The organism is Paenibacillus hemerocallicola (assembly GCF_006265175.1).
In the GTDB taxonomy this organism is placed as follows: Bacteria; Bacillota; Bacilli; order Paenibacillales; family NBRC-103111; genus Paenibacillus_AB; species Paenibacillus_AB hemerocallicola.
Map to the genome: position 1 here is coordinate 1 of NZ_VDCQ01000018.1, position 57,671 is coordinate 57,671.

41 protein-coding genes, 1 riboswitch and 1 other annotated feature are annotated in these 57,671 nt (G+C 56.8%); of the genes, 13 read left to right on the plus strand and 28 right to left on the minus strand.

Features of this window, described 5'->3' with window-relative positions; genetic code table 11:
* Positions 1-481 precede the first annotated feature (481 nt).
* The 6 genes from FE784_RS14625 to FE784_RS14655 all read right to left on the minus strand — a co-directional run bounded on the left by FE784_RS14625 (position 482) and on the right by FE784_RS14655 (position 10,358).
* Positions 482-718, minus strand: coding sequence for a hypothetical protein (locus FE784_RS14625; RefSeq protein ID WP_139602951.1), 237 nt, complete (start codon positions 716-718; stop codon positions 482-484).
* Between the two features lie 45 nt (positions 719-763).
* Positions 764-2,632, minus strand: a complete 1,869-nt coding sequence (locus tag FE784_RS14630; RefSeq protein WP_139602952.1) for an arginine--tRNA ligase — start codon at positions 2,630-2,632, stop codon at positions 764-766.
* A 53-nt stretch (positions 2,633-2,685) separates the two neighbouring features.
* Positions 2,686-2,917 (minus strand) — a binding site (T-box leader).
* A gap of 462 nt (positions 2,918-3,379) precedes the next feature.
* Entirely contained in the window at positions 3,380-5,620 is a 2,241-nt protein-coding gene (locus FE784_RS14635; RefSeq protein ID WP_139602953.1) for an FAD-dependent oxidoreductase, read from the minus strand.
* Positions 5,621-6,621: 1,001 nt separating this feature from the next.
* Positions 6,622-7,563, minus strand: coding sequence for a glycosyl hydrolase family 28-related protein (locus FE784_RS14645; protein WP_139602954.1), 942 nt, complete (start codon positions 7,561-7,563; stop codon positions 6,622-6,624).
* Positions 7,564-7,654: 91 nt separating this feature from the next.
* Positions 7,655-8,980 carry an ABC transporter substrate-binding protein gene (locus FE784_RS14650; RefSeq protein WP_139602955.1) on the minus strand — a complete coding sequence of 442 codons (1,326 nt, stop codon included), beginning with the start codon at positions 8,978-8,980 and terminating at the stop codon, positions 7,655-7,657.
* Positions 8,981-9,089: 109 nt separating this feature from the next.
* Positions 9,090-10,358 carry a sialidase family protein gene (locus FE784_RS14655; protein ID WP_139602956.1) on the minus strand — a complete coding sequence of 423 codons (1,269 nt, stop codon included), beginning with the start codon at positions 10,356-10,358 and terminating at the stop codon, positions 9,090-9,092.
* Positions 10,359-10,498: 140 nt separating this feature from the next.
* Between FE784_RS14655 and FE784_RS14660 the strand changes: the two genes are divergently transcribed.
* Entirely contained in the window at positions 10,499-11,317 is an 819-nt protein-coding gene (locus tag FE784_RS14660) for a helix-turn-helix domain-containing protein (protein ID WP_176706222.1), read from the plus strand.
* A 1,016-nt stretch (positions 11,318-12,333) separates the two neighbouring features.
* Here FE784_RS14660 and FE784_RS14665 read toward each other — a convergent pair.
* Positions 12,334-13,191, minus strand: coding sequence for a GNAT family N-acetyltransferase (locus FE784_RS14665; protein WP_139602958.1), 858 nt, complete (start codon positions 13,189-13,191; stop codon positions 12,334-12,336).
* 174 nt (positions 13,192-13,365) lie between these two features.
* Positions 13,366-13,409, plus strand: a riboswitch (PreQ1 riboswitch).
* 136 nt (positions 13,410-13,545) lie between these two features.
* Between FE784_RS14665 and queC the strand changes: the two genes are divergently transcribed.
* The 4 genes from queC (at position 13,546) to queF (ending at position 16,414) form a co-directional block, all read left to right on the plus strand.
* Positions 13,546-14,214, plus strand: a complete 669-nt coding sequence (queC, locus tag FE784_RS14670; RefSeq protein WP_139602959.1) for a 7-cyano-7-deazaguanine synthase QueC — start codon at positions 13,546-13,548, stop codon at positions 14,212-14,214.
* Entirely contained in the window at positions 14,211-14,654 is a 444-nt protein-coding gene (locus FE784_RS14675) for a 6-pyruvoyl trahydropterin synthase family protein (RefSeq protein ID WP_139602960.1), read from the plus strand. The genes queC and FE784_RS14675 overlap by 4 nt, the downstream gene beginning before the upstream one ends.
* Positions 14,647-15,396, plus strand: a complete 750-nt coding sequence (queE, locus tag FE784_RS14680) for a 7-carboxy-7-deazaguanine synthase QueE (protein ID WP_246132027.1) — start codon at positions 14,647-14,649, stop codon at positions 15,394-15,396. The genes FE784_RS14675 and queE overlap by 8 nt, the downstream gene beginning before the upstream one ends.
* Positions 15,397-15,916: 520 nt before the next feature.
* A complete protein-coding gene (gene queF / locus FE784_RS14685) occupies positions 15,917-16,414 on the plus strand; it encodes a preQ(1) synthase (protein ID WP_139602961.1) in 498 nt (165 codons plus the stop codon).
* A gap of 78 nt (positions 16,415-16,492) precedes the next feature.
* Here queF and FE784_RS14690 read toward each other — a convergent pair whose 3' ends face one another.
* Together FE784_RS14690 and FE784_RS14695 are read right to left on the minus strand one after the other, a co-directional pair.
* Positions 16,493-19,072: a LamG-like jellyroll fold domain-containing protein gene (locus tag FE784_RS14690; RefSeq protein WP_139602962.1), complete on the minus strand. Its 2,580-nt coding sequence runs from the start codon at positions 19,070-19,072 to the stop codon at positions 16,493-16,495.
* A 69-nt stretch (positions 19,073-19,141) separates the two neighbouring features.
* Entirely contained in the window at positions 19,142-20,437 is a 1,296-nt protein-coding gene (locus FE784_RS14695; RefSeq protein ID WP_139602963.1) for an ABC transporter substrate-binding protein, read from the minus strand.
* A gap of 372 nt (positions 20,438-20,809) precedes the next feature.
* Between FE784_RS14695 and FE784_RS14700 the strand changes: the two genes are divergently transcribed.
* The 4 genes from FE784_RS14700 to FE784_RS14715 all read left to right on the plus strand — a co-directional run bounded on the left by FE784_RS14700 (position 20,810) and on the right by FE784_RS14715 (position 24,170).
* Entirely contained in the window at positions 20,810-21,589 is a 780-nt protein-coding gene (locus FE784_RS14700; RefSeq protein WP_176706223.1) for a helix-turn-helix transcriptional regulator, read from the plus strand.
* Positions 21,590-21,615: 26 nt separating this feature from the next.
* Positions 21,616-22,755: an SGNH/GDSL hydrolase family protein gene (locus FE784_RS14705; RefSeq protein ID WP_139602965.1), complete on the plus strand. Its 1,140-nt coding sequence runs from the start codon at positions 21,616-21,618 to the stop codon at positions 22,753-22,755.
* Positions 22,756-22,814: 59 nt separating this feature from the next.
* Positions 22,815-23,273 (plus strand): NUDIX hydrolase, encoded by a 459-nt coding sequence (locus FE784_RS14710; protein WP_139602966.1) that lies wholly within the window; start codon positions 22,815-22,817, stop codon positions 23,271-23,273.
* 147 nt (positions 23,274-23,420) lie between these two features.
* Positions 23,421-24,170: an MBL fold metallo-hydrolase gene (locus tag FE784_RS14715; RefSeq protein WP_139602967.1), complete on the plus strand. Its 750-nt coding sequence runs from the start codon at positions 23,421-23,423 to the stop codon at positions 24,168-24,170.
* A 43-nt stretch (positions 24,171-24,213) separates the two neighbouring features.
* Here the strand turns inward: FE784_RS14715 and FE784_RS14720 are convergent, their stop codons facing one another.
* The 9 genes from FE784_RS14720 to FE784_RS14760 form a co-directional block, all read right to left on the minus strand.
* The gene (locus tag FE784_RS14720; protein ID WP_218103776.1) at positions 24,214-24,846 is read right to left on the minus strand and encodes a GNAT family N-acetyltransferase; all 633 of its coding nucleotides are present in this window, start codon (positions 24,844-24,846) and stop codon (positions 24,214-24,216) included.
* 41 nt (positions 24,847-24,887) lie between these two features.
* Complete coding sequence (locus FE784_RS14725) at positions 24,888-25,397, minus strand: GNAT family N-acetyltransferase (RefSeq protein WP_139602968.1); 510 nt, start codon at positions 25,395-25,397, stop codon at positions 24,888-24,890.
* Positions 25,398-25,407: 10 nt separating this feature from the next.
* Positions 25,408-25,836: a GNAT family N-acetyltransferase gene (locus FE784_RS14730; RefSeq protein ID WP_139602969.1), complete on the minus strand. Its 429-nt coding sequence runs from the start codon at positions 25,834-25,836 to the stop codon at positions 25,408-25,410.
* A 99-nt stretch (positions 25,837-25,935) separates the two neighbouring features.
* Positions 25,936-26,796 carry a class I SAM-dependent methyltransferase gene (locus FE784_RS14735; RefSeq protein ID WP_139602970.1) on the minus strand — a complete coding sequence of 287 codons (861 nt, stop codon included), beginning with the start codon at positions 26,794-26,796 and terminating at the stop codon, positions 25,936-25,938.
* Between the two features lie 913 nt (positions 26,797-27,709).
* Positions 27,710-29,653, minus strand: a complete 1,944-nt coding sequence (locus FE784_RS14740; protein WP_139602971.1) for a pectate lyase family protein — start codon at positions 29,651-29,653, stop codon at positions 27,710-27,712.
* Positions 29,654-29,792: 139 nt separating this feature from the next.
* A complete protein-coding gene (locus FE784_RS14745; protein ID WP_139602972.1) occupies positions 29,793-31,121 on the minus strand; it encodes an extracellular solute-binding protein in 1,329 nt (442 codons plus the stop codon).
* Positions 31,122-31,439: 318 nt separating this feature from the next.
* Positions 31,440-33,158 carry an extracellular solute-binding protein gene (locus tag FE784_RS14750; RefSeq protein WP_139602973.1) on the minus strand — a complete coding sequence of 573 codons (1,719 nt, stop codon included), beginning with the start codon at positions 33,156-33,158 and terminating at the stop codon, positions 31,440-31,442.
* 144 nt (positions 33,159-33,302) lie between these two features.
* On the minus strand, positions 33,303-35,579 hold the full coding sequence (locus FE784_RS14755) for a helix-turn-helix domain-containing protein (RefSeq protein ID WP_139602974.1): 2,277 nt from the start codon (positions 35,577-35,579) through the stop codon (positions 33,303-33,305).
* A gap of 260 nt (positions 35,580-35,839) precedes the next feature.
* Complete coding sequence (locus FE784_RS14760) at positions 35,840-36,730, minus strand: GNAT family N-acetyltransferase (RefSeq protein WP_139602975.1); 891 nt, start codon at positions 36,728-36,730, stop codon at positions 35,840-35,842.
* Between the two features lie 349 nt (positions 36,731-37,079).
* Between FE784_RS14760 and FE784_RS14765 the strand changes: the two genes are divergently transcribed.
* On the plus strand, positions 37,080-37,484 hold the full coding sequence (locus tag FE784_RS14765) for a GNAT family N-acetyltransferase (protein WP_246132028.1): 405 nt from the start codon (positions 37,080-37,082) through the stop codon (positions 37,482-37,484).
* Positions 37,485-37,602: 118 nt separating this feature from the next.
* On the opposite strand, the gene FE784_RS14770 is transcribed toward FE784_RS14765, so the two are convergent.
* Positions 37,603-38,136, minus strand: a complete 534-nt coding sequence (locus FE784_RS14770) for a ferric iron reductase (protein WP_176706224.1) — start codon at positions 38,134-38,136, stop codon at positions 37,603-37,605.
* A 357-nt stretch (positions 38,137-38,493) separates the two neighbouring features.
* Here FE784_RS14770 and FE784_RS14775 point away from each other — a divergent pair, with 357 nt between their 5' ends.
* Positions 38,494-39,285, plus strand: a complete 792-nt coding sequence (locus tag FE784_RS14775) for a class I SAM-dependent methyltransferase (protein ID WP_139602978.1) — start codon at positions 38,494-38,496, stop codon at positions 39,283-39,285.
* A gap of 69 nt (positions 39,286-39,354) precedes the next feature.
* On the opposite strand, the gene FE784_RS14780 is transcribed toward FE784_RS14775, so the two are convergent.
* The 6 genes from FE784_RS14780 to FE784_RS14805 all read right to left on the minus strand — a co-directional run bounded on the left by FE784_RS14780 (position 39,355) and on the right by FE784_RS14805 (position 49,168).
* Positions 39,355-40,101 (minus strand): GTP pyrophosphokinase, encoded by a 747-nt coding sequence (locus tag FE784_RS14780; protein ID WP_139602979.1) that lies wholly within the window; start codon positions 40,099-40,101, stop codon positions 39,355-39,357.
* A 361-nt stretch (positions 40,102-40,462) separates the two neighbouring features.
* Positions 40,463-42,433 (minus strand): glycoside hydrolase family 15 protein, encoded by a 1,971-nt coding sequence (locus tag FE784_RS14785; protein ID WP_139602980.1) that lies wholly within the window; start codon positions 42,431-42,433, stop codon positions 40,463-40,465.
* Positions 42,434-42,575: 142 nt separating this feature from the next.
* Positions 42,576-42,815, minus strand: a complete 240-nt coding sequence (locus tag FE784_RS14790; protein WP_139602981.1) for a hypothetical protein — start codon at positions 42,813-42,815, stop codon at positions 42,576-42,578.
* Positions 42,816-42,846: 31 nt separating this feature from the next.
* Entirely contained in the window at positions 42,847-45,252 is a 2,406-nt protein-coding gene (locus FE784_RS14795) for a sugar phosphate nucleotidyltransferase (protein ID WP_139602982.1), read from the minus strand.
* A gap of 422 nt (positions 45,253-45,674) precedes the next feature.
* A complete protein-coding gene (locus FE784_RS14800) occupies positions 45,675-48,626 on the minus strand; it encodes a 1,4-alpha-glucan branching protein domain-containing protein (RefSeq protein ID WP_139602983.1) in 2,952 nt (983 codons plus the stop codon).
* A gap of 41 nt (positions 48,627-48,667) precedes the next feature.
* Complete coding sequence (locus FE784_RS14805; RefSeq protein ID WP_246132029.1) at positions 48,668-49,168, minus strand: DUF4912 domain-containing protein; 501 nt, start codon at positions 49,166-49,168, stop codon at positions 48,668-48,670.
* A gap of 246 nt (positions 49,169-49,414) precedes the next feature.
* Between FE784_RS14805 and FE784_RS14810 the strand changes: the two genes are divergently transcribed.
* A complete protein-coding gene (locus tag FE784_RS14810) occupies positions 49,415-51,688 on the plus strand; it encodes a helix-turn-helix domain-containing protein (protein ID WP_139602985.1) in 2,274 nt (757 codons plus the stop codon).
* A 140-nt stretch (positions 51,689-51,828) separates the two neighbouring features.
* Here the strand turns inward: FE784_RS14810 and FE784_RS14815 are convergent, their stop codons facing one another.
* From FE784_RS14815 to FE784_RS14825, 3 genes are all read right to left on the minus strand, one after another.
* Positions 51,829-53,430, minus strand: coding sequence for an extracellular solute-binding protein (locus FE784_RS14815; protein ID WP_139602986.1), 1,602 nt, complete (start codon positions 53,428-53,430; stop codon positions 51,829-51,831).
* Between the two features lie 59 nt (positions 53,431-53,489).
* Positions 53,490-54,803 carry an ABC transporter substrate-binding protein gene (locus FE784_RS14820; protein ID WP_176706225.1) on the minus strand — a complete coding sequence of 438 codons (1,314 nt, stop codon included), beginning with the start codon at positions 54,801-54,803 and terminating at the stop codon, positions 53,490-53,492.
* Positions 54,804-54,913: 110 nt separating this feature from the next.
* Positions 54,914-56,785, minus strand: a complete 1,872-nt coding sequence (locus FE784_RS14825) for a right-handed parallel beta-helix repeat-containing protein (RefSeq protein WP_139602988.1) — start codon at positions 56,783-56,785, stop codon at positions 54,914-54,916.
* A 235-nt stretch (positions 56,786-57,020) separates the two neighbouring features.
* Between FE784_RS14825 and FE784_RS14830 the strand changes: the two genes are divergently transcribed.
* The gene (locus FE784_RS14830; RefSeq protein ID WP_139602989.1) at positions 57,021-57,608 is read left to right on the plus strand and encodes a Crp/Fnr family transcriptional regulator; all 588 of its coding nucleotides are present in this window, start codon (positions 57,021-57,023) and stop codon (positions 57,606-57,608) included.
* Positions 57,609-57,671 lie beyond the last annotated feature (63 nt).

Sequence of the window (57,671 nt, forward strand, 5' to 3'; positions counted from 1 at the left end):
TCCAGACTCAAGACTACCTACTCAAGGCTCAAGACTACCTACTCCAGACTCAAGACTGCCTACTCACTCAAGACTGCCTACTCCATCAAACTTCCTCCAGCCGAGCTCCTCCAGCGAACCTCCCTATATTACGGCGCGCAGCTAATACGGCCAATGGCGTTCGAATCGTAACCGACGAGAACATCGGTGGCATCAACAGCCGAAGTCACGGCATTCGGATCGAAAACGGCGCCCACGTATCCGCCGAGAGGAATGACGGCCCTATGCTCGAAATGCGCAAACGAATAAATGGAAAACATACATTTAAACACAGCCCCGATTGCGGAAAACCAATGTTAGCTGGAAAACGTACAGCTATTTCGTCGCCAGTAAGCCTAAGGGCTATTAAGCAATAAAAATAACTGTACGTTTTCCAGTTGTAGAGGCATAATGGCTCCGCAATCATCAAAATAACTGGATGTTTTCCATTTGCGATCAAAAGCTAGCGCTCCGGACTCGAGCGCTCCGGACTCAAGCGCTTCCCGCTACGTCTCAGCCCCCGAATCGAGCGCAGCCTCCCTATAAAGTACAGCCGATCCACATCCGTATTGTCGGCCGCGCCGTCCAGTATTCGGCGAAAGCCATTCATCCCGTCGGATACGGAAGCCCACTCCCCGGAACGGTTCGTAAACGGCTCGGCCACGTAAACCGGCTGAGCCAAATCATCTTGCTGTCGCACAATAAAGAGGAAATCCGCGGCGGATTCCCTCTTTATTGATCCATATTACATTCTCCCCGGAGCCGGAAGCCCAAGCACATCCAAAGCTTCGCGCAGCGTAGCTTTGAACCGCATTGTCAGCCAAAGACGGTCGTGCCGGGTACTGCCCTCCGCTTTCAAAATCGGACATACCGCATAAAAATGATTAAACAAATTCGTCAGCTCGTAGGCGTAAGCGCACAGCCGGTGCGGGGAGAGCTCCGCCACCGCCGCCTCCAGCGTCTCCGGCCCATAGGCCAGCTGTCTCAATAGAGCGGACTCCTGAGCGGTCGACGTCTCGAAACGGGGCGGGCCGGAAAGAGGCTGCTCCACCCGGTCGAGCACGCTGCAGGCGCGGGCGTACGAATAGAGCAAATATACGCCCGTATTGCCGGACACCTCCGTCGCCTGCTCCAAATCGAACACGATCTCGGTCTGCAGATGAAATCGGAGCAAATAGTAGCGGATCGAAGCAGCCGCGATCGCCAGACTGGAAAGTCCGGCCTTGCGGGAACGCTTGCCCTCGATCACTTGTTCCATCCGGTCGAGCAGCTCGGCGATCTTGATGCCGATTCCTTGTCTTCCCGACATCGGATACGAGGCTTTGCCGTCCGATATGTCGACGCCGAGTCGTTCGGCCGTCTTCGGGCTGAGCGATACGACGCCGTAGCCGACATGTCTCAGACGCTCCGCCTGCCGGGCGAAGCCCAAAGCGAGCAGCGCCTGCTTGACCATCGCCTGCGGATATTCCTGTCTGTGGTCGATCACGTTGATGACGGTATCGGCTTGCCCGATCCGCTTCTTCCGGACGCCGCCCTCGTGCGTCGACCAGAGCCGATCGGCAAACTTTCGGTAACGGAAGTCTTTGCCCAGCACCCCGAATTTCCATAGATGGTAGGCGATATCCTTGGCCGTGTAGGTCAGGACGCCGTTCGAACGGACTAGCACCTTATCCGCTTGATGCTCCGGGTTGTCTCCAACGCCGTCGTCATCTTCGGCTTGCTTCAATACCCAGCAGCCCGCCAGCTTTCCTTCGGTCTCCTGCCGGAAAACCGAGGTCGTCTTCAGCAGCTCGAACGCCTGCGTCCAAAAGCCTTCGCGGACGATACTGCTCTCCCATACGAGCACGTCATATCCGATTCCGAACTGCTTCATTTCCTCCATATGCTCCCGGACGATGCGCTCCGCCACGAGCAAGCCGAGCCACGCCGTACTGCCGGTCCCTTTCTCCAAGCCGTGAAGAATGGCGGTCCGTTCGTGCTGCAGCTCCGGATTTTGCTTGTATGCCTTGTTGATGCCCGCATACGTATCCCAGCAAAAATCGCCGAACCGTGAATAAGGCTGATCAGCCGAGACGCGATGTATGCCGACAAGCGTATCGGCCAGCTGATTGCCCAAATCGTCGATATAGTTGTGCACCTCTACCGGATGTCCGGCCGCCCGCAGCATTCTCGCCAACGTGTCGCCGATGCACGAATTGCGCAAATGACCGATATGAGCCGATTTGTTCGGATTGATCGACGTATGCTCGATAATCACCTTTGACGACATCCCGCGTGCTGTCTTCAACGGCTTGGCGTCCGTATAGGCCGCCCACTTGCCCCAGTCCAAATAAAAATTGACGAACCCCGGGGCGACCGCCTCTACGCGGCCGAACAAAGCGGCTATTCCGGGATGCCGCTGCAACCGCTCCTTGATCTCGCCCGCGATGACTAGCGGGGGTTTTCTCAGTTGCTTGGCCAGCTGCATGGCGATATTGACGCTATAATCCCCGTGCTGCAGATTGGCGGGATGCTCGACGACGACGTTGACCCTTTCGGATTGCCTCATGCCGGTCTCCCCCGCGATATCCCGCAATATGTCCTCTACCGCTTCCGCAATCACCGTTCTGATCATACGTTCGCCTCCCGTTATATTCGTTTACATGCAAATAGGGCCCCCGTCTCTATATAAGAGACGAGAGCCCGTTAGGTCCCGCGGTACCACTCCATGTGCCGCAACTTCCGAGAAAGCCGGCCGCTTTGCTTGTTAACGGTCTTCCGACCGGATTCGCCTACTTCACTAGGTTTGGGCGAACCGTCTCCCGGGGCCGTTTCATTCGTGACATCCGTACCGGCTTGCACCACCCCCGGCTCGCTGCGACTGTCCATCCCGAACTACTGTCCCGCTCTTCGACGCTTGCTGTATGGAAAACGATTATTGTCATTTATACAGCAAACGTTCAGCATTGTCAACTATTAACAGTCTGAATTATGTTTGAACCAACTGTTCCTGAGCTAACCGTCCCCCTGCTGAGATCAGCACCATACGTCCTCCGTCCGCAGCGAGCGGCTTGCTACTCCCCGCCTCACAGCCGGCACGCAGTGCTGAAATAAGCACTATTCGTGCCCGAGAGGAGCGCTTTTCGCGGAATAAGATCGGTTTCAACCTTATTCCCTGCTACTCCCCGCCTCAGCCGGCACGTAGTGCTGAAACAAGCACTATTCGTGCCCGAGAGGAGCGCTTTTCGCGGAATAAGGTCGGTTTCGACCTTATTCCCTGCTACTCCCCGCCTCAGCCGGCACGCAGTGCTGAAATAAGCACTATTCGTGCCTGAGAGGTGCGCTTTTCGCGGAATAAGGTCGGTTTCGACCTTAACCGGCTCTAATCGGTCTCGCGGTCATATAACCGGATATCGATCAATTCGGCGCGCGGACACCCGTTTGTCCTCTCGATCGCGACTCGAAGACGGGTCGTTGCAACCGGGGCCACGACGTGCACCCTCTTCCTTTTCCGGTTCCCGGATTCCCTGTGCAGCACGGCCCATTCGCCGGCAACGAACGCCTCTACCCGGTAGTCGGACGCCAACTCGGGCATCGTCTCGAACGGCGTAACGATGTAGTGCAGGTTGATCAAATATTCGTTGACATCGTCGTTAAACGTCAGATGGATCTCCCGGACGGAAACCGGCTCGTTCCATTCCAGCTCCAGCCATTCCTCGCGCCCGCCGCGCATCGGCTCGGAAATCCACATGTGCGGGCCGCCGTACGGCCTGTTCACTCCGTCGATCGACTTACCGGGAGCGTAGGCTTGCGTCTCCCCGCGAAGGCGGAAGCAAATCGGCTTGCGGACGAAGCTTTTCATTCTCCATTCGGTAACCGGCTGCACCGGTTTGTTTCCGTTCGGCCTTTCGGTTTTGCGGAAGCATAACACGCCGGTCAGCGGCGAATGCGCTTGCCACAGCTTCAGCGACGCATTCGCTTTGACGATCAGGAAGCCGTTTTGCGGCTCGACTGGCTTCCATGACAAAGGTACGGCCGCCCATTGCAGGCTCCCTCGGCGAACCTCGACCGAAGCCTCGCTTATTTTCCGGAACGGCACATAATTCTCGCGCCGCCCGGTTTCCCACAGCTCGACACGCAGCGTCGTGTCTTTCGCGGCATCGAGCAGCAGCTCCAGATCGCCGAGACTCGGATCCACCGGCACCAGTATACCGATGTCGGCATCCAGCGGCACGTGCTCCCCGGCCTGCTCGACCGCGATGGCCGACAGCGTGCTGGACGCCCTCACGACGGCGCGTCGTGCCAAGTCGCGAGGATCGCGGTTAACCAAGCCGATGACAGAAGCATCCCGATGAAGCAGCGTCTGAAGCAGCTCCGGCAGCCGGTTCCCGTAAAGCTCGCGGGGAGTCGCATCGTTCCTCGCGCATAGAGCCGCCGCCGTCCCTGCGGCTTCTCCCATGGCGGCGCATGTCGCCATCACCCGGGTTGTGCCGAATGCGACATGCGAAGCGCTGATATTGCGTCCCGCCATCAGCATATTTTCCACATTGACCGAGTACAGGGAGCGAAAAGGAATATGATAATTGCCGTCCGCATGCCAATGCTTCGAGCCGCTCTCCGCCGCATACATCCCTTGGGACGGATGCAGATCGATCGACCACCCGCCGAAAGCGACCCGATCGTCGAACGGAACCTGGCCCAAAATATCGTTCTGCGTCAGCACGTAATCGCCGATCAACCTGCGATATTCCCGCTTCCCTGGAACCGCTCCGACCCATTCCAGCGTCAACGCCTCCGCCTCGAAGCCGCCAGAATTTTTGATATAGTCCCATATGCCGTAGATGGCGGCCCACAGCTCGTCGCGAATGCGCTCGTTATCGTGGACCGTATCCAGTTCCCCGCCCCACTCGATCCACCAATAATGGCAGCCGGAATCTCCCGTGCGGATAATACGTCGCAAAGGGATCGGCGTCTCCGCTATATTTTTGGCGAACGACGGTGGAATGTATTTGACAGCCTTCCCGGCATCCTTCGTGTAAAACAGCAGCGTACTGCCGAGCGTAATCTCGTCGGCTTGCTCCGGCGCCCATGCTTCGCCGTATTCGCTCCGCGCTTCTCGACCGATGCGGTATTTGGCTCCCGCCAAAAAGCCTACGAGCCCGTCGCCGGTGCAATCGATAAACAAACCGCTCTCGAAACGCAGCTTCCGCTCCGAACCGCTCATCCATCCGGTCACGGAGCGGATACGTCGATGGTCGGCCGTTCCGTCCGCCTCCACCTCGTGCACGTCCGTATTGAGGAACAGCCGGATATTTCGCTCCGCCAGTACCGTTTCCAGCACGACGAGATCCCAGTAATAAGGATTGCCCTCCGCATTGCGGAACTGGTTCTCCACCAGCATTTCCCCGATAATTCCGGTTTCCCTCGCATACCGGTGAGTGCCGCTGGCCGAGGCTCCGCTGACCCATACGCGGACTTCGCTGCTGGAATTGCCCCCGAGCACGGGCCTGTTCTGGACGAGCGCGACCCGGCTGCCGAGTCGCGCAGCCGCCACCGCCGCACACACCCCTGCCAAGCCTCCCCCGATGACGGTCACATCGGAATGTACAGTTTCTTCTCTCATTTCTCTCCTCCATGCCTTATGCATCCGACCGACGCAATGTTCCCGCCGGAAGGACTCCTATTCCTTTCGTTGCGTTCATTTGGCCGCCCAGCCCGTATTTCCCGCACCGTTCTCTTTCACGTAAAGCGTCGCGCCGGGCACTCCGTCCGCTCTCAAATATAGCGACGCTACGGGAGCCGACACGACCCCCTCCGGGCTGCCCGTGCCGTACCGTATCCCGATATTGTCCGCGCCGAGCAGTACGCCCGCCGCTTTCAGAAACCCTTCCGCCGTTCCTTCACGGACCGAGAGGGACGATCCGGAAACGCCGATGTTGGGAGCGGTCGTATCGCCGCCGAAATAAACGCGTCCGTCCTTCACGAACCATTGCGTTTGACCGGTGGCCGTATCCAAGGTCGTAATCGCGTTCAACGACGTCAAGCTTTTGATTTTGACCGCTCCCGTCTCGATTCCGGTAGTGGCATTGTTCACGAAGGTCTGCTTGCGGGTCGACTGATCGTCGATCAAAGCGACGCTGCTCGAGCCCGAAGGCTGTCTGACGCTGTCGATCGTCGTAATCGGCAGCGTGCCGGTGACGAGCACCCCGCGCCGGACGTTCCCGAAAATTTGCAGGCCGCGGACGGTGCACAGCCTGATCTCGGTAGACACGACATCAATGGCGCTTTCACCCGTTCCGGTACTGAAATGAACGCCGTCGATCGTGACGTTCGTGCACGGATTGGTCAAAGCCCATACGGCGTTGCAGCCGGCGTTCGGCACTTCCACATACGTATTCAGGAACGTCCATGCCCCGCCTCCCGACAGCACGATCATCCCCGCAGCGCTGCCGCACCATTGGATCACATTGCCGGTAAACAGCAGCGCCGACGCTTTGCTGGCCGGAACGTCGCAATAAATGCCTTCCTGCGCATGGCCGCTTATATAGTTGGCGATGAACCGACCGGCATACACCTGCTGTCCGATCCTGATGCCCTGCTTGCTGTTCCAGAACTCGCAGCCCGTTACGGTCGGGGTCCAGGCGGATACTCGCAGCGCCGGGCCGTTCCCGACTCCCGACACGCGCAGCCCTTCCAGCAGGCAGGCGCGGGAGGCGCCTCCCCATGTCGCAATGTCATCCTGCGGTCCCAATAGGCAACGCCCTCGGTCGTGAGGGCATTGCCTTCGAGCGTAAAGTCCCGTGCGGCGCAGGAAAGCGCGTAGCCGGTCGTCGTCGGGTCCGTATTGTCTCCGAAATGCAGCAGCGGGCTCGCGTTTGACGCGTTTCTCACGATCGTGGCGAAGCGTCCGCCGCCCCGGAGCAGTTGTCCGTTCGCCTTGACCCGGAGCGTATTCGTAATGGCGTACGCGCCGGCCGGCAAAAATACCGGCAGTCCGGTGTCGAGCGCGGCCTGTATGGAACGCGTGCAGTCGGTCGCTCCGTCCCCGACCGCCCCGAACCAGGCAATGCTGATCTCCCCCTGGTGAACCCGTTTCCACCTCGCGCCAGAGGCGGACACTAGCACGAGCCCTGTATTATCCGGCGTCGCCGTGTCCGACGCGTCGTAGTAGAACTGCCCTTCGCAGCCGCGATCGACAACATAACAGAACAAGTCCCCGATCGGACCGGTCATCCCCCTGAGTTCGGCAATGGTCGTCATCCGCAGGCAGCATGACGAATCGTCATCCTCCGGACTGCCATATACCGCACCTTGAACCGAATAGCCCGAGGAATCTTTCGCCGACATTCCGGCGGTCAAGAGCGCCGCTCCCGATATGCCGAGCACCGAGAGCATTTTCCTCCGGCTGATCGTCTGGGACGGCCGGTTCGGATTCGGTTCGTTCGGATTTGGTTTGTTCAGATTCGGTTCGTTCGGTTCGTTCGGATTCGGTTTGTTCAGATTCGGTTCGTTCGGATTTGGTTCGTTCGGTTCGTTCGCTTCCGTCTTTCCGTTCCTCTTGTCCATCGTTCGCACCCGCTTTCGAAAAGGATCGGGGGCGCCTTCACGGCCGCCCGCGTTTTCGCAAACCGCCCCGTCTGTGCCGGTCCATAGCCGGTTATTGGCTTTTCAACTCGGCGATCGCTTTCTCCAGTTGCTCCTCCGCTTCCCTCAACAGCGTGTTGACGTCTCCTTTGTCGGCTGCGTAATTTTTCAGCTTGGACTCGACGACACTGAGTCCTTTACGATCGAAGTCGGACATAGGGAACGCGGCCGGATAGCTCAAGGAGGAGATTGGCTTCAAATTTTTCCCGGAAGCCGACGGGTTGTTCTCGAAGGCACGGCCCAATATTTGCGGATCCTTCAATGCCGTCACCCGTCCGTCCCGGGTAGCCTGCAGCTGCACCTCCGGATCGGTGCTGACGAACGAAATGATTTGGAAAGCCAGGTCCGCGTGCTTGGAGCCGGCCGAGATGACCATGCCGTCTGAAAACAACCCCGCCCCGACCTTCGGTTTATCGGCGAACACCGGGTAAGTGACGACGTCCCAATCGAGTCCTTCTTTCTCGAACCCGGTCATATCCGAATTTTGCAGCTGTAAAATGTCCGGCAGCATGCCGACCGTGCGCTGCTTCAGAAACTCGTCCCTGTAATCGAAGAAGGAACGTACCGTCGAAGGGCCCGGATACATGCTCCGGATCGTGCCGAACAGCCGTTTCCAGCCCTCGGTCTGGATCGCCGCTTTGCCCGTCTTCGGATCGACATAAGGAAGCGACAGCTGCATCTGCATCCGATTCGTGCTGAGCGGCGGCCTCATCCCGACGTATTGGACCCCGTTGTCCTGGCGATTCATTTTGCCCGCCAGGGCGATCGCCTCGTCCCACGTCATATAATCCTTCGGGAAAGGAACTCCGAATTTATTGAACACGTCTTTGTTGTAATGCAGCGCGAATTCGAATACGTTAAACGGCAAATAGTAGATCTCGCCGTTCTCCGCATACGATTTGACGTTGTCCACGACCCCGTCCCGGTATTTCCCGAAGTCGAATTTGTGCTTCTCCGCGAACGGCCGCAAATCCGCCATCACCTTCAGCGGAGTGAGCGTCTGAAGGTTGGTGACGCCTTCCCATATGATGTCCGGCACATTCCCGGCCGTAATCAGGTCCTGCATCGTGGCGCTTTTCTGCTCCACTTGCTGCAGCGTGACATGAGGAAATTTGCTTCTGACGTGCCGGGCGATATAATTCTCGAATTCGGCAGGCGTCAGCTTGGAATAAAACGTCAGCGCGACCGGCTCAGGCTTGGCGTTTTCCTTACTCGCTTTATTGTCCGTCGAACCGCTCTGCCCGTTGCCCGAGCAGCCCCACAAAAGCATTATGCTTGCAACAGCCATGCATACGGCAGCCTTGCGCATGGACGGGTCCCCCTTTGTATAGTTGATCATTGATAAATTGCCTCGTTAAAAGAGTTACGCCTCGATTCTTCCGGGCACCGTCGCTTTTCCATGCACGGTATCCCGCCGAATACTGGAGCCGCAATTGCGCAACAGCCCCTCAGTAGCTTAGGCGGCGAAAATTAGCGATTCTGTGAAACGTAATCAAATTGCCGTTGTGCGCATCCTTCGCCCGCTCGTCTCCCGAGCGGCTCAATACGAGCAGATCCTCGCCGTCGATCGCCATGCTCGCATAATGACGGGCCTGCCTCGGCGTATCCCCGACGGCGATAAGTCCGGCAAAGCACCAATCGACGCAATTTCGCGAAAAGTGCAGCTGAAGGCGATGCCGTTCGTTTTTGCCGAGGCCGTACCGGTCATCGGGCAGCCGGTCCGCCCGCGTCATACTGTCCGTCGCCTGCGAGCCGAGCAGCCAATAGAGGCGTGAACGCTCGTCGAATACGATATGGAACTTCAGATGCCCGCCCGGACAAGGAACGAAGGTGAACGCTTTCCCCGATGGCGCCCGTTCGAGCATCGTAACGATCGTGCCGTCCTCGCGCTCTACCGCTTTCGCTACAGCGGCAAATCCGGTACCGCCGGTATGAGAGCGCATCCATAGATGGAAGGTGTTCCCGTCCGGATCATGGAAATAATGGTCCGGGTCGGTGAAGCGGACCACGTTCGTCTCCAGCCAGCCCATGCGGGCGCACGAACGGCCGGGGGCGATCCGCGCGGATTTGTCCGGCTCCACCTTATAGAACGGAACTCCGAAATAATCCAGCCCATCCTCCGGCACCGCATCCCGGAAAGCCAGCTCGGAGGCGAACGTCCAGTTGCCCCGCTCGGTCAAATCGGCATCCAGCCGTCCCCTGAGCAGCACGGGAGCCATATCTGCGACGGGCCAGCCCGCTCCGCCCGACCGCACGTTCCGCTCCATGGCCAAGTACACGTTTCCTTTGGCGTAATGCACATTCGACGGCGCCTGATGCCACATTTGCCCTTTTGTCAGCAAGACAGGCTCGCTCCACGTATCGCCGCCGTCATCGGACCGGATGATCGCCAAATCATGGCAGTGCCCCAAAACATACAAGCTGCCTCCGGCCGTAAAAGGTCTGGCGTGCATAAAGGGAAAATCCGTCCGATACCGCCACGTTCGGCCCTTGTCGTCGGAGACGAACACTTTGCCGAGCCACGGCTTGCCTCCCTCTATGATCCGCTTCCCGCCGGGTATCGCATCGATTCCCGGTCCGCTCATATCGAGCGTGGCGACCAGCCTTCCGTTCGGCAGTACCGCTAATCCGGGGCTGTATACATAAACGTTCCCGGGGTCCGGCGATTCGTACACCGTAACGTATTCGCGAGCCAACTGTCCGACCCGATCCTCCAATTCCTCCGCTCCTCCCTTGCCTTGGATTTGCCCTGTTATCGTTCGATAATGGGCTACTTCCAGCCTAGTAAATTCAATTTACTTTTCCCATGCAATTGTTTATCATCGACCATATACTCCATTTCAAGGGAGGCCGTCGCATGGAGCCGTATCGTCCGGCGGACGTGGTTCCCCAGCTCGTCCATGTTCTGTACTGGGATCGGAAGGAACGTTTCTTGAATGAGATCGACGTCTATCCGGCATGGGTCATGTTTGCGGTGTGCGAGGGAAGCTTCGATTTCAAGATCGGCCACTTGCAAGGAAGCGCAACGAACGGAGATGTCGTGTTATGCCCTCCGGGCGTACCGTTATGGCGGGAAGTGGTGCGGACGCTGTCGTTTTTCGTCATTCATTTCCGATGGACATTGCCCGAGCCGCAGCATGCGATCGAGGACGAATCGATGCTCAGGCTCATCCCCCGGGGCAAGCTGACGCTCCGCGACAGCCGCCGGATGACGTCGAGCTATCAATATTTGCTCGGTCTTTGGCCGAAGCGGGACAAGCTTCATCGCCGCCGGCAAAATTTGCTGCTGAACGATATATGGCTGCAGTACTGCATCGAGGCGGAGGCTGTCCGAAATACGGGCAAGCCGTCGGACCCGCTTATGCAGCAGGCGTTGCGGCTGCTTGAAGCGCGCGCGTACGACAGCCGGTTCAGCATGAAGCTGCTGTCGGCCGAGCTCGGACTGTCCCCCGTGCAATTTACCCGCAGGTTCAAGGCCCGCTTCGGCAAAACGCCGACAGACTACGTCGTGACGCTGCGGCTGGACAAAGTTCGGCAAATGCTGCTCGAGACGAACTATCCGCTCGATCATATAGCCGAGCAGTGCGGTTATGAGAACGGCTTCTATTTAAGCCGCGTATTTTCCAAAAAATTCGAGACAAGCCCATCCGTATACCGCAGCACCCACCAAATGTAATCATCCGGAGGAAAGCTTCCGCAAGTTGGTCGACAACGGTCATGCGAGCCGCATCGCAAGCCGGGTATGCTGCGGTAAGCCCCCGCTTCTACCGTTCCAGCGTGGAACGTATGCGTATCGAGCTGTCGCTTGGTGCCGCAACGTACGCCGGGGGCTGTGTTGCGGTGCGGTGCTAAGCGATAAGGCGGTTCCGGCGGGCGGCTAATAATGGGGAGTCGTTCGCATTTTGCTGAATTCCATAACAAGCAAGGGGTTACAGTCAACGCTATTGGGGGAAGGTCAGAGCAATCGGCTAATAAGCCCGGTAAAAGTCCGTCGTTATCCGATAAGATGAACATTCGGCGAGGGTGCGATACAGTTGCGAAGAGAGTACCGTGAAAATGGGGCGGGGATTATCGAGAGGACCAAGTCAAACACGCAGCTCCCGAGCGAGCGTTGCGGCGACGCATGACAGCGTTAGGACCCGCACGAAGATATGCGCACAAACACAAGTAACATGCCCCACCTCTGCACCGATGGATCAGGTACGGCGGCGGAGCTTTCGGTTACTGCGCACTAAATAAAGTTACCCCTAGGAGGCGAGCAGTGCATATCGCAAAAAGCCCCCCTAAGCGCTAACTGTAAATCATGCTGTTAATTCGGCAATTCAAGCGATATCCGGTGAAATAAATGGAAAACATGCAGTTAAATCGACATGATCCTGCTAAATTGTCCATTTCAGTGGAAATAGCTGTACTTTTTCCAGTTGACAGCAGCAAGAATATAGCCTTTCGCCCAAAATTACTGCATGATTTACAGTTAATTCGATTTCCAACCCGCGCAGCTCCCAAGCGCGAGCTGCGGCGACGCATCGTAGTGATCGGATTGAGCGCAACGCTCCCCTCCCCATCACGGTGACGGAAGTCATTTGGCCCCGATGCCCCACTCCAAGCGCCGAGCCGACGCCGGACAAAATGCCCGATTATGACAACGATTCGCCAGGCTAACGACTTACAGCGTCCATTCTCGTCTCATCGTCACCTGAACCGGTACATCACCGAATCCTGCACCGGAATATAGCCGATCTTCGCGTAGATCGCGTTAGAGGTCGGATTGGACAAGTCGGTGTACAGGCTGCAAAACCGGTAGCCTTCGTCCAGCAGCAGCCGGCTGAGCGAAGCGACGCAGGAAGAGGCGTACCCTTTATTCCGGTATGGCGGCGGGGTGTATACGAGACTGAGGACGATGCCGTTGCGGGTAGGCCGCGTTTTCTTGGCCATGCTGACCGGACGCCCGTCTTCCCACAAAAATAACGATCCGCTCCGGATGTTCTCGCTCGCCTTGGCAGCCGCGTCGTCCCGGCTTACGTTCTCCCCGATCGATACGGCGAATTCGTGAATCCAGTCGGCTACCAGCTCCAGATCGCCCGCATCGGCCGTTCTGATCCTTCCGGAGCTGTACGGAATCGGCTTCGCCTCGTCGAGCCGGTACACGCGCTGATTCATTTTGACGAAAGCCGTCTTGCCTTTGGCGGATGCCCATATGCCTGCCAACTGACCGGCGATTGCCGGCGGTCCGACTATGCCGGGGACTTCCGCTCCCGCTTCCGTAAGATGCGTCGCAGCCAACCGGACGGCTTGCCCGAGCTCCGGCTCCTCCTCTTCCCCGGCCACGATCATATTGAGCGAGTTCAGGAGCATGACAAGAACCAAGCTCCCCTCATCGTCCTCGACCGCGGCCATGACGGCCTTCGCCGCCCTGTCGCCCTTCGACTCCTGCTGCGCCAGCATATGAACCAAGCCGAGAAGCAAATTGTTGCCCGCCTCGTTCCGTTCGAGAAATGGACCGGTCCGTTCGAGAAACGTCCGGGCACTGTCGAATTGCCGCAATTTCACCGAGATCCCTCCTTAGGCCTTGACCTAATTTGTTCGAAGCTTGCATCCGATTTCCTTCCGGCGCATGCAAATATAATCCAAAAGCCCCCTATTCACAACCGCCCGCTTCTGTGCTATAGTACGTGAGAAAAACTAAAGAAGAATTCCGGACGAATGCTTCCGCACAGAGGCGCTCCGGGAGAGGTTCGCGAACTCCCTCTATAAAAAACTATACAAAAGCGATGGCCCCGTTCCCGGTATCGTCGTTTTTGCGTTCGGCGCGAAGCGGCAAGTCCGTCTCGCGCCGATTCTTTGGTTGAATAGGGAAACGCCGTACGGATCTCGTTCTTCTCGACAAGAGAGGGAGATGCTCGAATGAACAACACGAAAGCCGTCGTCGTATTCAGCGGCGGTCAAGACAGCACGACCTGCCTGTTCTGGGCAATGGAGCGATTCGACGAGGTGGAGACCGTCACGTTCGATTACGGCCAACGGCACAAGCTGGAGGTCGAGGTCGCCGCAGCGATCGCGGGAGAGCTGAACGTCAAGCACCATGTGCTCGACATGTCGTTGCTCGGACAGCTCGCGCCGAATGCGCTCACCCGGAACGATATCGCGATCGAGCAGCGGGAAGGCTCGCTGCCGACCACCTTCGTGGACGGGCGCAACTTGCTGTTCCTGTCCTTCGCCGCCATCGCCGCCAAGCAAATCGGCGCCAAGCATATCGTCACCGGCGTGTGCGAGACCGATTTCAGCGGCTATCCCGACTGCCGGGACGTCTTCGTCAAATCGTTGAACGTTACGCTCAATTTGGCCATGGACTATCCGTTCGTCATCGATACCCCGCTCATGTGGCTGAATAAAGCCGAGACGTGGGAGCTGGCGGACCGGCTCGGCGCCTTCGATTTCGTCCGAAATCGGACGCTGACGTGCTACAACGGCATCGTGGCCGACGGCTGCGGGGAATGCCCGGCGTGCCGGCTGCGCCGCAAAGGGCTCGACGACTATTCGGCCTTGTCCGGACGGGAGGCATGCTCCCCATGATGCAGCAAATTTACCCTGTAGCGAGTCATTCGTATGCGTACGAATTGAATAAGGATATGCAATTCGCGGCCGCCCATTACGTTCCGGCCGAGGAAGCGGGCAAGTGCCGTAAGCTGCACGGCCATACGTATTTCGCGAATATTACGGTTGCCGGGGACACGCTCGATTCGGCCGGCTTTCTGGTGAACTTCGCGATACTGAAGCAGCTTATCCACGAACGGTTCGACCATTCCGTTCTGAACGACGATACCGAAAGCTTCAGCGCCGACGAGCCCGACCGGTTTCCGACGACGGAAGCGGTCGCGCGCACGATCTGCGAAATCGTCCAGCGGCACTTGGACGGAACGGAAAATCGCGCACGCTGCCTTCAGGTGTATTTGCGCGAAACGCCGACCAGCTACTGCATCTATCGGCCGAAAGCGGGTATCGCCCATGCATGAGAACAGCGGCATGACGGAAGGCCGCCCCATCCCCGTTATCGAAATATTCGGTCCGACCGTTCAGGGAGAAGGCATGGTCATCGGGCAAAAAACGATGTTCGTCCGCACGGCCGGCTGCGATTACAGCTGCGCCTGGTGCGATTCGGCCTTCACTTGGGACGGCAGCGGCAAAGCGGATATTCGTCTGCTGACGGCACAGGACGTTTACGCGGAAATGCGGCATATCGGCGGGGAGGCGTTCGCGCACGCGACGATCTCCGGCGGCAACCCCGCCTTGCTTCCGCAGCTCGGCGAGCTGATCGGACTGCTGCACGGGCAGCGGATCCGGGTTGCGCTGGAGACGCAGGGCAGCCGCTGGCAGAACTGGTTTTGGGATATCGACGATTTGACCTTGTCCCCCAAACCGCCCAGCTCCCGCATGGAAACGGACTGGCCCGTACTGGACGACATCGTGGCCAAACTGACGGAGCGGAATCGATCGTTCAGCCTGAAGATAGTCGTCTTCGACGAAGCCGATCTGCAATACGCCGCCGAAGTCCATGAACGGTATCCGCACGTTCCGTTCTACGCGCAGGCGGGCAACGGCCGGCTGTCGGAAACCGAGCCCGAACGGCTGCTTCCGTATTTGCTGGAACGGTACGAATGGCTCATCGATCGCGTCATGGCGCACACCGGGCTGAAGCAAGTGCACGTGCTCCCCCAGCTGCACACGTGGGTATGGGGCAACAAAAAAGGCGTCTGAAGGTCCGGTAGATGACTCTCGCGAAGCGTCCTTGCGATGGCTGACGAGTAGATGCGAAGCTTGGCATCCGAAAAGATAACTGTAAAAAAAGTAGTTAAATTCATAAAAAATCAAAATATGTTAAAATAAATGGAAAATATCAGGTTGTTGAAAAAGTCAAAAAGAGAGATTTGGAATACAAAGAGAGGTGGGGGGAGTGTGCGGAAAGCGAAGCGGTTGACTTTACAATCGTGTTGTAACCGCTAAAATCTTAAAAACAACACGATGTTAACGGATGTGAAGCGCATTCCCCCACCTCTTGTCTCCGGCGCTTCCTCTCTTTGCAGACTTTTTCAACAGCCTCAAAATATGAAGCTAATTCACCGCCAGACCGATAAATGGTCGAAAACGAGCGGAAATAACTGTACTTTTTCCAGTCAACAACGAGACTGGGCAGCTTCCCACCCAAATAACTGTATGTTTTGCCATGTTTTGCAGTTCATTCGACAGATTCACCGGTCATTTATAAGGAGGAGACGATATGGCAGGAAGAACGGAGGATGAGCTTGAACGCATCACCCTGCTCGGCAATCAGGGGACCGACTATCGGTTTCAATATGCGCCGGATGTGTTGGAGACGTTCGACAACAAGCACCCGGAACGCGACTATTTCGTCAAATTCAATTGTCCCGAATTTACGAGCCTGTGTCCGATGACCGGACAGCCGGATTTCGCGACCTTGTATATTTCCTACATTCCGGACCGCCGCATGGTGGAGAGCAAGTCGCTCAAGCTGTATTTGTTCAGCTTCCGCAATCACGGCGACTTCCACGAGGATTGCATGAACATCATCATGAACGATTTGATCGCGCTGATGGAGCCGAGATATATCGAGGTGTGGGGCAAGTTCACGCCGAGGGGCGGCATCTCGATCGACCCGTACTGCAACTGGGGACGCCCCGGCACGAAATACGAGCAAATGGCCGAGCACCGTCTGCTGAACCACGATCTGTATCCGGAGAAAGTGGATAATCGGTAAACACATGGCGGCAGCCCGGAACGCGACCTAGGCGTTCCGGGCTGCCTTTTTTTTGCCGATCGGTGCGACGCGCTCCTCTTAATCCGGCGATGTCCGCACCCGGTACAAGTGCTCGACCTGAACCGACGTCAAAGGTTTGGAAAATACCATGACGTCGTCAATAACGCCCGCCAGGAAGCCGGTGTCCGTCCCGGCCGGATTTTTGCCGATCGCATCCCTCTGGGTCGGGAGCATCCGAGCGTACGTGCGGCTGCCGAAGTTGGCGGTACCCGACAAGGCGGTCTGCTCGACGCCGTCGACGTACAGCGCGATCCGGTTGCCCGCATAGTCCAGAATCGCGACGAGATGGTGCCGTTCTTCCCCGTCCGGATAAGCGAATTCTTTGTAGCGGTAGCCGTCGGCGACAGAGCTTCTGCCCGCTACCCTGACGGCATTGCCGTAAATGAGCACTTCCGCTCCCGCCGCCGTGCCGTTGATTCTCGTGCCGAACAGCCAATGCGCCGTGGAATTGGCCAACGCCTTCGCCTCTACCCACCCGGCCACGGTGATCCCGGCAGAGCCTCGCAACGCCATTCCGACGTCATAGCCCAAATCGACGTAGTCGACCGTGCCGTCCAGTCGAAGCGCCTTGTCCTGGCTTTGCTCCCCGCTCGCGACTTGTTCGCCGGCTTCGCGGGAAGCACCCATCACTTTGGCGTCTCTTCCGTACTTCGAAGCGTCGAGAGCATGCGGGCCATCCGGCCCGTCGAATGTCCAATACCCTTCCAGCCCGTCGTAGGCAAGGTTGCGCACTTCCGCGGGAGCAAGCGCTTTACCATATAGTTTGATTTCATCGAGCATGCCGTGGAAATATCCGCCGTCCGCGGGACTTCGCCCTATCGCATCGGAGGAGCCCGACGGCGACGGCTCGTATACGGGAGACTCGAAGCCGACGGCTCCCGGCTGCACCGGCCGGCGCTCTTCGCCGTCCAGGAAGAGCCGGATCTCTTCCTTGGCGAAATCGAGCACGGCGGCGGCATGATGCCACTCGCCTGCGGAGGAGAAGGCAAAATCTTTATACCGGTAGCTTTCGCCCGATACGCTTCTGCCGCCGATCCGGATGTAATTGCCGTGCATATACGCTTCGGCTCCGGCCAGACCGGGCCCGACCGCTGTGCCGAACAGCCAGTTGCCGTCCTGCCCGGACGCCGGCAGAGTAGAGGCTTTGAACCAGCCTGCAATCGTCAACGCGGCCGCCCCATCCAGCCGTCCCGTCATGCTCCGGCCCAAATCGACGTAATCGTCGACGCCGTCGAAGCTTAGCGCGCTGCCAATATATCCCGGAGACCACGAGGCTCCGTACACCGCTCCGTAGACGTTGCCGTAAACCGAGCTGTCGGTGGCGACCGAGCCTCCGTTCTCGTCCAGCTTCCAATAGCCCGCCGGCGAATCGAGCAAGCTGCGAAAGCCGGTCAACCGGTGAAACGTAATCCGGTTGCTGTTATGGTAATCGTCGGCTCCGCCGTATGAAGTTCGGGACAAATAAACAATATCGTCGCCGTCGATTTGCCAATCGACGTACTGGAAACCGACTTTGTCGATCGAATCGAGCATGGACAGGCCGGAATCGTCGGTGATCAGCCTTCGCACAAGCTCCCAATGGCGCAAATCGGCGGAAGCGTACAAGGACAGCACATTTCTTTGACTCGGCTTGGAAGGATACGTGCTGTCGTTGACCAGAGACAAATACAGACCGCTTCCTTCATCATAGCGGATGCCGAATTTGCTCATCCCTCCGGGTAAATCGATAAATCCGGTCGCCGGGTCGAACGAAACGGCGGCATGATCCGCCGATACTTTGACGATGGCGGCTTTGTCCACCATCGGGGCGGAATTGAAGCGCAGCACGTTCCATATTTCCCCGTTCGGAGCCTGTACCGCATTTCCCTCCAGCCAGCCCGGGTCGGTGCTGCCCCAAGACGACGGCGTCCAGGACGGATTGTAAGCGATTTCATTCGTGATTGTCCAGTTGGCCGCATCGAGCAGATCGGCGTCGTCCGGCGCGGATATGACAAGCGCCTTGAAGTTCTCCGGCCATACGTACGGGGTATTGCTCTCGAACGCTTTATAGATGCGCCCGTTCGCCTTCAGCACCGGAGTCGGAGCCGTATGGTACGCGGAGGGCATATTCGTCCCTCCCGGGAAGAGGAGACCGCTGGCCGAATCCGCCGCCGTCGTCCATGTGACGCCTCCGTCCGCGCTTCGTCGGATGACGATCGATTCCATCGGACCCGAGGTTCCCAGCAAATATACGACCTCTCCGTGCTTGAACAGAGTCGCCCACATGATACCGTTCAGCGTAGCGGCAGCGGTCCAGGTCGATCCGTTGTCGCTCGAGCGGTATACGGACGTCGTCTTTTTCGGGGCGTTCGGACCGAAATAGTCGTGCGAGGCGAGCAGCGTTCCGTCATCCAGCCGGACCAGGCTGGGGGAAGCCAAGTAGCTCTGCCCGGAGGCGTCGATGAATTTCACCTCCGATACGACGGTTTGGGCATACCCGGTGCCGTCGGCCGACGCCGCGGCCGCTTGAAACTTATCCGTCCTCGTGACGGGAACCGCCATGAAGATCAACCCCCACACAACGATAATGGCAAGCCACTTGAATGGTGCGCGTATCATACTCGCCCTCCGCTCGTCGAAATATTGCCCGCTTGCGTTACTTGCGCTTGCGTTACTTGCGTTTCCGTACTATTTGGCTTTTTCCGCGTCGATCGCTTTATTCGTCGCTTCCTCCGTCTCCCGGAGCACCGTGTTCAAATCCTTGGAGCCGTACACGTATTGGCGCAAAGCTTCCGTATATTTGGACGTCGCGATCGCGTCGTATTTCGTTAACGGATAAGGCGCCGCCAGCTCGTTATAGTAGAAGGCTTTGACGTTTTTCCCTTTGTACAAGGCCGAATTCGCGAGCAGATGTTGCTGCACGTCCGCTTTGTCGAGAATCGGCATCCAGCCGTTCTTCGCCGCTTCGGACTGCGCCTCCTCGGACAGCAGATTGGCGATGACCCGGAAGGCGGCTTCCTTGTTTTTGCTCGTCTTCGGGATCGACATGCCGTTGGCGAACACGCCGACTCCGACTTTCGCTTTTTCCTTGAACGCCGGGAACGAGGCAATATCCCATTTGCCGCCGCTTTTCTCGTATTCGATCAGGCTGCCTTCCGGCATGGCGATATCGGGGAACAGGGCCACGTTTTTATCCTGAACGAACCGGTTTCGTCCGGAATACAAATTTTTCGCCTCCGGCGTCCGGTTGCCCGGAATGTCGTGGATTGTCTTCCACGTCTCGAACACGTTTCTCCAGCCCTCGCTTTGCAAGGTGGCCTTGCCGGTCTGCGAGTCGACGTAAGGCAGGGACAGCTGTGAGGGTAAGCGGTTAAACGCGCCGAGCTGCAGCCCGAGATACTGGATGCCGTCCTTCTGGACGGTAAGCTTCCTCGCCAGTCCCGCATAATCGTCCCAAGTCATTCCGTCCTTCGGATACGGCACGCCCAATATGTCGAACACGTCTTTGTTGTAGTAAGTGGCGAATGTGTTGAGCGTAATCGGCAGGCTGTACAGCTCGCCGTTTTTGGCGAAATTTTTCACGAATTGGATCGATTGCTTGTTCACCGAGGAGATGTCGAACTGCTGCTGCTTGATCAGCTCGTTCAGATCCGTCGGAATTTCCGCATCGACCAGATCGCGCAGATTCGTCACCCCGTCCACGATAATGTCCGGCAAGCTGTTCGTCACGATCATGTCCTTGTACTGATTCGGCCCGGTGCACGCCACGTTTTGCAAGGTGATGTGCGGATATTTTTTGCTCGTCGGGTTGACGTAAAACTTGGCAAACTCCTCGTCCGTCACTTGAAAACACTTGAAGAAAACGGACAAGGTGACCGGCTGATCGGCCGCCTTTAGCGCTTCTTTCCCGTCTTCCTTACCGCCGCAACCCGCCATGAACGCCGCCACCAGCAGTGTCGACAAGCCGATTCCCCATTTCCGCATACATGCGTTCCCCCTTCATTCTGTTTACGAAACTGGCGTAGATCGCCGCTTCAAGTTCTTCATTTCGTAACATCGTTCTCGATACAAAAAGAACGTACCGCCCGGTTCCCTCGCGAGTCTTCTGCCGCTTACCGCATAATAATAAGCTCGCCTCCTCCAGTGTGCGCGCCACACTTTATTCCCTGCCATTCTACCGCGCCCCGGAAGGGCAAACTTTCACATTTCGGCGGTATCATTATACGATTCGGCTATTGTTGCAACCGATCGGAACGGATCCGGGAAACACTTGAACATGCGGCTCCGGCGGCTATAATGAACATAACGGCAATAATGCGGCGAAGCGTCGGCATAGGGAAACGGGGGGAGCCATTCATGCTGGCACAGGTCGATTTTACGTTCAAACGGTCGCGAATCGCCGGCACGTATATGCGGCTGCATCAGCATCGCTGCCACGAGCTCGTCTATTACGAGACGGGAAGCGGCTTGACCCGACTGAACGGTACCGAATACCGCTATGAGCGGAACACGTATGCCGTCATATCTCCCGCCATGCCGCACGATGAATACCGCGACGAGGATACCGAGGTCATCTGCATCGGCTTCAGTCTGGCGAGCCGCGAGCTGCCCGTCTTGCAGCCGGGGCTGTACCGGGACTCGTCGGCTTCCCCGATCCTTCTTGCGCTCGTCGACATTATGGCGGAGCTGCGGGATAAGCCCGCTTATTACGACCAGAAGCTCCAATTGCGCATCAGCGAAATGGTGATCGAGCATCTCCGCAACGTCGCTTCGTGCGAAGCCGGCCGCCCGGAAGACAACCTGGTCTATGCCCGGACGTTTATGGACGAAAACTTCAATCAGAAAATTTCGGTCAAGGAGCTCGCCGATCTGTCCGGCTACAGCTATGACCATTTCCGCCATTTGTTCAAGGCGAGGTTCGGTCTTTCCCCGATTCAATATTTGATCGATCGGAGGCTGGAGCGGGCGCGCAGTCTGCTGCTCCATACCGACCTGCCTTTATCGTCGATCACGAACGCGTGCGGATTTTCCAATGACGGGCAATTTTGCACCCTCTTCAAGAGGGAGATCGGCGAGACGCCCCTCTCCTTCCGGCAAAACCGGTACAGCAACACCTTGTACAGCTCTTCATCCTAGCACGACATCCCGAGGAGGCGCCTGCAATGGCTATCGAACCTGTTATCGGATCGGACGGCATCCCCGTTCGCGATCCCCTGTATACGTTTAACGACGCTTGGACGGAGTGGCTTGCCGGCGGCAAATTTCCCGTCGCCTTTTTCGGCGACAGTACGGTGGACGGCTCCAATACGACGGATTGGGTACGCAATACGCCCGGAGCCGACAATGTATCGCCCAACGCTTTCTCGCGAATCTTGGAGGGCCTGCTGCGGCAAGCGACGAACAATTCCGTTCTGCGGATTTACAATGCCGGCTTCAGCGGTCAAACGGCGAAATGGGCCGTCACCGTCCTGGAGGAGGAGTTCGGCGAAACGTCCGCCTACCGCGACGTGAAAATGGTCGGGATCGGCTTCGGCATTAACGACCGGCTCGGCTACCCGAACGAGAAGGCGTATCGGGACGGCTTCAAGAACGCGGTCAAGCACATGATAGGCTGGTGCTGCTCCAAAGGAATCCAGCCGTTTCTGCTCACGACCCAGGCCGTCGTGGAGCCGGGCGTGCTGACCCAATACGCCGACGCGTATCCGATGAGAACGGGCGAGCATATTCATTCCGTCGCCAACGAGGTCAAGCGGGAGCTGGCGGCCCAGTACGGCCTGCAGCTGATCGACCTGAACAAGTTCACCGAGCTGTTCCTGCAATATTCCTCGATCCCGCTCGGCCGTATCATATCGGACAAGCTTCATTTCGGGGATATCGGCCACAAGGCGGAGGCGGAGTTCATTTTCTCGCAGCTGTCTCCTCGAACGATCGTAGCGGACAGCTATACCAAGATCGACTATTCGAGCCAGAAGGTGTTCGACAGCGTGCCCGAAGATTGGCTGACGATGCCGGATTCGCCGACGGCGGACGGCTTCAAAGTATACGTCGACTATACGAAGGACGATGCGGCCGACAAAAAATTGATGTCCGCCTGGGTATTTGTCGGTTCGAGGACAAGGCTGACCTTGAAAGCTTATAAATCCGAAGAGACCGCGAATACTTACGTTCTGGTGAACGGAATCCTGCAAGCTTTGACGGGGGCCGAAACGATTGTGGGCCGGCTGGAGTTCGGGCTATACAAGCTTGAAGCGTTCTCGGGCGAGTCGGCGAGGGCGGATTTCAGAGGGTTTATTCTGGAATAGGACGCAATTTGATACACTAGGCTGAACGATCGCGGCATGCGACTAGGAGGGTGAAGGAAATGGGATACATCGAGGAGCTTCGGGCTATCGTGGGACATCGGCCGTTAATATTGGTCGGAGCGGTTGTCGTCATCATGGATGAGCATAATCGACTATTGCTGCAGCAGCGGGTGCACCCCCGCGGGAAGTGGGCCTTTCCCGGCGGTTTGATGGAGCTGGGGGAATCGGCGGAAGATACGGCGCGAAGAGAAGTATACGAGGAGACTTCGCTCGAAATCGGGGAACTGCGGCTCATTGACGTTTTCACCGGTCCCGGGACTTTTATGACCGCTCCGAACGGCGACGAGTTTTATGCGGTTACGATCGCCTACAGCACCAGAGAAGCGCGCGGCGAATTGATCGTCGACCGGTCGGAATCGATGGACTTTCGGTACTTTCCGCTGGACGGGCTGCCGGATGAAATCGTGGGAAGCCACAAGCTGATCTTGGACCGTTTTCTCTCCCGATTGCCCTTATAGGCGCCTAATTTTTATATTGACAAATATTTATTTTTGTGTTATAATATAATATTTTACTATTTACAAATCCCTCTGCATTTTGGTATGCTACCAAAAAAAGCGGCTATCGCGCGCTGCCGCGATGCCGACGAATAGGGAGGGTTATCCATGCAAATCGCGAACGGAATAGCGGCATTGCCCATTTCTACGGTCATGCTGGGAAGAACGGACACGATATATCCGACGCTTCTATGGGATTCGCAAACAATGGTTTTGGTAGATACGGGCTATCCCGGGCAATCGGACAAATTCCGAGAGCAAATTGCGGACGTCGGACTGTCCGGCCGGAAGCTCGGGCACATCATCATCACCCATCAAGATTTGGACCATATCGGCTCGCTCCCCGCCCTGCTGGACAGTACGTCCGAAGCAATCGAGGTATTGGCCAGCGCTGTCGAACAGCCGTACATTCAAGGCGAGAGGCCGCTTGTGAAGCTGTCTCCGGAAGCGATAGCCCAAGCGGTGGTGGCGCTGCCGCCTGACGTGCCGAACGAATGGCGCCAAGCGTTCAAGCATACGCTGGAGCACCCGCCCCGCGCCAATGTGAGCCGCACGGTGACCGACGGGCAGCAACTGCCTTACTGCGGCGGCATTACGGTTATCGGCACGCCCGGACATACTCCCGGCCATATCAGCTTGTACCATGGGCCAAGCAAAACGTTGATCGCCGCGGACGCCCTGATCGTCTCGGAAGGACAGCTGTACGGCCCAACACCCGAGCACGCCTATGACATCGGGCTGGCCAAACAATCGCTGAACCGGCTTCTCCGCTACGATATCGAGACTGTCATCTGCTACCACGGAGGGGTGTACCGGGGCAATGCCAACGAGCGGCTCGCTCAAATTATCGGCAAATAGACTCTCTCACTATATATACCGCCCCGCGCCTTTCGGCCGCCGCTCATATTAAGTGCTTGATCAGCGAGTACGCCTGCCGCGTCTGATTCATCACTCCGCCGGCCTCCGGCTCGTCCATCTCCAGCTCGAAGCCGGCCCAGCGGTACAGCTTGATCGCCTTGTGGCTCCATGTCTGGGTCGGAATGTACATGACGCAGTCTCCCTCCAGCTCCACCATCAGCTTCACGCCCTTCGCGATGATGGCTTTGCCGAGTCCAAGTCCCTGATACGAGGGCTTCACCGCCACCCAATGCATGAACGGAAAGCGGCGGCTGCCCGTATAATTCCACCAAGCGGTAAACGTGGCTACTTTCTTGCCGTCCTCCCTCTGGATAAACATCGTTCTGCGTCGAACCTCGCTGTCGTAAGGAGCGTAGTTCGTTTGAAAGTATTGCGCCGCTTCTTCCGCATGATCGAATTCCAGCACGGACGCTTCGATTTCTCCCCAGGCCCCGGCATCTCCGTCCCGGTACATGACGAACGTATAGCCTTCCGGCAGCTCGGCCCGCGGGATCGGGGCGCCCGCCGCGCGCTTCATGATAATCCTGCAATAGTCCAAGCTTTTGTCCAGCATCTTGACCGCCTTCTTTCCGCTCGAATGTTTACCTTCATGATCCATGAATCCGACGGCCGACATATGCCGCCATATGTCTCCTTGCGACGATTCTGGTCCTCCGTTCAGATCAGCTTACCGCGCACCGCTATCGAGCTTTTATCGGCCGACAGCCGTTTTGCCATCGTCACGCTCTCGCCTTCCAGCCCGCTTCTAGCATACCCCATTCTCTCATAGAACCCTACCGCATCCGACCAATGATGGATCGTCTTGAGCATGACGGTCGAGTATCCTCTCTGTAACGCCATTCGCTCCAGCGTGGCGAGCAGAAGACTCGCATATCCGTTTCTCCTGAACGCTTTGCGCACCGACATTCGCACGATCCGCCCCGTATGCCCGTCCACTTCCCGCAAGGCGCCGCTGCATACGACCCGGCCGTCCAAGACGCCTACGAGGAAAATATGCCCCGCAGACACATAACTGTCCATAATATCTCGCAAATCCGGATTAAGCGCAGTATCCAGAAAGCCGAAATGCTCTTTCAAGCCTTCGAGAATCAGTTGCGCGGCCTCGTCCCGGGTATCTTCCCGAACCTGTTCGATCTTGAATCCGCCAGCTTGCTTCTCCTCCGCCATAGCCGCCTCCTCAATCTTCCGGTTCCGTAACGTACGTGCACCTGAACCGCTCGACGCCGGGATATTTCTCGCCCAGGCTCTCGATCGTAAAGCCGATGCTTCTGTAGAAATCGACCGCCTCGTCGTCCGTTTCGGCTGCGATCCGTTGCGGATTTTTCAACTCGATCAAGGCCAGGACGAGCTCTCTCCCGTACCCCTTTCCCCGATGATCGGGGTGCACGGCAATATGCATGATTTCCAGACGGTTTTCTTCGTCCATGACGATTCCGACTACCGCGATAACGGAGCCATCCTTTTCGGCGCCATACAGCTCATGGCTGTCATTCTTTTCATAGGTCCGGATCGTTTGCTCCAGACGTTCGGGGTCCGGAAAGACGGATTGGCCGATCAGCTCCTGGACCGCGCCATCGCGCAGCTTGGGTTTCACGTCGACTAGCATCGGATTCCTCCTTTATCATGTTCGTGTCGTTTGGATCGTTAACGGCCGACCGCCGTCATGTCCTTCATCTCTATACCGCAGCGATGCGTTCCCGTCGTATTAATCGGTTGTCGCGCATGCGTCTCTCTTGAATCTCATAACAAGAACGGGGGGAATTTCGTCCCACTCGAACTTGCCGAGGCCGCCGCCTTCATCTTTCCGGAAAGTCGGCTCCTCCATACCGTCCAGCACAAACCCCGACGAACCGAACAATCGGATATAGCTCGATAAAGAGCGGTGGAACATATAATGCGGAACGGGTTGTCCTTGGATCCCGATAGCCTCATAGGATCCCGGCGTCGCATACTGCGCGATATGGACGACGCTGCGCGATACGACCTCGCCCTCCCGGTCTTCCGTTTCGTACGCCTGTCTCGCGCCCGGAGGCCGGAAGCAAGGGTGGGGGATCGAGAAGACGAACGTTCCGTGCGGCTTCAAGCATTGCCGGAGCGCTTGTACCAGAGGAGCGATATCCGCAATGTCCATCAAAGCCATGTTGGATACGGCGCCGTCGAACGGCCCCTCGGCCGCCAGCCTCTCCCAATCGTCGCGGCTCGTCGCATCGGCCACCTTGAACTCGATGCGGTCCGCATAAGCTTGCGACCGCCGCTCCGCCCGCTCGATCATCGTGGGACTGTAATCGAACGCCACGACGTTGGCCCCCAGTTCGACGAGCCTTCTCGAAAAGTTGCCGTTGCCGCAGGCGATATCCAGCACCATCTGTCCTTCCTGTACGGACAGCAAGCGTTCCGTCGCCGGCCGGATCAGCTCGCGATGCCACCGGTTGCTCATCTCTCCCATGTAATCGTCCCAATATCCGGCATTGTCTTCCCATCTCGATTTCGAAGCTTCGGTCAAATGGCCCCACTCGTTCAAGCGTCTCTCCCCTTTCGACTCGCGTTTGTCCTTCCCGTGTCGCATCGTTGGTCGTTCACCTTTTCTATATTCGCTCGAGGCGCCGCTATTTCCTGTTGCCGGCGCCACTCCGCCTACTCGCTTTGACGGATCATGGCAAAATAAGCCCGCAAAGCGGGGCTTCTGCTCCGATGCTTATCCAATATATTGCGGGGACCCCGAAACTTATAAATTCGGCCATCCGAGGCTCCGGTCATCTATACTCGCCGCTGAGGCTTGCCTTCGCAACGGTCGGCGCGCAATATACCCCGGCGTGAAAAGCAAACAAATAGCAACGAACATGGAGTCCCGTACCCTAACTGTAAAAGATGAGGCTGTTGAAACAGTCTGCAAAGAGAGGAAGCGCCGGAGACAAGAGGTGGGGGAATGCGCTCCACATCCGTTAAAATCGTGTTGTTTTTAAGATTTTAACGGTTACAACACGATTTTAAAGTCAACCGCTTCGCTTTCCGCACCTTTCCCCCACCTCATTTTGTATGACAAACCTCTCTTTTGACTTTTTCAACAACGTGAAAAGATGCAGTTAAATTCAGGAAAGAAACGAATATTACCGAAATAACTGGAAATCATGCAGGTAAATCTCCATTAGACAAAGTAATAAGCGAAAACGAAGGTAAACAACTGTAGATTTTCCAGTTTACTACGGCGGCGGGACAGCTCTCCACCGAAATAACTACATGTTTTCCAGTTAGTTCCGATTTATTCGCCGGACTTCCAGACTGCCGTGGTAAAACGAGCGGATGGCTCGGGATAGGACTGCCCCAAAGTGTAACGCCGAATGAGCCAGTCCCGAAATCAGAACGAAAAAGCCTCCAAAACCACTTTAAAAGTGGGATTGGAGGGCTTTAGTTTATCCTTGAAATCGCGGACGAAGCGCGGGCTGAACAAAATCGCAAATGACTTTGGAGACAGCCCGGAATTAGCCGATCTGTACGCCTATGCGCACATCGGCCCCGGTGCTGCCGGCCTGCGAAAGCTTGAGCTTGAATACGAGATTCATCGCATCGACGGCTTGAAGCCGTATATATTCGATATGGCCGTCCCATGTCGCGAGCCTGTCCTCGATGCTCCATGACACTTCGCGGAAATCCGGCTGGTAGATCAGCCGATGAGGCACTGTAATCGTCTGCTCCGTCACAATGGACATGTCGAAGGTGAAGAACACCCGGGAACGCGTACCGTAAGGGACGTTGCTCCATGCCGCGCTTATTTCCCATTGCTGCGCCCGGTTTTGCAGGTCCGGTCTGCTGCCGGCAAACAGCGGCTTGGACGACGAATTGTTCAACACAAGCCGGATGCTCTCGCAGGTCGGAGTGCCGGTAGCGGTAAAGCCGGTAGCGGCCTCGTTCACCGTGCCGGTAATGCAGTTGCCCCTGTTTACGTTGCCGCTGCCGGCGTCGCGGACAAGCGCCGATCCGTTCGTCACGTCGCGTACGTTCAGCTCGACCGATGAAGTGACCGCCCGGACGACGACCGCATCGCCATTGATGCGGTGGGCATTGACTCGGACGGACTGATTGACGCCTTCGATCACGGCGGCGCTTCCGGCGTAATAACCTCCCGTCGACGCGTTCGCGTATCCCCGGCTCGTCAACTGGACCGTGTTGTAAGCGCCGGTCACCTTCAGCGAAGGCCAGCCGTCCTGACTCGGCCCGTTGCGCTGGACGTGCAGGCCGGAGATCTGCATCCCCCACGACGATTCGCACAAGCAGCCTTCGAGCGGAGGCAGCGGAGGCGCCCCGGCGATCGCGGTCTTGTACTCCGGAGGGATTCTCCCGTTGGCGTGCACCTCCAGAATGGAGACGACACCCCAGGCCCCGTCCTGAAAGCGGGCCCCTCCGCGGTTATTTTCGCTGACCAGATGCTCCGCCTTGATCCTGCATACGCCGCGCGTCCGAATGCCGTATCCGTAGTAGACGCCATAAATATGCACGAAGCCCAGCTCGCAATGGCCGTCGTAAGGACTCGTCTCGTCGAGCACGATCCCGTCCAGCGTATCGCCGGCGAACAGCGACGACGTTCTGCCCGCGATCGCGTAATAGTCCGGCCTCGGCTTGACCCCGACTACGCCGAATACGATTTTGTCCAGCAAAATGTCCCCGGGTCCGCGAAACACGACGGCCTCCTCCCCCGATATTCTCCCGTGCAGCTCCACCGTGGAATATCGTTCGAACTGCTGTCCGGGATCGCCCATGCATTCGCTGTACAGGGCATGTGCGGCGATATTGTATACTTCCGCGTTGATCCGGTACCCCCATCCGTATATAGCAATGGCGGAGCCCTGCGTATTGTTATAGCCGTTACCGTCCTCCCGCCAGCCAATCGCCATATAATTGCCCTCGATCGTCAAATGCTCGATGCCGAAATATCTCGGGGCGAGCGCCGCCCCGTTCGGATTGCCTTTCAGCGTGTCGAAATCTTTCGTCCGGAATACGTCGCAGTTGGAGCCGGTTTTCAGCCGGATGACCGTATTCCCTTTGCCGGAGCCATGAACGTAATTGCCGGTGTCCAAAATGAGGGGAGACGAAATTTCGAATACGCCGCACGGAAACAAAACGGAGCATTTGTTGGAGAGCGCGGCATTGATCGCGGCGGCGCAATCGTAGGACGACGTTCCGGCGCGAATGCCGGCATGCTCCTCCGGCGGAATGTAGTCCATGACATTCAAGATTCCATCGGCGCTGCAGCCGTCGTCGGCACAGGAGCCGGGCTCGCCGTACGTATGATGGGTCACGGTCGAGTGTCCGCCCTCCGCTCCCATCGACCCTTGCCGGAATAAAACGCCTGCCGCCAGAGCGGTCCCGGCCGCCCCCATTTTCACGAGCATCCCTCTTCTGCTGATCTTGCCCGCATGATCCGACATGCACTGCACCTTCCTTCTCGCGCGGTACGCCGCGAACGATTATTTATTTCTTCTTCTCCGCCTCGATCGCTTTGTTGGTCGCCTCTTCCGTTTCCCGCAATGAAACAGCATGCTGACCACTCTGCATCGTTTGCGGATTTTATTTTTTATCGGCTTCGATCAGTTTATTGATTTCTTCATCCGCTTTTCGAAGCGCCGAATTTAAGTCCATCTTTCCTCCAATATACTCGTTCATATATTTCGTAACCATATTGAGAGAAGCGGTATCATATCTGCTTCGGGAATAGGGTTTAGCTTCTTTCATCTTGTAGATCGCGGCTAACACATCTTTAGGAATTTGATTCACGATTGCGGAATCCTCGTAAATATGGCTTCTGAGCTCCGGCTTATTCACGCTCGGTACCATGCCATCCTTCGCCATTTCAATCTGTCCTTCGTCCGACAACAACGTCATCATGACCTGCAAAGCAAATTCCGGGTATTTATTCATTTTTGTGATCATAAATCCGCCGGAAATACCGGAGGGTCCTACTCCCGGAGCTTCTTTGAATGTAGGATAGGTCGTTGCTCCCCAATTTAATCCGCTCTTAACTGCATCTTCGAATAGCTTATCTTGCGCCAACAACAGAAAGTGAGGAAACATCGCCAAGTTTTTGGTTTTTAAGAAATCATTTACGCCATTGCTGAATTTCGCGCCACTCGGATAATTACCTGGAATATCGTAGATTTCTTTCCATTTCTCAAACATTTTCTTCCAACCGTCATTCGAGATGATAGCCGCTCTTCCTGATTTGGTGTCGACATAGGACAAAGATAATTGCGTCGCCATGCGGTTGATTATCGTACCTGTCGACATCCCCATATAATTGACTCCTGCGTCGGTGCGGGATAGCTTTTTGGCTAATTGTATATTATCATCCCACGTATTGCCGACCGCCGGATACGGCACACCGAACCGATCAAAAATATCCTTATTATAAAACAGCACCAACGGAGGCGTCAGATTCGTTGGAAGCATAAACAGCTTCCCGTTATAGGAACGAATACCTTCGATCGTTTGCTGATCTAAGTTGCTGATGTTTAAGTTTAGTTTTTTAATAATGGGATCGAGATCAATAGGAAAGTCGAGATCAAGCAGCAAGGGGGTATTGGTGGTAGCTTCGTCGATAATATCCGGAAGGTCACCGGCAGAGATCATGTCTTGAAGCGTTTTCTCGTTGTTTTTGTAGCTGGACATTTGTTCTAATGTAACATTCGGATATTTCGTACCGATCACCTTATTTACTCTTGCAAAACTTTCTTTTGTCCTGTTCGAAGCGACTTTAAAAGTAATCGGGCCTTGAGGAGCTTCTATCTTCGACGGCTGCGATGCCTCTGATTTTTTCTCTTCCTTCACAGAAGCACATCCGGATATTAATGAAACGACGCTTGCTGCTGTTACTGTCAGCACGATCTTTTTTGTAAACATATTTAGGTCCTCCCTTTCTGATTGTCGCCATGCCAGCTTGTTGAACAAATCCGTAAAAATAGCGTCACGCTTTACTTGAGAAGCGCATCGAATCCACGGACGGGACTTGTAAAGATATTCGTTTGAACCCAACTGCTGCGCACTTCATTGCTAAGCAGAAAGCAGCATATAACTTTATTTTGTAATTAAGTATATATTTGTAAATTAATGACGTAGAGTTCCCTTCTCATGCCGGAGATACCGTCCCGACGGCGGGATTCCACAGTAATCCCGCCGATCGTCGCCGACACCCGTCGCCAGCCCCGTTTCCATGACGAATCAAAATTGCCGATAAGCGTCGTAGGCGTCCTGATGAATCCGGATTTTGTCGGCCAAGCCCATCTTGTGCAGTTCGGCGATATAACGCTCCCATTCCTCGTCGATGCCGCCTTCGACGATCCATTTCGCTTCCATCTCGCTTTGATACGATTGGATGTCTACATCCAGCACTTTTAACTGCTGGAGCTGCTCGACCGTATAATACAGGTACTGAGGATACGTCTCCTCCTCCGGGACTATATACGGCTTATACAGCTTATAAGCTTCGTTCCGCATGCCGCTCGTCTCGTCCAGCACGTAGTTGTCCATCATCGATTTGGTGAAATAGAGAGGAACGGAATTGTAAGGAGCGGCTTCGCCGATCCATGCCTCCAACACGGTTTCGCGCGCGGGCAGCGGATTTTGTCTGATTTTGCCGTCAGCCTCCTTCCGAATGTGACTGCCGAACGGGCCCCGCCACAGCTGGAACGCGGTATCTTCCTCGTTCATGGCGTCAATCAGACGCATCGTAGCTTCCGGGTATTTATTGGCGGACGTAATGGAGAACGTATTCGGCGTAATCCGGTTATCCTGCCTTCGCCATGTACGGTCTCCGTTCGGACCTGTCAGCGGGGGAACGAAAGCATATCGCTTCAACCGCTCCAGCGATCCGAGCTCGACGTTGCCCAGAAACGCCGTAAAAGCGCCATAGACGATTTCCGGAGCGCCGCCCTTTGCCATAAACCGCTTCGCGTCCTGCGTGAACGTCTCCGGATCGATCAGCTGCTCGGCATACAGCTTATGGATGTACTTGATCGCTTCCTTATATTCCGGCTGAACCGGCTCGTAGCGAACGTGGTTGTCCTTGACCGCCAGCTTGTTGCCGTCCGGATTCCGTACGCCGAACGCGTTGAACAGGGCGTGGAAATTTTGATTGATGCCGCCGTACAGCGAGGCGAGCGGAATTTCGTCCCGTTTTCCGTTGCCGTTCGGATCCCGCTCCTTGAACGCTTGAAGCACCCGGTACAATTCATCGGTCGTCTCAGGAACCTCGAGCCCCAGCTTGTCGAGCCATTCCCGGTTGATCGCCAAATGGTTGCGGTATACCATGTAGTCGTTCGCTTCCATAAACGACAAGGAGTAAATATGGCCGTCGGGCGTGGTCGAAGCTTTCCTCGCTTCCGGATAGGCGTCGAATACTTTCTTGATGTTGGGCGCATATTTGTCGATCAGATCTTCCAGCGGAATGAGCAAGCCCTGACTGCCGTAACGGACGACGTCGCTGGACGTCAGACCGGAGAAGAAGACGTCCGGCAGCTCGTTGTTCAGAAACATCCATTTTTTCTTCTCGGTATACGTTTCGCTCGGAATTTGATCCCATTCGAATTTGATGTTGGTCGCTCTTTCCAAATCGTTGAACGTCTGCATGCGAGAGAAGTCTCCATGCGTAACCGTTTTCCTTACGGCAGCGCGCAGGGTAATCGGTTCCCCAACGATCGGCAGCCCCGATGCGTAAAGGCCGGAGCCCGGCACTCCCTGCGCTGCGGAATATTTGCCCGAACCGGCCGTACCGTCATCCGTTCGTTCTTCGAAGCCTTCATAGCCGACCCATGCCGCCGCTGCAACCATTGCGCCACCCAGCAGCAGAAATGTCTTCGTCCCCATGACCCGCTTCATCCGCGTCATCCGCTTCACCCATGACATTCGCACCATTCGCCCTTCCGGGATCAGCCGCCTCATTCGTTCCACGCTCCCGTTTCCCTTTTGTGTCCCCTCCCCGCACTTCCATTTTCGGATGCAACTCCACTATACAGTCTTCGGAGGGGAAGCTGTAAATCATCCGTTGCCGTCCGCATATGCGAGCCGTTACATTCGCGCCGTTGTTCAGCCGGAGCCGGATGTGCCGTCCTTTACATACAGCCGCCTGTATTCGCCCGGCGTCATGCCCTCGGCCTCGCGGAATTTGCGGATAAAGCTGGACGGACTCGCATATCCGATCCGCCCAACCAATTCCCGGATATTATCGTCGCCTGTGCGCAGCAGTTCTTTCGCCTTGTTCAGCCGCACCTCATGGACATACTGCGAGACGGTATATCCGGTCTGATCCTTGAAATACCGGCTCAAGTAGGAGGACGACATCGACAGCGCCTCCGCCATCGTTTGCAAGGAAAAATGGTAATCGGCATAGTGCCGTTCGATATAGCCGATCAGCTCCTCCTTCAAAGCGTAATTGCGGCTTTCCTTGCTTTCCTTGATCCGTCCGCCGATGTCCAGGCTGATTTTGCGGACAAGCTCGGACAGCTCCTCCACCGTCTCGAACGCGAAGAGCGACAGCACGTCGGGAAGCGGCTTCCGGTCTTCGCGCATATTCATTTCGTCCAGCGGGCGCAAAATCGTATGAATCAGCTCGTAGCAAATCGATCTGGCCATAAACAGCGACGGACCATTCCGGTGAATGAGCCGGATGACCGCGTCCAGACTTTCCTTGATTTTGTCCGCATCCCCTTGCTTTAAGGAAAGCTCCAGCTCTGCGAGCTCTTTCTTGGAATATCCGCCGGGCACCGACTCCCCGATGTCTCCGAACGGGATAATCCGGTTTTTCCCTTTCACCAGCCTGTACTCCAGCGCCGTCGTCGCCTCGATGCAGCATTTCCCGATATGCGAGACATCGCTGCATACGCTTCCCAGGCCGACGGTCGCATGAAGCCGCCATTTCGCGCGTATCGCTTCCCGGCTTCGCTCCAACGCCTCCAGCACCGGATCGTCATCGGCGCTGTCCGTCGCCAGGAGAAACAGAAAACGGTCGTTCTCCATGGTGTCGATCCCGTAACCCTCCGTCCCTTCCGGCAGATGCCGCTCCAAATAAGCGATAATCGTCTCCTTAACCGATTTGTCTTGCCCATCGTCGGGACTGCCCAGCAGAAAGGCGGCTACCCGGTAAAAGGTGCCGGTAAATCCGATGCCGCAGCCGCTCCCGGAACGGTTGAATTCCCGGATGTCCCGGATATGCCCCTTCAGCAGCTTGTCGAGCAGAAACGCTTTTAGCGCCGGCTTATTGTGCTTCAGCTGCTGGCGCAGCATATGGCTATCCTCGGATATGTCGCTGACGGCGAGACGGATCGCCTCGATCTCGTCGCTCCCAGTCGTATTGCGGCCGGCCAGCGCTTCCGCGAAATCTTTCAGACGGCGAAGCGGATTATAATTCATTTTCATCAGCATGTAGATGACGGCCGCTCCAAGCAGCAGGGTAATAGCCAGCCCCGCGAGAGCGATCTGCTTGATTTGAACGACGGGGGCCATCACCCGGATTTTCTCGACGAGCGTCATGTAAGTCCATCCCGTATGCGACGAGCGGATATACGTTACGAAATAGTCGTTGCCGCCAAGCTCCACGGAAGTCGATCCGCGCACCGCATCCGCCCCGACGCTCGACAACAGGCCCGGAATGTCCAGCCTCGAATCGTCCGCAAGCGATGTCACGATGCGGCCCTGCGCATCGACGATGAACGTATTCCCGCCGTAATCCCGCAAAATATTTTGGATCAGGCTTCTTACCGACTTCTCCGTCAGCAGGAAGAGGACGTTGCCGTACGGCGCCTCGTCCTTGTACGGAATCGGCACCATGTATGGAATGATCCGGCCCTCCTTCGATATGCCGGCTTCCTCGGCCGGACGAAGCAAGGAGCTTTTGCCGCGACCGAGGTCCCGCTCGAACTCTTCCTGGCTCCAGCTGCGAAACCGGTAAATCTCGCTCGCGAACCGATCCGCCGGATAGGAGCTGAATGACGAATACAGCAGCGGATGATCCCGCATATGCAGCACGATTTCGTATATAAAGCTGTTGCCTGCGGCATAATTTTTCAGCTCCCGGATCGTATTCATCCCCTGATAAGCATTTTTGGTCGCCATGTAAGGCGTCAATTCCGGGTTTTGGGAAATTTGATAAGCGATTTTATCCAGCTCGTCGATTTTCACATCGACGATTTCCTTCACTTGACTGAGCATGTTCAAATTGCTGCCGGTCACTTCCGCCCGCAGCGTACGGATAAAATCGTTATAAACGATCAGCCCGATCACCAACAGCGGAACGGCCAATATCGCGATATAAGACAACAAGTAACGGTAAAACCATTTGGAGCGGACGACCGAAAGCGATTTCAATTTATGGACCCCCAATAAAGTCGGTATATTTCTATTGCGCTTGCTGTTGTCCCTTGCGGTTTTTGATTTTTAGTTCTTAATAGAGGAACGTCGTTCCATTTATTGGCCGTATGTCGCCTTTTCGCTAAATGCATTGCCGCAGCATGTTTATTCGAAATGTTTTCCTGTATGAATCATTCGCGAGACGACCGGAATTTCCTTCCGGTCGAGCAAAAAGCCGCGATTCGCCGCGGCTGGCGTTCATGACTTAAGACGGCCCGCTAGCCGCTTCTCGCCGGCAAGGAAAAGGTCGTCTGCGAAGCGCCGGGATGAAAGCCGTGATTGTAATAGACCGCCTCGGCCGCATTCCCGACCGTTACGAAAAGCCTCACCACCTCATACCGCTCCTTTAATGCGGTTAAGCTTTTTCTCAGCATACCGGAAGCGATTCCTTTACCGCGATATTCAGGAGCTACCGCTATATTGGACACTAACGGAAGATCCTCCCACATCGATAACAGGCAAAACGCTACCGGCTCATCATTAAGATCCAGGACGATGCTGGAAGCATTCAAAAGAAATTCGTCCGTATCCGCCGTAAAGTAACGTTCCAGCGCCGATAATTGGTTGTCGAGCGTATTCTCGGCCGGATAGCCGATACGGTCATTTCCCGAATAAGCTTCATAAGAAAGGTACGCCAATTCCTCGAGCCGGTCCGCTGTCGGACTCCGAAGACTGAGCCCTTTCCAATCCGTAGCGTCAAACACTTCGGTCGGCCTTATCATCACCCGTCTCGTCTCGACAGGCACGAAGCCGAGCCGGTAAAACGGCTCGCTCTGAATCGGCAGTATGCCGTGCACCTCGATCGGTTCGGTCGGGTCCGACGCGCTAATCATGAGCGGCTTCAGCTTGGCCAGCAACCGGTATAGATCGGTGAAAGGCGGCTCCATGTATAAGTTCCATACCGTATTCGGCTTGAGCGACACCCCGCCGATTCTTCGTTCGCCGAGCATCATCCAATAACAGGACGGGTCTGCACCGAATACGGCCAACCGTCTCTCCCAGCTTTGTCTGAAAAATACGTTCTCCCGATAAGCGGCGCAATGAATCGCGAATTGTCGGGGATCGGCTGGTATCAGTTCAAAATCCCCGTTGCGCATATGTACGGTCATCCCATAACCTCCGGCTTTGTTTCTCTTATTGTATCAAAATGCAGCCATGGCAAAGGGGTATAAATTGGCTATTACCCATTATCGGCCCGTGCACGGCTGAATGCCATGTTTTTCATTAACCCACCATCTAGCGGCGAATGCAGAGACGCAGGGGGCTGCCTTAGACGGCGGCTCGTCACCATCATTTCAAAAAATTGTCATCCACTCCTCCCCGCCAATATGGGACAATGGACGTGCAGTCACTTTCGCCAAGAAAGGTGGTCTTCGCTGTTGGACGGATTAAGCGGAACGAATGAGAGGGCGGCTTGGCGCATGTCATCGCCGGATTCCGGTCGTGATGGGGGATCTTATGCATATCGAATATAGAACAAGTGGGCCGATCGGTCCCGAAGCCGTGTCCGGGCTTTTTGCCAAAGCGGGCCTTAGAAGGCCTATCGGGGATTTGGAACGTATCCGGAGAATGATCGATCACGCCGACGAGCTGTTCACGGCCTGGGATGAAGACCGCCTCGTAGGGCTGATCAGAGCCGTCACCGACTACTCCTACTGCTGCTACATATCCGATCTCGCGGTAGATCGGGATTATCAGGGGCACGGCATAGGCAAGCAGTTGGTCCGATTGTTGAAGGACAAGCTCGGCGAGGAGGAAATCCAGTACGTGCTGACCTCGACGACCAAAGCGGCCGGCTTCTACGAGCGGATCGGCTTCGAGAAAGCGGACAAGGCGTATGTGATCAAGCGGAAAAGCAATTGATCGAAACCGAATGACGAAAAGCCTGTCGGATCTATTCCGTCAGGCTTTTTTCTGCACGTACGCACAATTTGGGATAGTTTCGCTCACCCGTCTCTATACGATAACGAGGATGCGAGGTTCAATTATTCATATGTCCAAACAAATCCGTACGGTATAAACGGGAGACCCGTTTACCGCTCCGCATGGATTCGCAATCTGGAACAATGTTGCGCTTTCGGATATGCATTACAATAACTTCCATCCGGCGCACCCGATAATAGAGACATGTTTTTCGAATCCGCGCTGACGAAGCGGGAGAATTGGAAGCGGCTGCCGCGCTTGCCGTACCGTAAAACTTGGCAAGCGGATTCCCGGCTTCCCCGAACAGTCCGGCCGGAGCGGTCGAGATCAAATACTCGAAATCGTCCCGTATCCGAAATGCTTCATCGCGCCCGGCCCCTTGTCCAATTCTCTTCTCATACAACGAGTACACGCGGACAGCCGCGTTCTCCCACAGGATAGGCATCGGGATCGGGGCTGCTTTGGAGAGGGAATGAAAAAGCCGGGCCAGATGACCGGCGAACAGCCGCTCAACCGTTTGCTTGCGCCATTCGTTCCGATGTCCGCTCGCAGGACAGGTCACCCATTTCGCGGTCAGGCTTATATGGCTCAACCAAGACTCATCGCGGTCTCCGGACGATTCGAGGCGGCAAATGCCGGAATTCTTCAAACAAATTCCGCAAAAACCTTCGGTTTTTGGTATGATACAGGAATGTGGTTTTACAGCCAAGGGGGGACGAGGAATGGGCAGCTACGATTTTCGCGTGCGGGTGACGGGGATATTGGTGGAAGAAGGACGGATCTTGCTTGTCAAGCAGCAGGTCGGCTCTCGGGCATGGTCGCTGCCCGGCCTTTGATCGGCCGGACAGCGGTGTTTGGGATCGCCCGGAAAATGGAAACCTAATAAAGCGGGGACAGAACGGAACAGCCGAAAGCGGCTCGGTACATAGAAGAGGCGGAGGAATCGATTGTGCAAAAAGAGTTGAACATCGGGAATGAACGGGCATGGAATCAAAAAGCTTATGACGCCTGGGTAAACCGGTACGGCACCCCCGAGGCCGCGGCGGCCAAAATCGTGCAGGATCCGCAAGCGCGAATCCGCTCGTTCGCCAAGTTTGCGGGCAGCCTGAGCGGAGGCAAAGTCGCCAATCTGCTAGGATCGCACGGCCATAAAGCGGTCGCCATGGCGCTGCTCGGCGCCCGGGTGACCGTGGTCGATTTCGCCTCCGAGAACGCCCGGTATGCGCAGCAGCTCGCGGAAGCGGCAGGCGTGACGATCCGGTACGTCGTCTCCGACGTGCTCGAGCTGCCTTCGGAGGAATTGACCGGCGATTATGATCTCGTCATCATGGAATTCGGCATCCTCCATTATTTTCTCGACCTCGCGCCGCTGGCCGCGACGGTGGCCGGGCTGCTCCGTCCGGGCGGACGGCTTGTGCTCCAGGATTTCCACCCGGTATCGACCAAGCTGATCTCCTCGAAAGGGACGACGGCCAACATTCGCAAGCACAAGGTAACCGGGGACTACTTCGACGCCTCTCTGGAGGAAACGGACGTGGCCTACGCCAAGTTCGTCCCGGAATCCGCCCAGCCCCGGCTGCACAAGGTGAAGCTGCGCAAATGGACGCTCGGCGAAATCGTTACCGGCATAGCAGGCGCCGGCCTATTCGTCCGCCTGCTCGAGGAGGAGCCGAACGCTTCGTCCGACGTGTTCGACAAAGGCATCCCGAAGACGTTTACGCTCGTGGCGGAAAAGCTCTGAATGGAGCGCTTCTCAGCATTTTTTTAAGTAATAACGCGTTTCTTCCAAGGGCGGATCTACGTAACGATTTTACTCCTTTCCGTCTTCCAATAGAGCCAGCAACGGCGCCGGGATCGTGAACTGCTGGTTATTGATCATGATCCGCTTCCCCTCCTCGCCCGCTTCTTCGTGCCGCTCCTCCTTGATTTCGCCGATTTCCTTATGGAGACGCTCCATTTGCCGATCCAGAGCCGCCGCGGAATCCGCAGCGGCCTTTAATTCCTGGAGCAGCCGGGCGGGTACGGACTGGTTGTATTTATAAAAAATTTTATGCTCGAGGCTCGCCCAGAAATCCATCGCGATCGTCCGGATCTGCACCTCCACGCACACCCGCTCCTGCCGATCCGACATGAATACGGGCACTTCGAGCAGCACATGCAGACTTTGATACCCGTTGGGCTTCGGATTCCGGATATAATCCTTGATCTCAAGCACCGTCAAGTCGCTTTGTCCGCACAGCAGGTCGCTTACGCGATAAATGTCCGACAGGAAGGAGCACGTGATGCGCAGCCCCGCGATATCTTTAATATGGCTTCTGATGCTCGGCAGCGTAATATCGCAGCCTTTGCGCAGCAGCTTCTTCATGATGCTTTCCGGCGACTTGAGGCGCGACTTCGTATGCTCGATCGGGTTGTAATCGTGCAGCATCTGAAATTCCTGCTGCAAAATTTCGATCTTCGTCTCCATCTCGTCCAAGGCGAATTTGTATACCATCATGAACCGGGTCACGGTATGCTTCAGCTTCTTGATTTGCTCGATCTGATAAGACGTGTTCATGCTCGCTCTCCCCCGGAACGGATTTCACCGATCCTATGTCCTTTTTCAGAAAGCATATTATATCCGAGGAGAGCAAAGCAAATGCGGCGGCAAACTTGCAACTATATGAACCTAATTTTATTAATACGGAATGTAATTTGCTTGTTTGCCGCTCATTCGGCTCGAACCGGACATTAGTGAACCGTATTTACTATTAGCGAACTTAGGTTCATTCATAATAAAGTTAGGTTCACTAATCGTTTTTTTCGTCCTTTATCCGGCAAATAGCGCAATCCGGGTAACTAATGGTGAAATTGGGTTCACTTTCACTGTTGCTCCAATGAGCCTCGGACAGAGGCAGCTACCGGCGGTTGCCTACGCTCTATATGCCGCGCCCCGCCAGCTCCCTAGCCTTGTTCAAATATTTCACCACGGTCAACACATACGTGGCATGCGACCACGTGAGCGGCGCGACGGACAGCGGTCCGCCGTCGAACGGGTCGAGCTGCTCGGGCAGCACGCCCGTCTCCAGCGCGCGGCGCGTCACCCACTCCAGCGTCTGTCGCGGACCCGCCAAATCGTCCGGCGATTTGGCGCATTCGATCTCCCACTCGGCCATCCACAACGTGCAGATAATCCACGGATTGCCCGGGATTCGCTCGATATCCTGCGAGCGCTGGAAGTAGTAATCGTTCTTGTACCGGGCGATGCCGCCTACCCCGGTCCGAACCGTCAGCTGCTCCCGCAAGCAACGCATCGTACTGACGACGCGCGCTTCGTCGGCCGGCAGCACGCCGAACTCGAATATGCCGTATACGCTGCTCTCGGGCGTCATATCCTTCACCCAAGCGCCGTCCTGACGGAACAACCCGCGCGCGAATCTGCCGCTGTCTTCGTCCCACAGATGCTCCAGGATGCCGCACTTGACGCTCTCGGCCACCTTCGCGTACCGCTCGCTCCGCTCCTTGTCTCCGAACAAGCCGCAAAAATTGGCGGCCGCCGTCAACCCTCCATATACCGCCGATGCGGTAAACGTATAGATGCCGTAGCGCTCCTCCCACAAATCGTAGCTCGGCTTCGGCAAGTTCAGCTCCGGGTCCATATACGTGCGCATAAATTTGGCCGCCTTGCGGATCAAGCTCCCGTACAGCGACTGGCACAGCTCGATATTGCCGGATTGCCGGTACAGCTGCCACAACGAGAACAGCACGAGCGCCGTCTCGTCCTCCTGGATCGGCAGCTGCGCCTGACCGCCCACGACGAACGGATGCCAACTGGAGCCGACCGTGCCGTCCGGATTGTATTTGTGGTGCAAATACCCGTCCGACGTGAGCGCATCGGCGCAGAACAAGTAAAAAGGAACGACCGTCTCGTGGTACCCCGCCATCGACATGGCATAGGCGATCAACGCCCCGTCCCTCGGCCACATATAGCTGTAATGATCGCGATTGTAATTCATGATATCGGTATCATTGGCCGCGATAATCGCACCGCGCGCATCGGTCTGGGTTCTCACGAGCAGGAGACTCTGCTTGAACATCGAGACGACGGGCACCGGCAAATCGGCATAATCGCGATCGAGCTTGTTCGACCACCTTTGCCAATACACCTGAATCCGGTCCAACAGCTTGCCGGGGTCGTTGTCCTGCACATACCGGTCGAGCCGCTTCGCTTCCTCGAGGGAATCCCCGATAGACAGCCAATAATAGCAATAGTCCGACGCGCCCGCTCCCAGCAGCATGCGGAAGCCGATCGTGCTGTCGACCGATCCTTGCGCGATCGAGTTCCCTCCCAGTTGGCCGTCCTCGGCATCCCGCCAAGTGCCTTCCGCCAGATGAAACCGTTTGACACCCATCGAATACTGGGAGATGCCCTCTCCTCCGCTTTGCCCGTTGGCCATAAAGTAACGGTTTTTCTTGTAATGGAAAACGGTGCGGTTATGCGGATAATAAGCGGCCGTATCGCCGACTTCGGTTTCGTTGATGGCGAAATCCTGGGTGAAAAAAAGCCGGATTTCCCGCTCGCCCTCCGCCTTGTTCGCGACGCGAATCCGCTTCAAATAAATATTGTCCCTCTGATGGACGCCGTCGTTGATTTCCAGAGCGATCCCGAGCCCGTCGTGCTCCGCTATCACCCGCGTTACGAGAGAATCCGGCACATAGCCGGGCGACCAGCGCCATCCTTCGTCGCTCAGCCAGACGAAAGCGCCGTCAACCCAAATACCGATCCGGCACGGATAGCCTCCAACGTGGTTCAACTGCCCGACGTACGGGTAGTACAGATCGCGGATACGCGTAAACCGATCCAAATTGATCAACATGGTGCCGTTGCCTATGGCGTAATGGCGGGGCATCGTAAAGGCTCACCCTTTCTTGTCGCTTCCGTAAACTTCCGGATGAAATGACCCGGACCGTGTCTTGGTCGGACACGGTCCAGCGGACTGCTCGTTATACTCGATCCGGTCAAGCGTCGGTCGCTCCCCGACCGGCTTTTCGTCAAGTTCTGTCGGCTCCCCTTCGATACGAGAGATCGGGGGCAGGACGGACGGTATGGCCGCCGGTCATCCGGACGAAGCAATCGTATTTGTTGGAAGATGCGCACAAAACGGAATATTCTTCCCACGACACGGGATATACCCGCACTTCCCCCGTCGTGAAATGAGCGATCATGCACGAACGCTCGATGTCGTACTCGACGTATCCGATTTGCTTGGATTCGATCGGAATCACGTTCATTCGCCGCATCCTCCTTTTAATATTCGGCTTCTCACTGGAAATGGCGGATCAGTTCCAGTTTGTACCGCTCTGCCAGCTTCATAGCCGCATCCTCTTGCTCCCCATGGGCGATCAGCGTGAAGCGCGGCTCGTCGGATTCGGGCAGCAGCAGCACCCAGCCCGTCTCGTCATATACTTTAATGCCGTCCAGCAAATCCGCCCGCCGATTTCTCGCTTGCTCCGTCAGCAGCCGCATCAAGCGGCCCTTCTCGTCCCACGGAACCTCCACGAAGGTACTGTGGAGCGAATACGCCGGCAAAAAGGCGAGCAGCCGCGAGACGGTCAGCCCGCTCTCGAGCAAATTCCGCGCCAGCAGTCCGATACCGAACAACGCATCGTACACCGGATGGAACGGATGGCCCAACGACGCTTCCAGCACGGCGCGCGAGCAGCGTTTCGTGCGGACGACCCTGTTGCCGAGACCGTCGGCGGCCGAATCGAGGAACGTCGGCGCACTGAGCGGGACCCCGACCGACCGGCCGCGGAAGCATTGGAAGCAGGACATATAGAGCAGCACCTCGGCGCGTTCGAGAGGCACCGGATCGCCGCACTCGTCATACAGCTGGAGCGACTGGCCGCCCTGATCGAACCTGACGCCGAAGGCGGCCTGATGCGCTTCGACCGCCGTCCGCATCCCCGAATCGGTAAATGGCGCCTCGACATAGGCCGCATCCCACCTGAATGAAGCGGCCAACGTTCCGACCAGCCTGCGTACGACCGGGTCCGCCACCATTACCGCTACTCGCAGCGGCTTGCGTTTCCCGTAGCCCAGCTCGGCGATAAGCTTCTTCCCGTACGCTTCTACAAGGCCTGTCGCTATTCCGGTTTCCTGAATAGCGGCCACGTCCACGCGGCCATAGTCCTCCATCGCATAGGCGTTATCCGCCTTTCGTTCGGCGCTTTTGCCGATCGGCAGGCCGGAGGCATCCATGCATTCCAAGCGGCAGACGGTACGACCGCCGGAATCGGAGCACTGCACATGTATGCCCCCGTCGACGTCCAACCGGTTGACGCCGAACCTCGCGACGGACGAAGAGCTGTCCCCGGCATCGATTACGCCCACCCCGACCGCCTGCAGCGCCGAGATGACGACCGCGCGGATCAATCGGGCAAAGCCGTCGGCGGACGAACTGACCGCAAGCCGCTTGCCCTTGGCGACGCTGCCGCCGTAAGCGCCGGCGAACTTTGCCGCGAATTCCGGCGTTATTTCCTCATTGGCGAAGCCCCGGACCGCCCCGTCCGTAAACAGCGGCTTTACCGCGCTCTCGCCCCAAATTACGGAGGCGTTCAGCATGGCGTGCTCGCGCACCCGTTTATGCGGCCATATTTTCACATGCGGCAGCACTTGCGTCTTCGGTCCGATCGTGCAATGGCTCCCGATGACGACGCCTTCGGCCATGACGGCGTCCGGATAGCTGCGGATTCTGCTGCACAGCGTTGCGCCCGCAATTTCGTTATGGTCCGCAATATGGTTGTGATCCCACAAGATAGCTTGGCGAAGCGTACTGCCAGGGGCTATCCGGTTCCCCGATCCGATGACGCAGTACCGATCGAGCGTCGCCGTTTGTTCGATAACGGTGCCTTCCCCGATATAGATCGGACCTCTCCACTCGGCGGCTTCGGCCGGGAGCGATACGTTGTCCCCGACGTATATGCCCGGGTACAGCTCCCTCCCCTTGATGGCCGCCTGCACCTTGCCGTCCAGCATGTCGAACTGCGCTTGCCGATATTGCGCCATATTGCCGATATCCGACCAGTAGCCTTCGGAGACGAAGCCGTACAACGGCTCTCCCCGCTTCATCAGGAGCGGAAACAAATCGTTGCTGAAATCCTGTTCCTTGCCTTCCCCGACCCATTGCAGCACTTCCGGCTCCAGCACGTAAATGCCGGTATTGACCGTATCGCTGAACACCTCGCTCCAATCCGGCTTCTCCAGGAAACGTACCACTTTCCCTTCTTCATCGGTCATGACCACACCGTACTCGAGCGGACGTTCCACCCGCGTCAGCACAATCGTCGCGAGCGCCTCGTTGCGTGCGTGGAAATCGATCACCGGTCCCAAATCGAAATCGGTCAACGCGTCTCCGCTAATGACGACGAACCGTTCGTCCAGAAAAGCGCTCGCGTTTTTCACGCTGCCCGCCGTCCCGAGCGGCGACTCCTCGTCGAAATAATGCAGCTCGACGCCGAAATCGCGGCCGTCTCCGAAATGGCTTCGGATGACCTCGGGCATAAATTGCATCGTTACGCCGATTTGCGTAATGCCATGCCCCCGGAGCAGATCGATAATATATTCCATGCACGGACGGTTCAACAGCGGAACCATCGGTTTCGGTATGTGGCAAGTAAGCGGACGCAGCCGCGTTCCTTTACCGCCTGCCATGATGACTGCTTTCAAGCGCTTCCCCCCTGTTTTTCGTTTCCTGTGAGCTATATAAGTTGAACAAATGATTACGTTCCATTCATAAGGCGCGTCGGGCGCAAAAGGCGATCAAACTACATGATGTTTGCGTAATAACGGAATGGAGTTCCGCTATCGGGGGAGCTATGTTTGGAACCCCCAAAATAAAGGAACTGGGTTCCGTTATTAGGCGCGAAACGGTCCTGAATACTCCTCACGTGCAATTTAGAGGAACAGAGTTCCGTTAATCGTGCAAAGCAACCGAGATTAAGCGCGATAGCGGAACGAAGTTCCTCTATTGAGGCAAGACCCGCTTCACTTTTGATGCACCATTATGGGTTCCGGCGCCGGGCGCATCCGGCCGGTCGGCCGATCGTAGTGCGCCTGAACCTGTTCCTCTATCGCGGGCGAGCCCCACTTCACTTCTGAGGAACCATTATCGGCTCCGGCACCAGGCGGCGCATCCGGCCGGTCAGCCGATCATAGTGCGCTTGGACCTGCTCCGCAATCGCGGCGGGGTCATACTTCGACAGCACCTTCTCATAGGCGCGGGCCGACATCTCCGCGGCGGCGGCCGGGTCCGACAGCAGCTCGGTCACGTGCCAGGCGAGCGACTCCACATGGCCGGGAAGCGCCTTATAGCCGTCGCTGCCGTGCTCGACGAGATCGGCGAGACCTCCGGTATCCGAGACGACGAGCGGCTTGCGCGAAGCCATCGCCTCCAGCGCCACGATGCCGAACGGCTCGTATAGGCTCGGAAAGACGCACAAATCGACGGCTTCGTAAAGACGCGATTTCGTCTCGTCGTCGATGAAGCCCCAGAACGAGATGCGGTGCCCGGCGCCCGTCTCGGCGGCCCGCCGCTCGAGCGTACCCCGCATCGGTCCCGCCCCGGCTATGACCAGCTTCGCTCCCGGCACCCTGGCCAGCACCGAAGGCATCGCATCCAGCAGCACCTGCACGCCCTTCTCGTAAACGAGACGCCCGACGAACAGAATGATCCGGTCTCCGGGATCGAACCAGCGATTTCTGGCGTCGGATACGACGGCCCCGGCTCCGTACCGCTCCATGCGATCCTGCCATTCCGGTCGTCCGTCCCCGCCGCTTCGCCCGGGTATGTGAATCCCGTTAGGAATAATGTCCACCTTGTCATCCGGCAGCTGGAACAGACGAACGACCTCTTCCTTCATATGCCGGCTGCATACGAATACCCGGTTCGCCTCGTACGTAAGCTTCCACTCCAGCCCGTGTATGCGATGCTGCAGCTCGCCGTGCAGCTTGCCTTGCTGCCGCCCCCATTCCGTGGCATGGATCGTCGCGACGAGAGGCAGTCCGTAGCTGTGCTTGAGCTCCCTGGCGGCATGGAGCACCATCCAATCGTGCGCGTGCAGCAGGTCGATTCGCCCCCCGTCTTCTCTCCAGGAGACAAGGTAATCGACCATGGCCAAGTTCATCTCGAACGTCCAATGGTAAAAATCCGTATCGCCCGAGCACAGCACCGGCAGCCGGTGCACGTAAACCCCGTTGCGGAGCTCGAAGGCCGGAGCGCCCTCGAACGACGTGGTCACGACATGGACGGTTTCCCCGCGGGCCGCGAGCGCTTCGGCCAAATCGGCGACGGCCCGGGACAGCCCGCCGACGTACTTGGGCGGATACTCCCATGCGAGCATAAAGGTGTTCGGTTTGGCCCGGACATCCGGCAATTGCGGGATCGGGGAAGCCGGCAGCACCGATATGTAATCTTTATAGTCAAGCTCGGGAAAGCAATTGTTTCGTCGTTCCAGAGCGCCGAGAAACGTCTCTTCGATCCGTCCGTCCTCGATCATGCCGCACAGCCGGTTGAAGCAACCCAAATGGTCCTTCGTTCGGCGGATCGCATAATCGACGACCGTGCGGCTGTCCATGATGAACGCCCAATCGCTGCTTTGCGCGAGCAGGAGCTCCCTCCCCGCCTGATTCAGCGCCCTTTTCAGCTGCGCCGTCGGTATCGCCGCGCTTCCTTTTAAACGGGCGTGCCGCGTGGCGATCGCAATCATCCGATCCTCGGCCTCATGCAGGTGGCGGTATATCCAATCGTTGTCCCGCTGCAGCCAAACCTCCGAGGAATGGTTGCGGCCCCAGCTGGACTCGTTTACGCTGCCGGTGTCCGCGACCGGATAGTTCTGCAAATATTCCCCGGGCGTAATCATTCGGACGCTTTGTTGGTCGTGGTACATTTTCCTGCACAGCATCTCGAGCCAGGTCGGGCCTTCGTACCACCAATGTCCGAACAGCTCCGCGTCGTAAGGCGACACGATGATCGGAAGCCGGTCCAGCCATTCGCTCCAGGTGTCCGCCTGCCGTTCGCGGCACCGGAGGAAATGATCGGCCTGATCGGCCGCCGCCTGCCGCGCCCAGTCCGGATTGTAAGGCTCGCGGTGCTGGCCGCTGCCGGTAATGCGGTAATATTTCAAGCCGGTGTTGACGCGTTCTTTCGTCGGCAGCACGTAAGGCCGTATATACTCCCACTCCTCCGCGTCGTTCCAGCCGAGGTCCCATCCGATGTCGCGGTAATATTCCCTGTAATCGTAATGTCCGGGATATCCGTCAGTCGCGCTCCACACTTGCTCGGACGATTCCGGATCTCGCGGAAATACCGTAACGCCGTAAGGCGTCATGAGAGGCGCAAGCAGCTTGCGGTTCGGGGCGGGCGATGCATATTCCACGGCGGAGGCGTCGCCGATAAAATATAGAATGCCTTCCATCTTCAGCAGCCGGTCGATACCCGGCGTATAGGCGCATTCCGGCAGCCATATCCCTGTCGGTCTGCGTCCGAAATGACGTTCGTATTCGCGGATGCCGGTGCGGATTTGCGCGCGGATCGCTTCCTCCGTCTTCATCAGCGGCAAATAGCCGTGCGTGGCCGCGGACGTCATAATTTCCAGCTTCCCGTCGTCCTGCAAACGGCGGAATGCCGCAACGACATTTCTGCCGCAGCTTTCGTACAGCTCCATCAGCTGCCGGAACCGCGCGGCATACATCGCGGCGAGGGGGTGCAGCCGATCATCGTTCCGGAGCCGCTCCGCCTCTTTGTCCGCGAGTCCGATCAAACGTTCCAAATGGGCGGCATAACGCCGCTGCATGAGCGGATCGGCGCACAGCGACAGCAAGGTGGGCGTCATCGAGAAGGTTACGCGATAGTCGATGCCGTCCCCCGCCAACCGATCGAACACCTCGATCAGAGGCAAATACGTCTCGGTCATCGCTTCGTAAAACCACCGTTCCTCCATGACGTCATCCCGGTCGGCATGACGGATGTAAGGCAAATGGGCGTGCAGTACCAAAGCCATGTAGCCTTTATGCTCCGGCTTCGCTTTCCATCTTTTGTGCATCGGAACCCCCGTTTTGTGTATGATATCGATACTGGAAACGATCAGGTGGAACGGTAAGGCGCGAAATGCTCCAGCGCATAAGGAGGAATATAAGCCTTAGGATGAGGAACGGACGCTTCGGCGACGACGGGGACGAGGGGCCGCCCCCAGCCGGCCGGACAATCGCGCGGAGTTTGCACGACATTGGATCTTAGTAGAGGAACGAATTGCCGCTCCCATGTGTACACCCCGAGATCGGCGGTATAGACCGCATCGGCGTCAAGCCCGTTGATGTACCAATTGTCGGCTTCGGGAGTAAGATCGATATCGATGACCCGGTTGGCGTTATGCCCGTTGAACAGGACGTACGTGACGTCATACATCCGGAGCACCTTGGGCAATTGCCCATAATCGCATTCGAAATGCTGCGCGGTCAGCCATTTTCTCCGGTCGGACACTTCCCAGTAAGCGTGGAGCGTGCGGGCGTCCCGAACGAGCAGGCGCAGCCTGTCTTTGCGGTAAGCGCTGGGAGTTTCGTAGTCTTCCAGCCTATGATCGTGCAAATGGATTCCCCTTCCTTTCTTTTCCATGGTACTTCTAACAATACGAGGGCTCTCCGCGAAATATGCCTATCGTCCGGCAAAAAATCGGCGGAACGGACAACGTCTGCCATACCGCCTATTCCGCGCGCCTTTACGATCTCTTAACACGGAATGGCGATCTTTCGGTTCTCCATTGCCCGATTTTCCTGTACAATGAAGACATTACGTAGATAAAGCGCTTTCTCATGCAAAGGGGCTCGTTTCGTTTTGCGGAAAATACCGATCAATATCAATTCCTTATTCATTAAAAGCATGATCAGCTTTATGGCGATCATCGTGCTGCTGGCTTCTTTCAATTTTTTGTCGTTCGCCTTTTTCAAAACGAACATTCAGCGGGAAATGATCCGGCATAACCGGATCGCTCTGGACAATGCGGCAGACCGGTATGAGAAGCATTTGTCGATCATCCAGACGCTGCTGTTCAAGCTGTATCAGGACGAGAACGTCGTCTCGTTCGGCAGGCAGCTAGCCGCCAAGGATACGGCGCCGGTCAATTATTTGAAGCCGGCCGACATGATGGAGCAGATCCGGCGCGACGTCAACAATCCGTTTCTGTATTTGGACAACATCATCGTGTTCTACAATCCCGCTTCCTTTACCGTGGACAAAAACGGCACCGGCGACGCCGCCAGAACGTTCTCCCGGTTTTACGTCGGAGAGCCGTACGGCCTCGACTTCTGGCAGCAGCAATTCAAGCGGCCGTATACGTCGGAGCTGCACCCGAGCCGGATGTTTTCCATCGTTTCCTCGGATATACAGAGCAAGCAGCTGTTTCCGATGGCCGTCAAGCTGCCCGGCTACAATCACCTCGTCATCGGCCTGCTCGATGCGCGGCAGCTGTTCGAATCGTTCTACAGCAATGACAGTCCGGCCTTCTCCATTCTGCATCAGGACGGAACCGTCCTGTTCGACTCCTCGGGTCCCGCTCCGACAGGCAAGCGGCTTATTCCCGCAGAGGACAAGGACTTCGTCGCGAGCGACGATACGTATACGTTCTACAAGAAGAGCCGGGAATCGAACTTGACGTATATGACGTCGGTCCCCTACTCGACCATTGCCGCGCAAATCGCCAAGCTGAAATGGACGCTGCTCGTCCTGTTCGTCCTGTCGGTCATCATCGCGGTGGCCGCGTCCGTCGTGTTCAGCCGGAGAATCAACGCTCCGGTGAAGCAGATTATCGCCTCGCTCAGACATCGCAGTCCCGACGTCGTGAGCAGCAGCATTTACGAGTTTACGCTGATCAACGAAATATCGAGGGAGCTCATTCAGGAGCGGAACGACATTCACGACGATCTGCAAAGCAAAACGTCGCTGCTGACCGATTTCCGCTATATCAGCAAGCTGAAAATGATCGCGACGGGAGCAGGCGCGAACGAATGGAAAGAAGCGATTGCACAGACGCTTCCTTTCCGGATCGTCCTGTTCCAATTGAATTTCCGCCATGCGCGGCTTCAGGCGGCTCAACTGAAGGCGGACCGGCTGACCTACGCCGCCCGCGAATGCGTCGATGTGACCATGTCGGACCGGTTCGAGCATTCCCGGACGCTGCAAACCGAGAGCAGTCAGCTCGTAACCGTAGTCTACGGGGAGGACGCCCGATCAAGGCTGGAGGAGGCGCTGGAGGCGCTGAAGACGATTTTCGACCGGGATAAGGACCACTATCTCGTTACGATGGCGGTCAGCTCGATGTTTGGCGCCGGAGCGGACTTCAACCGCGCCTATATGCAGGCTTCGAACCGGGTGAAGCAGGCCGGGCTTCGGGACGAGACGGAAACAATATGGGAGGATGCCCCCCTTGCGAGCCATTTCGGGTTCGCGTTGGAGCAGGAGCGGGAGTTTTACGCCAATATGCAGGAGGGCAACGGGGCGGCATGCGGGCAGCTCATTCACCGGATGCTGGAGCATAGGAACGGGAAAGCGGCATTCCGCCTCCAGCTGCGGGCATTTGCCCAGGATACGGCCGCCAAAATACTCAAGCTTACGGAAAAAGCAAAGGTGGACCCCGACAGGTCGGAGCAATTGATCGCGCTGCTGGCGGAGCTGGAGGAATGCTATACGCTTGACGACTATAGACGCTTTTTCGACCGCTTCGTTACGGTCGCCTCCGATTCCATCAAGCACAAGCGCGACGAGAAGGATCCCGTCGTGGAGTTTTTCGCGGACTATCTGGAATCGCATTATGCCGAGGATTTGTCGCTCGATTCGGTAGCCGACCGGATGAACATGTCCAGCAACTACTTGTCCGCCTATATCAAGGAAAAGACCGGAACGAACTTCAGCGACCACCTGAACAATGTGCGCATCCGCCAGGCGAAGGAGATGCTGTACGGCACGAGCCTCTCCGTCCAGGATATCGGCGAAAGAATCGGGTACCGCAACGTCACCTCGTTCATCCGGATGTTCAAAAAAATAACCGGCCTTACTCCGGGAGATTTCCGGAAAAGGTCGGCGCTCGAAAGCAAAGCCGGACTGCAAGCGTAGTCCGGCTTTTCGCGTGTATTCCCGCTTGGAAAAGACAGGTGAATAACCCCGCTGCGGGTTTGGAACGGGCCTCCGATATCCGGAAACAATGCGGACGCTGCCGCTTCTACGACCTCATTCCAACCCCTCCGCTCAGTTATTCACCCGCCTTCCGCATAAGCCCGATAAGCATCTTCGTACAGGCTCATATAGTTGTCCAGCCCGATCATCTTCAGACCGCCCAAGTATTTGTCCCAATCGGTGAACGGCACTTCCCCGGTAATGAACTTGGCTTGCATATTGTGGACATACGAAAATAGTTCCGTGCCCAAGCTCCCCGGGGCGAGGTTGAACGGGGGCCATATTTCTTTAACCGCGTAAGGCTTCACTTTGCGGGCCGCCTCCAACGATTCGGGCATACTCTCCGAGCCTCTGAACAGCGGCTGCCGGACATAGCCCGGATAGCTGCCTCCGAGCCAAGTCACATAAGGCGTCAGAGCCTGCTCCATCGTCAGGCCGTCCGGGTCGTTCATAATCGCATTCGTATAGCGGAGATCTCCGTCCGCGGTTTCTTCGTAGCTAATGGCCGGTACTCCCATGAAAAACAGCTTGCTTCCCTCGTCGCCGAACAAGTAATCGATCCAGCGGATCGTCGCTTCCGGATGCTCGTTTTTGCTCGTAATCGCGAAGGCGCCTATGTGGGCGAGCGAAGCTTTTACATGGGAATAAAGCTTGTCGCCGTGCGGTCCTTGCAGGGCGGGCAGGCCGATGTAGCCGGTCTGCTTCATCAGTGTAAACGGATTCGGCATGACCATGGAGCCGTACAAGCGCTGCGAGCCTTTCGCATAATACTCGCTGCTGCCGATCGTGAAGACGTCTTTCTCGATCAGTCCTTCGGCATACAGCCTGTGGATATATTCGAGAACTTCTTTGTAGGCCGGATCGGCGGGAATGAACCTTAGCCGGTCCGCCGCTTCGTCCCAGTCGACGAGCGTATGGGCCAAGCCCCGGTTGCCCAGGCCCCACGCCCCCTTCAGATGATGAATCAGCTCATTGATGCCGATGCTGGCGAACGGAACCTCGTCGGCAATGCCGTTGCCGTTCGGATCGCCTTCCTTGACCGCCTTCAAGTAGGCGTAGTAGTCGTCGGTCGTTTGCGGCTCCGGCAGCTGCAGCGCCTCCAGCCAGTCCCGATTGATCCATAGCGGCATCCCGATCAGCATGGACAAAAACTCCGGATCGTAGAACGAAGGAATCGAGTATATGCCGCCGTCCGGCATCGTAAGCGTTCGGCGCAAATCGGGGTATCGCTCCAGCAGCCGCTTCAGGTTCGGTGCGGATTTGTCGATCAAGTCGTTCAGCTTGATCAGTACTCCGTCCTTGCCGTATTTCATCAGCTCGGATACGGTCATACGCGCCGCATAGAACGCATCCGGATAATTTCCGGTGGCAAGCGCCAGCCTTCTGGCCTCTCCCAAGCTTTCGAAAGGAACAAGCTGAAACCGGACGTTTATATTCGTCATCCCGGCGTACCGCTTCCAGAGCAGCACGTCGTTCCAATTGGAGGCGCTGGTCGCCGATTTGCCGGCCAGAAACGTCAGCTCCACCGGCTTGCTCATAATCGGCATGCCTTGCGGCAGCAGAAGGGAAGGCTCGTCGGCCGTATCGGCGTTATACGTATGCTCGCCGCCGATCCATGCGAGCGAGCAGGCGACGAGCAGCGCCGCCGCGGCAGCCGTTATCCATTTTCCGGTTCGGGCCATCCGTTCTCCTCCGCTTCCGTAATATCTCTACGTTAGCATTATACCAAAAACGACCCGGCTTATTTGCCCTGCTCGGCGATATATTTGTCCATCAGCTCGTCATAGCTGCGCAAAGCGGTGTTGACGTCCACTTTGTTTTTGACCACCTGGGTCATGACCTTCGTAATTTCATTAAACGCTTTATTCGCATGGACCGTCGACGGGAACGGCTTGGTCGGCGCGGACTTGAATATCGCCTGAACGTTTTTCCCTTTCAGGAAATCGAGATTTTTGCCGAACTCGTCCTGGTACTTCTTGTCCTTCAGGACGGACACTCTTCCGTTGCGGGCCATATCGAGCTGCACCTCATCGGATACGACCGTGTCGATGACCTGTGCGGCCGCTTCCTTGTTTTTGCTCGTGTTCGGCACGACCATGACGTGCAGGTCGATCTGCGTGCCTACGCCGGGCTGTTCCTTCCAGGTCGGATACGAGGCCAAATCCCAATTCGGGAACTGGTCCTTCACCTCGGCCAAGTTCGGCAGCCAGTTCAAGCCCGCGAGCATGGCCAGCTTCCGGTCCTTGACGAAAGCGTTGACGCCCGAGCTGAACGTCTGGATCGTCGAGTTGCCTTCGATTTCATAGGCGGCTTTGGCCATTTCCACGACTTTTTTCCATGGGTCGGTGTTGCCGAGCGATTTGAACGTTTTCGGATCCACGAGCGGCAGCCCTAGCTGGGAGCCCGCGCGGTAAATCGAATCCGGCTCGAAGCCTCTGTATTGGACGCCGTCCTCTATTCTCGTCACCTTTTTGGCGAGCTCGGTCACTTCCTGCCACGTCATGCCGTCCTTCGGGTAGGATGCGCCGAACTTGTCGAATATATCTTTGTTGTAATACAGCGCATTAAAGTGCATCGTGTACGGCACGCCCATCAAATAGCTGTTCTCGCTCGTAATTTTGACCGCCTCGAGCGCCGTCGGGTTGAATTTGTTCAGATCGAGCTTCGCCGCTTTGAGCGTTTCGGTCAAATCCTGGTCCGCTTTCAGCCGTTTCAGATCCGGCAGCAGCAGCGAGGTGTGGAAAATGATATCGGGCAGCGAGTTGCTAGCCAGCAAATTTTCGAACGAATTCGCCTTGTCATCCAGCACGATCCGGTTGATCGTAATGTGTGGGTACCTTTTCGCGACCGGCTGCACGATGTATCGCTGAATTTCGTCCTCGGTCAAGTACCCCGTCGCCCGCACTCCGATCGTCACCGTCACGGGATCGGGCTTCTTCTCCTCTTCATTCGCCGCCGACTGGCTCTGGCCCTTGCTACCGTCCGCCCCGCCGCATCCTGCCAACACCGTTGTCGCTACCAAGCCGGTCGCGATTACTGAAGTCCACTTTTTCATCTCTATGAGTCCTCCTGAATGGTCAATATCTGCCTTAGCCATACTGAATCTAATTTCATGTACTGAATGCAATGTCGCTAATCGGGTGATGATGCGTCTATTTGTCCGAGCTAGAGCAAAACCGCCGACAGCGCGCCGGAAGCGTCGACCGTCACTTTGTAGCAGGCTCCCGCCGCCGTGTATAGGCGCAGGTGATCCGACGATGTGGAGGAGGCGTTCCAATAGGCCGCGGATACGCCCTCCAGCACATTTCCGTTCGTTTCGATCCGCTGGCTGCTTGCGGCAATATTCAGCCCGTACCGGTTTTGGTTGCCCGTATCGCCTTTGCGCACCCTGTTGTCCGACACCGACCCGTCCTTATTGTTCGAGCTTACGATAATCCCGTCATACCGGTTGTGCTCGCTCTGGCTGACGTTCTCCACCGTATTGCGGCGGACCGCAAACAGCGACGTTTCGCTGAACGAAATTCCGTAAAATCCGCACGCTCTCACATCGTTGCCGCCGACCGTGATATTGGCCGATTTGGAAGACTCGATGCCGTTGACGGCGATGCCCGCGATCCGGTTGCCCTCGATTTGGCAGAGGCCGGAATTGTCCACGTACACCCCGCGTCGGGCATTGCTCACGATATTCCGCTCGATAATCGCATTTTGGCACCACGACAACGATATGGCGTGTTTGTTCGTGCCCGCATCGTATACGAAATTGTCGGTGATCGAGATGTCCTCGACCCGCGCTTGCTGATCCCCGTAACAGGCGATTCCGCCGTAAGCCGACGCTCCCGCGATGAAATTGCCCGCGATCCGAATGCTGCGGCCCGCTTGCGGAGCTCCTCGCTGGACGCCGTCCTTGTCCTTCGTCGACTCGCTGTTCGGCGTTGGCGTGCTGACGGTAATGCCGCCGCCGCAGTTCAAGAAGGCGTTCCCTTCGACCAGACAGCGGTTCCATTTAAACAGCCGCACGGCCCAATACGTCAATCCCTCGAACGTATTGTTCAGGATGCGGATATCGCACGACCATACGTCGTGAATCGCTCCGTGCGTGCCGACTCCGCACGCCCAGGCGGTCGTCCCCGGCGTCCCGCTCGCCCCGAAGTAGCAGTCCCTCACCGTAATATTGCGGCAAGGCGTGCCGTCGTACTTGCCGAACGCCGCGAAGCTGAGCCGGGTCGGGACATCGATCTGGATCGCTTCGGAGAAATAACGGGATCCGTCATCGGCATTTTTGTAGCCGACAAAGCGGCAATGCTCGACCAGCACGTCGCGGCTCGCGTTGATTTCGATCGCATGCGCCCAGACGACATCCTTGATCGTCGCGTCGCGCACGGTTACGTCGCGGCAATGGGCGAAATTGAAGCCGACATAAGCATCGGGATAATGCACGATGTTGCCGTCCCACGTGCCCCCTTCAATGATGAGGCTGCCATGGCCTTCATACCCGTCATACTGGGCACCGACGTCGCCGTTCAGCAAGAAGCTGTCGTTATGGCATCTGAGCATTACCGCGCCGGGATGCAGCTGCAGCTTCGTATTGCGATAGATGCGCAGCATGGCCGTCAGCTTGTACACGCCTTTCGGCACGTAGACTACAATTCCGCCCTCCGCCAGCGCTTTGTTCAGCGTCTGTTGAATCGCCTCCGTGTCGTCGTGAACACCGTCGCCCTTCGCTCCTTGCTTGCGCACGTTATGCCAGTCGAGCTTGCCGGAATGGTCCGCGTGTTCGCCCGGTCCGCCGTATACGGATTGGGTTACGCTTCCGCCGCCGTTTCCGGTTCCGTTGCTTGCATAGCTGCTCTTGCCCCCGATAATCGCTTGCGCGGTCATCGTCACGCCCGCCGCGCCGATGGCTGCGATCATTTCCCGGCGGCTCCACAGCCTGCCTCCCGCTTTGCTCTCGCCCCCGTCGATACCGCCTTCTCCGGCCGCTGTTGCTTCAGCCGCCTCGGCTGTTGCTCTCGCTCGTTCGTCCCCGGTCTTCGCCATTCGCCTGCCCCCTTCACCGTCGATTCCTCCTCAGTGTAAGCGGGCAAGCGCTTCCCTCCTATACACACCTTCCACGATAGCTTGCATCTTTGGGGCCGATCGTAACGTTTGAACAGTTTCGTAACAAATGGCAACTGCCTCGTCGGGGTTACGGGCAAGATTCCGCCGAAGCCGACAGGAATGCGGCTGCTCCCTACCGAAAACAAGTGTAGCGAACTATACGAGGAGCCTGCCGATGAAACGATGCGAGGAACATTACGAACCGATCAGGAAGCTGTTCGAGCTGTGCGCCGAGCCGGAGGAATGGGACGTATTCGTCGAGCGGACGCAGCTGAAACGGATAAGTCAAGGAACGCACCTGGTCCGCGCTGGAGACGGGGTCAAGCACGCCTACTTTTGCAGCGTGGGTTTGTTCCGTCTGTATTACGCTTTGGACGACGGCAAGGAATACAATAAAAGCTTCTCGCGTGCCCCCGACTTCGTTACCTCTTACGGCGCCATGATCCGGGGCACGCCCTCTTATTTCTCGATACAGGCGCTCGAAGATTCCGCCGTAATCGAGGTTCCGTACGCCTTGCTGAGAGAGCTGACCGACCGGAGTCATTCATGGGAAAGATTCGTCCGCCACAGCGTGGAGCAGTTGTACCTGAAGAAAGAAGAGCGCGAGAGACAGCTGCTCTATCTGGACGCGGAAGAGCGGCTCCGGCTGTTCCGGGACAAATACCCCGGCCTGGAAAACCGAATCCCCCAATACCATATCGCCTCCTATTTGGGCATAAGTCCCGTCTCTTTAAGCCGGATCGTAAACCGTCAGCGGAATTAACCTATGTTAATGAACGAAAGCTCCTCGCAAGTTATGCTGTGTATATGAGTGGAGACATTCACA

Excerpts from the sequence above, each read along its gene's own strand:
- FE784_RS14630 (WP_139602952.1), bottom strand. The coding sequence starts at position 2,632 with ATGATCAGAACGGTGATTGCGGAAGCGGTAGAGGACATATTGCGGGAT.
- FE784_RS14635 (WP_139602953.1), bottom strand. The coding sequence starts at position 5,620 with ATGAGAGAAGAAACTGTACATTCCGATGTGACCGTCATCGGGGGAGGC.
- FE784_RS14645 (WP_139602954.1), bottom strand. The coding sequence starts at position 7,563 with ATGGACAAGAGGAACGGAAAGACGGAAGCGAACGAACCGAACGAACCA.
- FE784_RS14650 (WP_139602955.1), bottom strand. The coding sequence starts at position 8,980 with ATGATCAACTATACAAAGGGGGACCCGTCCATGCGCAAGGCTGCCGTA.
- FE784_RS14660 (WP_176706222.1), top strand. The coding sequence starts at position 10,499 with ATGGAGCCGTATCGTCCGGCGGACGTGGTTCCCCAGCTCGTCCATGTT.
- queC (WP_139602959.1), top strand. The coding sequence starts at position 13,546 with ATGAACAACACGAAAGCCGTCGTCGTATTCAGCGGCGGTCAAGACAGC.
- FE784_RS14675 (WP_139602960.1), top strand. The coding sequence starts at position 14,211 with ATGATGCAGCAAATTTACCCTGTAGCGAGTCATTCGTATGCGTACGAA.
- queE (WP_246132027.1), top strand. The coding sequence starts at position 14,647 with ATGCATGAGAACAGCGGCATGACGGAAGGCCGCCCCATCCCCGTTATC.
- queF (WP_139602961.1), top strand. The coding sequence starts at position 15,917 with ATGGCAGGAAGAACGGAGGATGAGCTTGAACGCATCACCCTGCTCGGC.
- FE784_RS14690 (WP_139602962.1), bottom strand. The coding sequence starts at position 19,072 with ATGATACGCGCACCATTCAAGTGGCTTGCCATTATCGTTGTGTGGGGG.
- FE784_RS14695 (WP_139602963.1), bottom strand. The coding sequence starts at position 20,437 with ATGCGGAAATGGGGAATCGGCTTGTCGACACTGCTGGTGGCGGCGTTC.
- FE784_RS14700 (WP_176706223.1), top strand. The coding sequence starts at position 20,810 with ATGCTGGCACAGGTCGATTTTACGTTCAAACGGTCGCGAATCGCCGGC.
- FE784_RS14705 (WP_139602965.1), top strand. The coding sequence starts at position 21,616 with ATGGCTATCGAACCTGTTATCGGATCGGACGGCATCCCCGTTCGCGAT.
- FE784_RS14710 (WP_139602966.1), top strand. The coding sequence starts at position 22,815 with ATGGGATACATCGAGGAGCTTCGGGCTATCGTGGGACATCGGCCGTTA.
- FE784_RS14715 (WP_139602967.1), top strand. The coding sequence starts at position 23,421 with ATGCAAATCGCGAACGGAATAGCGGCATTGCCCATTTCTACGGTCATG.
- FE784_RS14720 (WP_218103776.1), bottom strand. The coding sequence starts at position 24,846 with ATGTCGGCCGTCGGATTCATGGATCATGAAGGTAAACATTCGAGCGGA.
- FE784_RS14725 (WP_139602968.1), bottom strand. The coding sequence starts at position 25,397 with ATGGCGGAGGAGAAGCAAGCTGGCGGATTCAAGATCGAACAGGTTCGG.
- FE784_RS14730 (WP_139602969.1), bottom strand. The coding sequence starts at position 25,836 with ATGCTAGTCGACGTGAAACCCAAGCTGCGCGATGGCGCGGTCCAGGAG.
- FE784_RS14735 (WP_139602970.1), bottom strand. The coding sequence starts at position 26,796 with ATGCGACACGGGAAGGACAAACGCGAGTCGAAAGGGGAGAGACGCTTG.
- FE784_RS14740 (WP_139602971.1), bottom strand. The coding sequence starts at position 29,653 with ATGTCGGATCATGCGGGCAAGATCAGCAGAAGAGGGATGCTCGTGAAA.
- FE784_RS14745 (WP_139602972.1), bottom strand. The coding sequence starts at position 31,121 with ATGTTTACAAAAAAGATCGTGCTGACAGTAACAGCAGCAAGCGTCGTT.
- FE784_RS14750 (WP_139602973.1), bottom strand. The coding sequence starts at position 33,158 with ATGAGGCGGCTGATCCCGGAAGGGCGAATGGTGCGAATGTCATGGGTG.
- FE784_RS14760 (WP_139602975.1), bottom strand. The coding sequence starts at position 36,730 with ATGACCGTACATATGCGCAACGGGGATTTTGAACTGATACCAGCCGAT.
- FE784_RS14765 (WP_246132028.1), top strand. The coding sequence starts at position 37,080 with ATGCATATCGAATATAGAACAAGTGGGCCGATCGGTCCCGAAGCCGTG.
- FE784_RS14780 (WP_139602979.1), bottom strand. The coding sequence starts at position 40,101 with ATGAACACGTCTTATCAGATCGAGCAAATCAAGAAGCTGAAGCATACC.
- FE784_RS14785 (WP_139602980.1), bottom strand. The coding sequence starts at position 42,433 with ATGCCCCGCCATTACGCCATAGGCAACGGCACCATGTTGATCAATTTG.
- FE784_RS14790 (WP_139602981.1), bottom strand. The coding sequence starts at position 42,815 with ATGAACGTGATTCCGATCGAATCCAAGCAAATCGGATACGTCGAGTAC.
- FE784_RS14800 (WP_139602983.1), bottom strand. The coding sequence starts at position 48,626 with ATGCACAAAAGATGGAAAGCGAAGCCGGAGCATAAAGGCTACATGGCT.
- FE784_RS14815 (WP_139602986.1), bottom strand. The coding sequence starts at position 53,430 with ATGGCCCGAACCGGAAAATGGATAACGGCTGCCGCGGCGGCGCTGCTC.
- FE784_RS14820 (WP_176706225.1), bottom strand. The coding sequence starts at position 54,803 with ATGAAAAAGTGGACTTCAGTAATCGCGACCGGCTTGGTAGCGACAACG.
- FE784_RS14825 (WP_139602988.1), bottom strand. The coding sequence starts at position 56,785 with ATGGCGAAGACCGGGGACGAACGAGCGAGAGCAACAGCCGAGGCGGCT.
- FE784_RS14830 (WP_139602989.1), top strand. The coding sequence starts at position 57,021 with ATGAAACGATGCGAGGAACATTACGAACCGATCAGGAAGCTGTTCGAG.